Raw genomic sequence first — 46351 nt, 5'->3', positions numbered from 1 at the left:
CTATTTGGTATTTTATCCATCATTACAACTATGTTTTGAGCCAATGAATATCTAATCACTACATATTTATCACTACCAGTGATTTATCCCAAGGAAAATCAATCAAAATAGAATTTGTTGAAAGTGTTTGCCTCACTCTGGAATTACAGCCATTAGCCAACGATCGCATTAGCTGTAATTTCAAAAAGTTTGGATATCTATCTCCAAACGAGTTTACCCTAAAATCCCAAAATCAACACTTTCAACTGCATCAAACTCAAGTTATTACAGAGTTAAAAGAATTTGTCGAACAACTAATGCAAATGGCCGTCAATGGTGGCTACATCACTCCCGAAGAAAAGCAAGAATTCCTGATGCCACTCCGCACAATTGCGCCTGCTTCGGCTATTTCCTCATAAAGGCGATCGCCCTTTTCATCCCGTCTCAGAAAAAGAGCGATCCTCTTCGAGGGCTTCGCCAACGCCAGAATCACAGATTACCGACAACTACCGACTAATTCTCGCCATCACCCTCAAAAGTTTCCTCAAATCCAGCTAAAAAGTCATCCAAAGCCACGGAGGCGATCGCCAAATTAATACTATCAGCATCTTCCCATCCCCACGTATTCACACCAACCACTTGACCGGCCATATTAATCAATGGCCCGCCCGAATTTCCTGGATTAATCGCCGCATCAGTTTGCAACACCTTCACCTCGGCAACCTCATCTTCATCATCCTCGCCCACCTCATACTCTTCCGGTTCGCGAATTGCACTAATAATACCTTGAGTTACAGTTGAGGAAAACTGCCCCAAAGGATTGCCCACAGCAATTACCCGATCGCCCACTTTCACATCAAAAGATAACTCTAAAGGAGGATATTCTTCGGGAGATTCTACTTGTTCCCCTGTTTCTGGATCGATCATAAAACCAGTAATCAAAAGCAATGCTAAATCCTCTTCCGCATTGCCAGTAAATACCACCTCTGCCATTCTCAACTTTCCGTCATTAGTTTCAACTAAAACCTGTTCGACTTCATTTTCTTCGTAGAAATAATCTTCATCGGCAATATCTTCGACAACGTGATAGTTAGTGACAATTATGTCAGGGGAAACAAAAAAGCCGCTACCGGAAGAAATTTCTTCTCCTGTCTCCCAATCCATCACGTAAACTGAAACTACGGAGGGCAAGACTTGCTCGACGACATCGGAAAAGTTTCCCGTCTGGGTTTTAAACTCTTTCAATTGCTGCTGCAAAGCTTTCTGATCGGCCTGCATTTTGCGATAAAGTTGCTGAACTTTTGCCAATCCTAGCTTTAATTGAGTTTCGCTCATATTTTACCTTTCCCTGAAATTAGGTTGCTGATTTATTTGGGATGTTTGATTGTAGATTTTGGATTGGTATATTGACAATTATAGGGCTGATGTAAAGGAACCCGGTTTCTACTAAAAATCCTGGGCTTTACACCCTGGCATCCATCCATAAACCGGGTTTCTCAACACCGTGCGGAGCGTCCTAAATTAGTCAGATATAGCCTTTCTCAGAAAGATGAGGTAATATCCGGCATAGGGCATAGGGCATAGGGCATAGGGCATAGGGCATAGGGCTATTCTCACTTTTTTGAGAACCGCTATATTTGTGAAATCGGCAATTTTATTGAAAATTACCATCTAAAATCTACAATCAGACTGCTATTGTACCTGTCAAAACAAAAGCGAACCGCCAATTATTTTTATTTAACAAAAGGCGATATCTCGCGTCTAAAAGCATTGAGAAATTAATGCCGATCGCATTTATGAACCGCGTTGAACTTCGATAAAAATTTCCTCCAAAATTGCACTCGCTCCCTGTTCGCGCAGGCGGTGGGCGAGGTCAATTCCCAGCATTTCAGCAGTATCTGCTGTGCCGGAAACAGTATCTTTGACGAATCGCTTGCCGTCGAGACTCGATACCATTCCGGTTAAGGTTAATTGACCGTTTTCTATTTTGGTATTTACGCCGATTGGTACTTGACAGCCGCCTTCTAATTCCCGCAAAAATGCGCGTTCGGCATAACATCTTTGGGCGGTTTCCGAGTGTTCGAGAGCTTTGATCACTGCCATGATTTCGGTGTCCCCGGCGCGGCATTCGATGCCCAAAGCACCTTGTCCGACGGCGTGAAGGGAGATTTCGGGAGAGATAATTTGGTGGATGCGATCGCCCATTCCCAATCTTTCGAGTCCTGCAACTGCTAAAATAATCGCGTCGTAACCGCCATCATCTAATTTAGCGAGTCGAGTATTGAGATTGCCGCGAATATCTTTGAATTCAAAGTGAGGGAAATGGTGCCGCAGTTGAGCCAGTCGGCGCAGCGAAGAAGTACCGATTACTGCATTTTCTGGGAGGGTGTCGAGTTGCTTGTCTTTGTGTTTGGAGTGTACAACCAGGGCATCAGCGGGATTTTCTCGTTCCGTGACGCATCCTAAGATTAAACCTTCAGGTAAATTGGTAGGCAAATCTTTGAGGGAATGAACGGCAAAGTCCGTTTCATTGTTGAGCATTCCCGTTTCTAATTCTTTGGTGAAAAGTCCTTTGTCGCCGATTTTAGCGAGGGCGACATCAAGAATTATGTCCCCTTGGGTGGACATGGTGTGGACTTCAAAAGTGTGTTCCGGGAAGTGTTTCTGTAGCTCTGCTTGCACCCAGTGGGTTTGGACGAGGGCGAGTTGGCTTTTGCGGGAACCGATGCGGACGGTTCGGGAGGGGGCAGATGTGGTTGGGGACATAAGATCGATCGCAGGATAGCTTGAAATGAGCCAGTATATTCACCTGATCTAGCGTACCGCAGGTGGGGACTTTAATTGCTGGTTGGGACAATTCGGGGGATAAAACTGAGCCGATCGACCTGGAGAGCGGAAGGCAGCCGACGGTGTATGATTTGCCTAGGGTCGATCGGGCTGAAGCTGGTTTAGCTGAAGAGTTTGCTCCCAGGTTGCAGGATTTGAGGAGAGAAATGTGGGAATGAGGGGGAAATAGCGATCGAACTTCTCAAGCCACCGAATAGCTTACCATAAAAATTAAATTTGTCAAATTACTAAAATCCTAAAACTATGAAAAGCGCTCTGGATGTAGCTCGTTACTTTTTATGTCGTGTCGATAGAGAAGCAGGCGATACTATTTCTCCTCTCAAACTGCAAAAACTCGTTTATTACGCACAAGCTTGGAGTTTAGTCTTTAGAGGCCAGCAGCTATTTTTTCAAGATATTGAAGCTTGGGTTTCCGGCCCCATTGTCCGCCATGTTTGGGATGAGTACAAAGCTTACAAATATACCGATATTCCCGCTCCTGATAATTTTGAGGGAGAATTTGAAGAAGATGAGATTGAGGTACTCGAAGAAGTTTGGAATGCTTATGGAGAATTAAGTGCTAAACATTTGGCAGAATTGACCCAATCTGAGACACCTTGGCTCAACGCCCGCCAGGGATTAGAACCTGCGGAAACATCAACTAAAATCATTTCCCACGAAGATATGAAAGCCTGCTATGCACCTTTGGTGGAGGCGTAAGTGGGTAAAAAAAGTCAAATACCAAAGCCACCTCAAAACAAGCAACAAAGAAGAATTCCAGAGCAAGCAACTCAGTTAAATCGACCAAGCAGTACAGATGACGAGCATCCTAGCTTCAGATTCACTTATGCAGATAAAAATCGTTGGCTTCTATCTGACTGGACATCATCAGAAATCAATGACCTCATTGAAGGACTAAAGAAAATCGAGAAATATACTTGGGGTCAAATCAAAGGTCACGGCTCAAAAAAACGAGGTGAATCAGTGGGAACGGGTTATAAGTTGATTAACATTCATCCGACTTTGCCTGACAATATTCCTGAAGATGAGAGATTATCAGAAATGCGAATTGATGAGAAAAAATGGATATTTGGGTTTCGCGTTCAGTCTGTTTACTACATCATTTGGTTTGACCGCAATCATTCAGTTTGTCCCGAATAAAAATATTTGTTATAGATGTTAAAGTTATTATATAAATCAATACCGTGCTTCCTCCCTTAGCCTAATGACTGTTGCGCTCAGGGGTTCGCCCTTGACATTAATGGAGTTTCGGAATACTTTATGCCTAGCTAACCACTCCTCCTTGGATAGCGGCGGGACTACGCGAGCTACTACTTTGCCCTCCTGTACGATTGTCACTTCTTCTCCTTTCGTCACTTTTTCCAAGATAGCTTGCAGATTCTGCTTGGCTTCTTCAACGCTAATCGCAGGCATCTTATTAGTTTTTTTAGGTACAGTTTAATTGTACATCAACGAAAATCAAAAATCGAAAATGGTATTAACGTGGCCCTGCTTGGAGTGCAGAATTTACTATCCGAACAACATCTGACTGCCGTCCATTTTTGATACTTACTCGGTAAAGTACACCCAGCCTTTGCCACTCCACATAAGAAATGCAGTAATTACCGCAAGTCTGGAAATAAATTCCCCTCATTCCGCCCGCTAATTCAATGCTTCTATAAGTATCCCTCGGCAATTGCGAAGGAGGCGAAAACGGTTCATCTCTTTTCGCTTCGATTGTGCCGAAAGAACAAGCTCCGCCGCGGCAGCCTTTGCCTAAATACATTCCAACAATGTAACCGTGGGAGCCAGCTTGCACGTCAAAATCAAGTTGCTGAGTGTCAGATAAAGGAAGTATGATCGGCAGAAAAACAGGTACTCGTGTTTTGCCTTTGATTTGCTGAAAAATGTTACTTACAGGAAAACGAATATTAGCTTGATTTGTACCTGAATTGTTGGGAATTGGGGGAAATTTTTGGACAAAATTTCTCCACTGTACAACTCTAGTTTTAGCAACGTTCAAAGTAGGAATAGAATATTTTTCGACAGCAAGAGAAGGGCGGCCGTCTTTCTGATCGAAGTTGCGGCGAATTACTGTAATTTCTGGTTTCCCTAGCCCGTAAGTTTTGGCTGTGGCGCGGGCGAGATTGCAGCTAATTTTGAAGATTCCCATGTCAATGTTGCCATTGTCGGCTCCGTAAGACCAATTGTAACCTGCTGAAGTGCGATCGCGATCGCACAAAAAACTCGAAATCTCAAACATCTTGGCAATATGAACATCGTACAACCGCAACTTGCTGCTGCCGGCAGATTGTGTAGTATTGCGATCGGGTACAATAAATTGTGCGGATTGCCAGCTATCTTGAGAAGTATAATTAAACCAGCGAATTTCTGTTATTTGCGTTTCTGTCCTTGCTAGGGCTGAGTATGGTGTCAAAAGTGCGATCGCGAAGCCCGCCCCTACGGGGGCTACGCCAACGAAGAGGATCGTCAAAGCAGTCACCACACCAGCAACAATCGCCCCAAATAGCCATCTTCCCCTCATCCTGATTTCCCTCCAAGTAGGTAAGCGAAAAAAAACTATAGTATATTCTTTAACAGGTTAACTTCCAGGCTACAAAAATTAACTGGTTCCCAGGCTCAGCCTGGCAATCGATATCACTCTTGCTCTGCCTCGCTTTTGTCATTGCGAGGTAACTAAGCAATCGCCAAGACTAAGATTGCTTCGTTCCTCGCAATGACACCTTTGATTGAACGAGTAAAAAATACCCAATCAAAATCGAAAATTGTCTTAGCGTTTCCCAGCTAGAATAGCAGAATTTGCTGTTAAAATCACCTCCGATTCCCCTCCGTTTTTAATTGATACGGTATACAGAAATCCCTGGTTTTTCCACTCAACAGAAGCCGTGCAGTAAGCACCACAACCGTTGTGAAAAACTCCTTTCACTCCGCCGGCAAGTTTAACATTTTTTAAAGTCTTAGTTACCCCTTCTACTTTCGTAGAAAATTCACCGCCTTTTTGAGATCGAACTTCCCCAAAATTGCAAGCTCCCGCACCCCGGCAATTTGCTGTATAATCTATTGAAATAGCATAGCTATTCGGTTGCGCTTGGCTGTAATAGTAAAGCTTCTGCGAAACAATAAGCCGACTGGGAATAAAAATCGGCACTTGTGTTTTGCCTTTTAATTTTGCCAAGATTTGACTTACCGGAACAGCAGTACCCGCTACAGCCACAGATTGGATTTCCGACAACCGCTGCGACAATTCGCCCGCACCAAAAACTCGCGATACAGGTACTAAAGCAGTCAACACGCACGCAGAAGTCGCCAAAAATAATAATTTATTTTTCACTGTTTTTGTCCTAGATGTTGAAACATTCCCTTTTAGCCCCCAACTGCTTTCACCTATTTACAACGATACTCCAAAATATAAAAATTACAATAGGGATTAAAAAAAAATAGTTTAATTTTTGTTTACAAATCCGCAAAAATATATAGTTTCCGATAAAATAGAGCAAGCGACAAACTTAGGAATCGAACGTGGAACTGCAAGAGTATTTACGCCAGCACGGATTAGAAACATTGTGCGAAACTTATCATATCAAAGTGACCCGCCACCGCCAATATCCCGATTTAGTATGTCTGAAATACTCGCAGATAGAATCCCCGCTGGGCGAAAAAATAGTCCAGCAGTGTCGAGGCATTATTTTAGATTCATCTCAAAACTGGGAAATAGTTTCTTATCCCTATGACAAATTTTTTAATTACGGGGAAGGCCACGCCGCAGCAATTGATTGGAGTAGCGCCAAAGTTTACGAAAAACTAGATGGTTCTCTGATTGTAATGTATTTCTATAAAGGAGAATGGAGAGTGCAATCTAGCGGTACTCCCGACGCAGCCGGCGAAGTTAACGGTTTTGGATTTAGCTTTGCCGAACTTTTTTGGAAAGTCTGGAAAGAATTGGGATATGAATTACCGGAAGCAAGCGATGAGTGTTTTATCTTTGAGTTGATGACACCTTATAATAGAATAGTTGTTCAGCAAAACAACAATGACATCGTGCTACACGGGGTTCGCAATACTGAAACACTGCGAGAAACAGATCCCCATTTTTGGGCTAACAGATATGTGTGGAAAGTAGTCAATTTCTATCCTTTGACTAGCTGGAAAGAAGTTATCGAAGCATCTCAACATTTAGATCCGATGGATTCGGAAGGGTATATTATTTGCGACGCTAACTTCAACCGAGTTAAGGTTAAGTCTCCGCAATATGTCGCGATTTCCCATCTTCGCGAAGGGTTTTCTACCCGCAGGATGATCGAAATTGTTTTGACTAATGAAGGAGAAGAGTTTTTAGCTTATTTTCCTGAGTGGAGTGAGTTGTATCAAAAAGTTAAGAGTAAGTATCAATGTTTGGTTGAAGAAATTGAGGGGGTTTATCGACAGCATGAACATATCGAAGTGCAGAAAGATTTTGCTTTCGCGGTGAAACATTTGCCGTATGCGGGGATTTTGTTTTCTTTACGGGCCCGCAGAGTTGCGGGCGTAAAAGAGGCTCTCCGTAATGTTACGATAAATAAGATGGAAGAGTTATTGGGTTTGGATTACATCAATTTAGGTTTGTAAAAGAAGTTCGGCAACGGATTTTGTAACGGATTTAACGGATAAATTATCGAGTGTGAGTAGTCATTTGTTATTTGTTATTTGTTATTTGTGATGCTCTACCAATAAACAATAACGACTAACCGATGCCCTATGCCCTATGCCCTATGCCCTATGCCCTATGCCCAATTACCAATTGTCATGAAAAGAGTTATTGTTCTTGTCGGCTTACCTGCTTCTGGAAAATCTCAATTTGCGAGGGAATTGCTGCTGTCTGAACCTGCACGGTGGGTGCGTAGCAATAAAGATTTGTTGAGAGAAATGGCTCACGCTTCTCATTGGTCGCCGACGAATGAAAAGTTTATTGTGCAGTTGAGAGATACGATTATTTTGATGGCTTTGGAAAGCGGCAAGCACGTGATTGTTGATGATACTAATTTTGGGCATCACATCGAGCATATCAAGGAGTTGGTCAAGGGTAAAGCTATCGTTGAAGTTAATGATTCTTTCCTGCAAGTTCCGGTGGAAGAATGTATTAAACGGGATTTAAAAAGACTTAATTCGGTGGGTAAAGATGTGATCGTGAAGATGTACAATAAGTATGTGCGGGTTCCCGTTCAGCCGCCGGAATACAACCCGGATTTGCCGGATGCAATTCTTGTGGATATGGACGGTACGCTGGCACTTCTCAATGGTAGAAATCCTTTTGATGCTTCAAAGTGCGATCGCGATTTACCGAATCAGCCCGTCCTAGATACCGTCCGCAAGTGGCAGTCTACCGTTAATATTATCGTAGTATCGGGTAGAACCGATGACTGTCAACCTCAGACTGAACAATGGTTACGGCAATACGAGGTCAATTATGCAGGCCTCTATCTGCGGAAAACTGGGGATATGAGGAAGGATGCGATTATGAAGGAGGAAATCTATCGGCAGCATATTGCAGGGCAATATAATGTTAAGTTTGTATTGGACGATCGCCAGCAAGTCGTTGATATGTGGCGATCGTTGGGATTGACTGTATTTCAAGTAGATGAAGGCGATTTTTGACTGAGGATGGATGTTGGGCGATTTGTCGCCCTCGCCGTGATGCTATAATGCAAGATCAGACGGCGGTTGAAACCGCGCCTACACAAACGATGTCCGCCTCCGCGGACTGAAGAAAATAATCTCATTTTAACCCCTCATTTTTCAACCCGCGCACCATCCGGGTTTTGTTTTTATAGACGCGGTTTCAACCGCCCGGTCTTCTACAATTTTATCGCGTCCAAGCCAGCCATTTATTGAACAAATTTTTCACAAATGGAGTCAAGCGAGTGCGATTGTAAGCATCTCCAGCTTTCCGAATTGCTTCGGCTTGCGTCGGATACGGGTGAATTGTGCTAGCAATCTTTCCTAAACCAATATTGTTAACCATTGCCAAAGTAATCTCGCTGATCATATCGCCAGCGTGTCGTGCTACAATAGTTGCACCTAATATTTTGTCGCTGCCTTTCTTGACGTGGATTTTCACAAATCCTTCTTCTTCGCCGTCAATAATTGCCCGATCGACTTTATCGAAAGGAATTAAAAATGTATCGATATCAATGCCTTTTTCCTTAGCCTCGCGATCGCCCATTCCGACACGCGCCACTTCCGGATCTGTATAAGTACACCAAGGTATCGTCAAAGCGCTGAGCTTTTTGCGCCCGAAAAATAGAGTGTTTTGAATCACCATTCTGGCGGCAAAATCAGCAGCGTGAGTAAATTTATGCTTCATGCAAATGTCCCCTGCGGCATAAATGCGGGGATTGGTAGTTTGCAAATTGTCATTGACAAATACGCCTTTTTGTGTATCGTATTCTACGCCTACAGCTTCCAGATTCAATCCTTCCACGTTTGGCGATCGCCCCACACTCACAATAATTTCATCTACCGTTACCGACGCTTCTTTACCTTGAGATTGATAATAAACCACTTTGCCTGCATTTGTTTGCTCAACGCGGTCTATTTTTGATTCTAGTATTAGTTGAATGCCTTCCCTGACAAAAGCCTGCTGCACAATTGTCGCAGCATCCGCATCTTCCTTGTCCAAAATGTGAGCATTCTTGTGTAATAATACGACTTCCGAGCCCAGTCTGCGGAAGGCTTGAGCCAATTCGCAGCCGATCGCCCCAGCGCCAATTAGGGCCAAACGCTGAGGCTTTTGAGTGAGGTTAAATACAGTTTCATTTGTCAGATATCCAGCTTCCTGTAAGCCGGGAATTTGGGGTTGTCGCGCCCTTGCACCTGTGGCAATTACTGCTTTTTTAAAGCGCAGAGTTTGACCTGCAACTTCTATGGTAGAATTGCTAGTGAAACTACCGGAACCTAAGAAAACATCGACTCCTAATTTGTGCTGGTAGCGATCGACAGAATCAACATCGCTGATTCCGGATCTAATCCGGCGCATCCGTTCCATGACTGCGGGAAAATCCACTTCTGGATTGTTAGAAACATTAACGCCAAATTTACTCGCATTCCAGATATCGCCGACAGCGCGCGAGGATCGAATTAAACTTTTTGAAGGTACGCAACCGACATTCAAACAATCGCCACCCATCAAATGTTTTTCAATTAAAGCAACTTTTGCACCCAAACCAGCCGCCCCCGCCGCCACAATTAATCCGGCGGGCCCCGCGCCAATTACTACTAAGTTGTAACTGCTAGCTGGCTGCGGGTTTACCCAATCGGAGGGATGCAAATAGGAGACTAATTTTTGGTTGTATTCGTCCATCGGGGGGACTGTTATGCGATCGGCTTTTGACTGAGACATTAGCAAATTCTCCTAATTAAATAGTTTCATCCAAAGCTTGGCGAGCAATTTTAGTTATATATAAAGTTACTGCGACAGCAGCAGTAAAACCGATCAGATTTATCGACCATTTTACAGCTTCTGCTTGGGGATTTGTCGGTACAGTTCCCGTACCAATTGCAGCAATATCTCCTATCAATGAACCAGAGTAAACGTACATCAAAGTTCCCGGAATCATCCCGAAGGAACCTAACACGTAATCTTTTAAAGAAACCTGGGTAATTCCCAAGGCGTAATTCAATAGATTGAAGGGAAATAAAGGACAAAGGCGGGTTAAAAAGACTATTTTAAATCCTGATTTAGCAACGGCGCGATCGAGGGCTTTGAACTTAGGGTGAGCTTCCATGTATTTTACCACGCGATCGCGCGACAAGTATCGCCCGATCGCAAAAGCAAAGGTAGCCCCTAAAGTTGCTGCGACAAACACGTAGATGGAGCCCCACCACAGGCCAAACAGCACCCCGCCTCCGAGGGTAAGGGCGGAACCTGGTATAAAAAGTATAGTAGCTAAGTTGTAGGTAGCGATAAAGGCGATCGGGCCCCAAATGCCTAAATGCTCGATTTGGCTTAAAACAGTTCTTAAAAGTTGTTGAACGTAGGGAGATTTAGTTGCTACAATTAAGATGGGGATGCAAAGGGCGATCGACAAAAACAACAATTTGCGCTTAAAAGTTTCATTAATATAATTTTGATTTGGTTCTTGCGGCATAATTCACCCTTAAATAGATACCATAGGACTAAGGCAAACAATGTTGAAACGCGATCGTTTTACCAGTAAGGTGCGCGGCCCCTTCATAATATCGCGTCCGCTAGATTATCATAGCACAAACAGTTCGTAGTGCGGACTTTAATCTGCAGCTTGAGAGCGGACTGAAGTCCGCACTACGAACCTTGTTTATTGCGGCCAATCTACCGGACAGGATATAAGTCATATTATTTTTTGACTTTACTACAAAATAAATTAGCCATGACAGCAAAAACCGAACTTCCAATACCTGAATATTTTGATACCAAAAAAATTAGCGAAGTCTGGCGCGTTCCCTATCAAGAACGCGCACGTGAAGCTAAAGCATGGGCTGATAAATACAGCATTCAGCCCGCTGCTACAGACAAAAAACAAATTTGTTTGCTGATAATTGACGCTCAAAATACCTTTTGCTTGCCAGAATTTGAACTATTTGTAGGCGGGCGTTCTGGTAGCGGCGCTGTTGATGATAACCTGCGGTTATGCAAATTTATTTATCGCAATTTAAACTCAATTACCACCATTGCGCCGACAATGGATACCCACACCGCAATGCAAATTTTTCATCCGATTTTTTGGATAGATGATGCAGGCGAACATCCCCTTCCAGCCGCCACATTAATTACGCTGGAAGATGTGCAAAAAGGTATCTGGAAAGTAAACCCAGCAGTCGCTGACAGCATTGCGGGAGGGAATTATTTGGCACTGCAAAAACACTGCCTTCACTACGTGCAGAAACTCAGCAATGATGGCAAATATCCCTTGACAATTTGGCCTTATCATTCAATGTTGGGCGGCATCGGACACGCCCTGGTTTCCGCTGTGGAAGAAGCGATATTTTTTCATAGTATGGCGCGCAATAGTCAAGCACTTTTTGAGATTAAAGGCGGCAATCCCTTAACTGAAAACTATTCGGTTTTGCGGCCGGAAGTCTTGGATGGGCCCGATGGGGTTTCTATTGCTGAAAAAAATGCTAAGTTTATTGATAAGTTGCTCGGTTTTGATGCGGTAATTATTGCGGGACAAGCGAAGAGTCATTGCGTTGCTTGGACGATTGATGATTTGTTGACGGAAATTTTGGCGCGAGATGTGCAGTTAGCTAAGAAAGTTTATTTGTTGGAAGATTGCACTTCGCCGGTGGTTGTTCCGGGTGTTGTTGATTTTACGGAAGCAGCAGATGCGGCTTTTTTAAGATTCGCAGGGGCGGGGATGAATGTGGTTCAATCTACTCAGTCAATTGATACTTGGCTAGATATTTCTAATTCCTAGGGTGCGCCGAAGAATACCTCACACAAAATCCCTTGGGTGCGGAATGGACACCTTACACCAAATGCGTTGTTAGCTTCTTTGTGAGGTACAATAAAGATAAGTTAACAAGAAGCTTTAACTATGACTTCAGTATCCAATGAGCCATCGGCTATTATCCGTACAGAGCGTGGATTGACGATCGCAGGTACGCGCATCACTCTTTACGATGTGATGGATTATGTAACCGCGCAATATCCGCCTAAATTTATTCGTTCCTTGTTTGATTTAACAGAGGAGCAAATTAATGCAGCCCTCTTCTACATAGATACACATTGGGCCGAAGTTGACGCATAATAGCAAGTTGTCCTCAAGGAAAGTGAGGAACTTCGACAATATTACCAAGAGGAAAATCGCGAGTTCTTTGCCCGCATTGCCACTCTGCCACGACCAGGGTTGGAAGCCGCCTGGGAAAAACTTCCAGCATCGAAGGCACGTCACCAAATCCACTCATGATTTTTTGGTTAAATGTAGTTAAATCAATAATTTCTAGTCAGCCTTAAGTTTGTTCTCCAAATCCTCAATCTCCCGATCGAGTTGCGTTCTTTCTAATTCGGCTTTCTCAATTTGCTTTTTTAACTCAAACTTTTGAGCAGTTTCGGATGCGATCGCTGAATTTTCTCGTAAAACAGCTATCTTTTCACTTAACACATCATACTGCTTCTGGAGGCTATCGAGTTGTTGTTGGATACGCTGATGTTTTCTTGCTGTGACAGTTTCTTTACTTACTCGCTCAGGATTTGTCTTCTGTTTAGTCTCGATGCCTAAGATGTCTAACCATTCTTCGGTAGTTATAGGATTTTCAACTGCTTCAACAGCAAGAGGATTGATCACATTTTCGACAAGCAGGTGCTTCTCGGCTAACTTCTTCTTAATACGTTTCTCAATGGTATCTTTCATCCAAAAACTGTACACTGTCAGATGCTTTGTTTGTCCAATTCGGTGTGCACGATCTTCCGCATTCTGCATTTGTGCAGGATTCCAGGGATGATCGAAATGAATTACATAGGAAGCTTCTGTCAAAGTCACGCCGAAACCCACCGACTTAATTGTAGCGAGGAAAACATTGACATCTGGCTTATTGCGAAAATCACTTATCACTTGATTGCGTTCCCGATCAGACATTCCACCTTTATACAAAACAAAGCGAATCCCTTGTTTGTCTAATATTTTTGCTAGTTTATCAACCCCTTCTTCAACATACTGAGAAAAGATAAGTACCTTCTGATTATTAGCTACTATTATTTCAAGATATTCAATTAATTGTTCCGTCTTTGGACTTTCATCTTTCCCTTCAGCAAAATTACAAATCTGCTTCAACTTTGCTATAAGCGCAAAAATGTGAGTTTGAACTTGACTGTTGTTACCCAAAGAATTTTTAATATCTAGACGACCTGCATTCAGAGCATTATTGTAAGCCTTACGTTGTTCTGCATCTAAATCCAACCATTTTTCTTGATGATTTTTATCAGGCAAATCCTTTAAGACATCCTGCTTTAATCGGCGAAGCATATAAGGCTTTATGGTGTCTTTTATTTCTTGATTTGAATAATTAACACTAGATTGAAAAAAGCCGGGTTCAAGAAATTCAAAAAGTGATTTAACATCTTCAACACTATTTTCAATTGGTGTACCAGTTAATGCCCATCGATATTGGGCTTGTAATTGACGAACTGCTTTAGAACGCCCAGAATTTTTATTTTTTACATTCTGCGCTTCATCTAAAGCAACAAAATCAAATTTATTTGAATCAGTTAATAAACCATCGGATAAATCATTACGGATAGTATCATAGGTTGTAATATACACATGAACAGGAGTTTCCCAAGCTAGTTTTCGGTGTTGCTTACTGCCTCTAATAACCGTTGTCAAAAGTTCTGGCGCCCAAAGGTATAAATGTCCTATCCATCCTTCGGGTTTTTCAGTTTCAATGCTTATTGCAACGCTACCAATTACGGCAGGAGGGCAAACAATTAATGCAGATTTAATTTTTCCTGTCCTGAAAAGAAGACGTATTGCATTTACTGTCTGCACGGTTTTACCAGTGCCCATTTCGTCCGCTAGTAAGGCTGATGATTTATCTACTAACCAGCCAATTCCTTCCTGTTGATATCCTCGTAAAGGTTGATATAAATCAAGCTCACCAGGAAAATTAAATAATAAAGGTGGTTGTAGTAAGGGCTTTAATAAATCCCAAACATCTACCTGTTTGGTCAGAGAATAGTCTTTTTGAGCCTGCTCGATTAAACGAAGTTTTTCATCATCTCCAAGATTTGAAAGATTTCTTCTAAGCTGTTGAGTCTCGTCTTCAAATGCTTTTCCTTTTGGTTTTTCTGCTTCTAGGGGTTGAAATAAGTTTCCTGAAATGGATGTCTGATTAATTGGGTAATTATATTCAAAACTGTCTGGTTGAGGAATGAATTCTACTAAGTTGGTAGATGTCCAATTTTTAACACTAAATAAATCTGTGCGATCGAAAGTATTGGAACGAGGAATAAATAAACTTTCGGCAATCTCAAAGTTGCTAGGAGTCTGAAGTGGCTCACTTATTTCAAAGACTGATGGAAAAACAGGCAAAAGATTTTCAGAAATTTTTACTTTTGAAATAATTAGGCACAAATTATCTGAAATCTGGGGAATAGTTATCCGAAAACTTTGCGTGCGAGTCTCCGGTAGATCCATTACCCATTCTTTTATCAGATAGCAAGTAGGTTTTTTAACTCCAGATGTTGTCTTGGTTATATGTTTTGAAATACTTCGTATCAGTAGCATAGGGATTACTCTCCAAGCTTCTGATTATGCACTTCCTGACACGCTATGGCATTACGGGAAAATGGCTCTAGTAGATCTCTACGAGAATATATTGACTCCAGTTGCTCTCGTATGCTGCTTAGCTCTTTGCTAAACTTATCTGTAGTTTTCAGGATAAGAGGAGGATGACCTGAAACAGAATCTAATTGTTCCGTTGGATTGTTTTTGCCAAATTCCAGCTCATCTTCTTTCAAAATCAAAACAGTTGGAATCGTCTGTTTCGTGCTAATTCCCAGAAAAAGTGGGTCACGTACTAATAGGATTTGAGGCTTTTCCTTAAGTTGCTCTAGTAAGGGAACTGCTATAAGTTCTACGAGAATATGCTCATCCAGTAATTTCCCGTATAAGGTTTTCTGGAACAGAGTAGGGCGCACTGTAGCCGTGACTCGAAACTCCAATGGCTTTGTCTCACAATCAGCCACAAGTACCGCGCCTCGAATCGCTGCACCATCTTCAAAGCGATGACTGGAAATAAAGGCTATTTTGAGATCGTTCATATTTTTTGATAAATAACTAAAAAACAGGCTAGCTTTAAGCTTTATATACAGCGGTGATCAAAAACACATGAGATAAAGCTTCTGACAAAAAACGTTAGCTGGATGCTGCTGCGTCAGTATCATATTTACAAGAGTGCTTGCTCAACAGCATCAATTTCATCTCCTAAATGAGCTAATCTAGCCTCTTCTTCTAACAGTTGCTGTTCCACTTGGAACTTAACTGCTGTCGCAGTTTCAATCGCAAAGTCCGCCCGCATCCGTTTTACCTTCTCACTCCGTAAGTTCCACTCACCTTGCAAGCCATCTCGCTTCTGTTCCATTCGCCGTCTTTGTCCAGAATTTAGGCTTGTTGGTGCAGGAGTAAACTCAAGAGAAGGCGATTCGCCTGGTAGAAACTTACTGCCGCCTGAATAGTAGCAGAGGGGAAAGTTATCACCTAAGTCTAAAACTTTATTTACGAACGGATGTTGAGGGCCGGATGCTCGCTTAGGTACTTGGTCAAATAGGTAAATTAGGACATCAAGAATGCGAGCATAACTATCTTTATTGACGGCTGCCTTGCCTTGTAATGCTTCCAGTAGACAAGCAGTAAAAGCACTATAAGGATTACCTGTATAGGAATACTCGTCTTCTCTTGATGAAGCAACTACTACCCTACCACTGCCAGATCCCAATACATTCAACAGGTCAGGTGGCACCGGCGACTTGGTAAAACTTTTATCAACTTCCTTCTGTGCAGGAACACCTCCAGCGTGACAGCAATCTAGGAGAACAACAAGCTTACGAGCTTTAATCGCCTCAATCTTCTCAGTAAACTCTCTACCTGATATAGCTGTATCTGCTATTTTGCTACTGTTAAAGCCATAGGGTACTAGAAAATACTCAGATGAGCCATCTAAACTCTTTATTTGTCCCCCATGACCGGAATAATACACAATTACAGTCGCCTCCGGATTGTGACTAACTTGTTCAATCAGCCTGTCGAATGTAGCAAGAATTTGCTGCCGAGTGGCAGAAGTTTCGGTTAGGAGGGCAATTTGTTCTGTTGAGTAAGCAGCGCGACTGGGGTCGATCAGCACATTATATAGAGCAGTAGCATCTTTGACGGTGACGGGTAGATCAGCACCGATGCCAATAAGTAATGCGTAGCCGTTGGAGAAGGTTTGATTAGTCACGCTCTGTTTTAGTCAACTTATATAGGACTTAGGCATCCTTGGCAGAATTTTAGCTATTATAGCATTCATAGATAACTGTGATCCTATTTTAAGGGGTTTGAGAGAATCTATTCCTAAGTCCTGAACTACATGGGTGCAAGAAGGGTTTTCATGCCCTGAGCTATTGAGAATTGAGCGATCGCAGTCCTATCTGTGATGTTTGCCATTTTAAACCTAACCTACGAACAGCAGCAAATGTTGATTAAAATTCTCCCAAACTGTCACCGCGAAAATCGCCGTGTAGAAATAGCTGCGGATTCCCAAAAAACCTTTGCTGATTTTCGTACAGGCAAATTTCGACAGCAGTCAGCCGAGGATGTCATTGCAGCTTTGCGCCAGTCTTTATTAATTGAGTAATCGGCTCTAACTAACCGAAAAAAGTCTCTCTTTTTCTCTTCCTCTGTGTTCTTTGTGTTCTCTGCGGTTCATTAATTCTTCTAATAACTATTTGCTAGCGAATCTAAGCGTAACTATTGTATAAGGTGCGTCGCTAGGAGATTGTCGATTTTTATTGGAAATTGTCCAGGGCGACACACCCTACAGCTTGATCTATTTCCCATCCAATCTCGGTACGCCTTCCAAAAAAGGGCCGCTCAACATTAATTCAGTCATCCTATCTAATTTGCCGCTGACTTTCATTTTTTTATCGGTTTTAAATCGCTTAATGTCTGCTTTTAAATTGCCGCTATTATATCCTAATTTAGTCAAATAATCGATCGCCTGTTTGTCACTTAACAAGATATCGGCAGACCGAAAAATCGGCACGTATTCATTCCGCCAAACATAAGCAAAAGTTGCTCTGTCTAAATAGAAAATCTTGCCCCGCGCCGGGTCTCCAATGGCTGCTACACTGTCGTTTATTCCCAGCAAAGCCACGGCGTGCGGCAACTTTCGAGGGCCGTCAAACAGCCAAACTGCTAGCACTCCGGGGCGATTAATTTGCTGAATTTGCTCCCAACTGGGCGCTAGTTCGATCGCATTTACACCCAACCCCCTCGCTGCTACAATCAACTGTGGCATCGAAGTACCCAAGCGACTCGTACCCGCCAAACGCGCCACACTCGATTCCGTCGCCTCGATTCCCCAACGCCTCAACACGGTTGCTAGCGCCGCCGGTGCACAACTACTGTTAGATGTTTGCCGAAACACACCGTTTGGCTGCAAGTTGTCCACTAAATCATCATAAATTGGCGCCAGAAAATAGGCTTCAGCGCTGGTAAATCCGCCCAATCCCAGCAAGCAAATTAAGATGACTGCAACTACTTGCGATCGCGCCGTCAACCAACTTATACTAAACCCAATACCACAAACTCCCATCAACATCACCCTGAGCAAAGTCCAAGTAACTCGCATTCCGTGCACGCGCCACTCGATCGGCAAAGCTGGGATTTGCGGCAGATTTAAAGCCAGCAGCAGCAACCCAACATACAAACCCAAAAACAGCAGGGCGATCGAATTGTGCCCCTTAAACAGATCGTTAGCCGTCACACCCGATCGAACTAACATCCTCCCGAATCGCATTCCCCAGACAAACAGCGCCGAACCCAGCAGCAGCGTTACCACTATTTCCATGAGATCAAAATTTTGTTGCTTAACTAGGTTTTAACACGCTGTGGGTTCGATCGTCCGTGGCGCAGTCGCAAAGTGGGAAAATTGCCAGGAAACTGTAAAATAAACAACACTTTAAATAGTGCGAGCATCCCCGCTGGCTTGCTTATAGAACCAAGCGAGCGGAGACGCTCGCACTGTAAAAAAAATGCTTTTTGCAAAAAAGAAATGCTCCCTTAAAATTTGCCATCTGTCAAGCAGTCTAGTAACTCTTTTTACCAGTTCTACAAACTCCCCAAAAAAGATTTAGCACCGCAAAAAAAATCCCAAATCGATCGCCAAAACAGACACATTTTTTGTAAAATAGATGGAAATCAAAACCCATTCAAAGATAGTCTGGGAGTCGGTCTACAAAAACCTGCTTAAATCCATCAGCTTCATTCTCCCCGTCAACGGCGGAGAATCGATGACAATTTTGCTCAGCACCCTCCTCGGCCGAGATTTGCCGATTTTGTCGCTGCAAATCCTCTGGTTGAATATGCTCAACTCAATCACCATGACTGTACCGCTCGCTTTTGAACCCAAGTCTCCGGGGGTGATGCAACAGCAGCCGCGGCCAGTTAACGAACCTTTCCTGACTGAAAGTCGGATCAAACGAATCTTGGCAATTTCTTTGTACAACTGGACGATAATTTTCGGAATGTTTGAATGGGTGCGCCAATCGGATTGGGGAACTTTGCCGCTAGCCCGGACAATGGCAATTCAAGCTTTGGTAATGGCGAGAATTTTTTACCTGTTGAGTCTCAGCCAGTTGCTACCTTCTTTGATGGCTAAATTTAACGGCTCGAAGGAAAAATTTAGCGGCGCTCCTGCCCTGGCTGCGAGCATTGCTGCGGCTGTGATTTTGCAGGTGATTTTTGCTAATTCTCCGTTTATCAATCAAATATTCCAGACGGCTCCGATGAATCTCAGTCAGTGGCTGATTTGCTTCGTTATCGCGCTACCTGCGATCGGTGTTGCGCTTTCTGTCAACCGTTTTGATCCGCCTAATTAATAGGATTCGGCATTCAGGAGTCGATCGATATTTTATTTCTTAGTCGTGGACGCAGAAACCGGGTTTTTTAAGCAAATATTGGATTGTAGCCTTTAACATCGGTGAAAAACCCGGTTTCTTTGGTATTGATGGGTGCAGGACTGTTTCTGTTTTCGATCCCTCCCACAGACAATTAAATACTTGACAATCGTCAGTTTTGAGTGTTTTGCAGGGAACCTGTCTCTCAGCAAAACATTAAAAACTTTATTTTTTTATCATATAAGTGTGCCTCCACGAGCGATCGCTCGATCGGGAGATTCTCCACCCGCCTTTTAACATTTTATGTAATTATTGTCAATATACTCAAAGAATGATATTTGTACACTCATTCAAAAAAATGAGAATGCTTGCAGGGGGAAAAATGCCCAAAAGCTTACACCTCAAGCTTTTGGTGAAATATTGGCGAGCGGTGAAAGAATCCAGCAACACCAAGCACTACTTAATAAAACGCAACATTCTACAACATATACTTATCAGTTAAATTTAATATTTGTTTTATAATTACAGCAAGAGTACGGTAAACTGAATGATTAAGCCAAGAAAACGTGGAGCTCGCTGTTGGCGAGTTAACACAACTTGGTCGATCGCAATATCAAGTTAATCAAAAGTGTAAAATCAGCAGGGATATTTGAAAGACTTATGCTAGCAATAAATCTTTCGATCCCTCCTGCTTTCCGTGCGCTCAAAATAGTTCGCTAATTGGCCTTTAGCAAACAGCAAAAAAGCGCTTTGATAAACTTCAGTGATGTCGTTACAGAAGATTTATGAATAGGAGCGAAGTTAGGCTATGACAAAATTTTCAGAGCAATTTTCCCGGCGTAAATTTATTGTTACCGCAGGTGCATCTGCCGTCAGTACAATACTCCTCAAAGGCTGTTTGGGAAATCCCCCAGAACCCGGTGCTACAGCAGGTGCCGGCGGCAGCACTAATGCCGGTAGCGGGACAGTACCTGCGGCCACATCAGCAGTTGCTGTTGCCAACGAAAAAAGAGTAGAGGGCATCGAAACTACAAAAGTTATCTTGGGATATATCCCGATCGTCGAAGCAGCAGCTTTAATTATTGCCAAAGAAAAAGGCTTTTTTGCCAAGTATGGCATGACCGAAGTGGAAGTCGCCAAACAAGCCAACTGGGGTTCGGCTAGAGACAACTTAGAAATCGGATCTGCCGGCGGCGGTATTGATGGAGGCCAGTGGCAAATGCCCATGCCTTATCAAATTAGTGAAGGTCTGATCACCAAAGGTAGCGTCAAAATTCCGATGTATGTTCTAGCCCAGTTGAACACTCAGGGAAATGGAATTGCGATCGCCGGAAAACACAAAGGCAAAGGCATCGGGCTCAAACTAGACCAAGCGGCCCAAGACTACATGAAAGGCCTCAAAAAAGCAGGCACGCCCTTCAAAGCAGCCTACACCTTTCCCAAGGCCAACCAAGATTTTTGGATTCGCTACTGGCTAGCAGCTAACGGCATCGATCCCGACACAGAAGCCGAGTTGCTAACAGTACCGTCAGCCCAAACCGTAGCCAACATGAAAACCGGCAGCATGGACGGTTTCAGTACCGGCGACCCCTGGCCCCTGCGGATCGTCCAAGAGGACATCGGCTTCATGTCCGCCCTCACAGCCCAAATCTGGAAAGATCACCCCGAAGAGTATCTAGCTATGCGCAGCGACTGGGTAGACAAACATCCCAAAGCCAGCGAAGCCATGCTAGCAGGACTGATCGAAGCGCAGCAATGGTGCGACAAACCAGAAAATCGCCCCGAATTAGTTGCCATTACTTCTGGCAGAAACTACTTTGACGTACCTCCGGCAGTTTTGACACCTCCCTACCAGGGCAAGTACATGATGGGTGACGGCCAACCAGAGATCGACGATTTCAAAATGAGCCCGCTGTACTGGAAAGACGACCTCGGCAACGTTTCCTATCCTTATAAGAGTCACGATTTGTGGTTTTTAACCGAAAGCGTGCGCTGGGGTTTCTTGCCAACTAACACCTTGGTAGATTCTAAGACAATTATCGGCAAAGTCAACCGCGAAGATTTGTGGAAAGCCGCAGCAAAATTGGCTGGAGTTACTGATGCTGACATTCCCAAAAGTACGTCTCGTGGCATTGAAAAGTTCTTTGATGGCAAAGAATTTAACCCGGAAAAGCCAGAAGATTACCTCAAGAGTTTGACCTTTAAAAAAGTTTGATGGGGTATTAACTTCCCATAATTTAGTCTCGAATTTTACGGTCAAAAAAATAGCGCAAACACAGGAGATTAATAGGATGGCTGTAAGTACAAATCGAAGGGACAGAGGCGCAGCGCAAGGAGCGTTTGGCGAGTTTTGGAAGAAGCATTCACCAAATATTTTACCGCCAATTTTAGGAGTTTTGGGGTTTCTGTTAGTTTGGCAATTCCTGTCGAGCACGCAACTGATCAAACTGCCGGGCCCGACCAGCGTTTGGACTGACGAACGGACGCGGGTATTGTTGCTGTATCCTTTCATGAATTCCAAAACCTACGGAATCGGCTTGTTTTGGCAAACTATGGCTAGTTTGGAACGGGTGGCAAAAGGCTACACTCTCGCCGCTGCGGTGGGAATTGCTGGGGGTGTTTTGGTCGGTACAAATCCGTTGCTGAACAAGGCTTTAGACCCGATTTTTCAGTTTTTGCGGATGGTTGCGCCTCTGGCTTGGGTGCCGATCGCCCTGGCTGCACTTCAACAAAACGAACCTGCTGCTTTGTTCGTGATTTTTATCACCGCAGTTTGGCCGATTTTGATCAACACCGCTGAAGGTGTCCGCCAAATTCCCGACGATTACAACAACGTAGCGAAAGTGCTGCAACTGACTCGGAAAGAGTATTATTTGAATATTTTGTTTCCGTCGGCACTTCCCTACATCTTTACCGGATTGAGAATTGCGATCGGGCTGGCTTGGCTGGCGATTATTGCAGCGGAAATTGTGATGTCGGGGATTGTTGGTATCGGCTTCTTTATTTGGAACGCTTACCAGCAAAACTACATCAGCGAAATTCTGTTAGCGGTGTTCTACATTGGGGCTGTTGGTTTGATACTCGATCGCATGATGGCTTGGTTGCAACACAAAATTGCTCCCTCTGAAGGCAAATAATTAACAGTTGACAGTTGGCAGTTGGCAGTTGGCAGTTGGCATTTGGCAGTTGGCAGTTGATATTTAACTGGTTCCCAGGCTGTGCCTGGGAACCAGTTAAACGAGTAGCAGAACTTCACTCCTCAGCCTTTTAAGAGGAATGAATTCCTCACTACGAACCAATATTGTTATTGCAGTTGGACGATAGGGATAATAGAACAGCTAACGGTCAACAGTCAACAATCAATAATCAAAAAAGCTAGGACAAACCTACAAAAAAAGGCAAGAAAATCATGTCTGTTTTGATTGCGGTAGAACAAGTCGGAAAAACATTTAATTTAACAGACGGGGGCACATACGTAGCCCTCAAAGGCATCGACTTAGAAATTAAAAAAGGAGAGTTTGTCTCCTTAGTCGGACACTCCGGCTGCGGCAAATCTACGCTGCTAAATATGGTGGCAGGTTTGGACTTGCCCACAGAAGGATTGGTGACGATCGACGGACAAAGAATCACCCAGCCGGGCCCCGATCGCATGGTAGTATTCCAAAACTATTCGCTGCTACCTTGGCGAACAGTCAGAGAAAACATTACCCTAGCCGTAGACTCGGTGATGAACGGCTTACCCAAAGCCGAACGCCTCGACATCATCCAAAAACACATCGAAATGGTGGGCTTGGGGCCCCACTCCGAGAAGCAACCGGCACTGCTATCGGGCGGACAAAAACAGCGCGTGGCGATCGCCCGTGCTCTAGCTTTGCGCCCCAAACTGTTACTCTTGGACGAACCCTTCGGCGCTTTGGATGCTTTGACTCGCGGCAACTTGCAAGAAAAGTTGATGGAAATTTGCCAAGAGTACGAAATCAGCGCCTTGATGGTAACGCACGACGTGGACGAAGCAGTGCTGTTGAGCGATCGCATCGTCATGCTCACCAACGGCCCTGAATCGAAGATTGGCGGCATCCTGGAAGTAGACATCCCCCGCCCCCGCAAACGCATGGAAGTAGTCACGCACCCCAGCTACTACGCCCTGCGGAGCGAAATGATTTACTTCCTCAACCAGCAGAAACGAGTCAAAAAACTGCGGGCGCGCAAAGTACCGGCGATCGCCCGCCACGGCCTAGAAAAAGTCAACCTCGAACTCGGCTTCATCCCCCTCGCCGCCTGCGCTCCCCTCGCCGTCGCCAAAGAAAAAGGCTTATTTGCCAAACACGGACTCGATGAAGTCCACCTCGTGCGGGAAACAAGCTGGCGCGGCATCGTAGACGGCATCGCAGCAGGCTACTTAGACGCAGCCCAAATGCCCTCTGGGATGGCAATGTGGTTGACATTAGGAGGCCACCAAAACAAGCCAATACCAACCGTTACAGCCCTCACCATGAGCCGCAACGGCAACGCTATTACCCTCGCACGACGCTTTTACGACCAAGGAATCTACAATCTGGCAGATTTCAAAGAAATGCTCCGCAGAACACCCGCGCAAACGCACCGCCTGGGAATCGTTCACCCTTCTTCGATGCACAACCTACTGCTGCGCTACTGGCTAGCTTCCGGCGGCATTGATCCGGATCATGATGTTGTGCTGAAAAATCTCCCACCAGCTCAAATGATCGTGGACTTGCAAGGCGGCACCATTGACGGTTTCTGCGTCGGCGAACCTTGGAATTTGCGGGCCTCGATGGAAGGAGTCGGCTTTACGGTAGCTACAGATTTGGAACTGTGGCCCGGACACCCAGGCAAAATTTTGGGGGTGCGGGAAGACTGGGCAAATGCCTATCCCAACACTCACATTGCTCTGCTCAAAGCTTTGCTGGAAGCTTCTCAATACTGCGCCGATCCAAATCATGCCGAAGAAGTTTCCGAAATTGTGTCGGGACGGGAATATGTCGCCACGGATAAGAGTTACATTCAACTTGGCGATCCTAATTCTTCTGCTTGTAACCTCGATACTCCGATGCGGGAATACGCCCACCACTTGTTCTATGGAGACTCCGTGAACCATCCGAGCCGCACTGAACAGTTGTGGCACATGGTGCAGATGGCACGTTGGGGCGATACTGTGTTCCCGCGCAACTGGGTGGAAGTTTTGGAACGTGTGGTGCGGGTTGGCCCGTTCAGCACGGCCGCGCGAGAGTTGGGAATGTCTGATATTACTCATACTCGTGGTTCTCTTCGCTTGTTTGATGGCACGGTGTTTAGTGGTGATGATCCGATCGGCTATCTCAACAATCTGGAAATCAAACGTGATTTCACGATGGCCCAAGTCATCCTCGATTCCGGCCGCAGAGCTGCTTAAAATCTGTTTGTGTCCGCGCCGGTGGACTCCTTTCCACCGGCCCAATGTCTAATGGTGATCTGCGAGTTTTGAAGTATCGAAAGGTGAAGAAATTGCTTAGTTATCGATCGCCCCTGTCCGAGACTTATCAACTCAGAAGTCAGAGAAGAGTAACCAGAAATCAAAGCGATTGATTGCATTGTTGAGAGTGAAGGGGCACAATTATATAATTGATGCAAAAGTCTTCCAATTTAAACTCAATACTCAAAACATACAGGGAACTTGCAAATCTACAGTCTCAACTCGCAGCTCATCACCATTCAAAATTCCACTATTTGCAATTGCCAATAACCCACTAACAAGTTCCTAAACCCATGCTCAAAACTACTGCGAACCAGATCGACACCAAAAAGCAAAGCAAGAAAACAAAAGATCGCCGCCAGCCTTTTTTGGTGATGGACAATGTTCATAAAGTATATCCAAACGGTTACAGAGCATTAGAAAATATTAACTTGACTGTAGCTGAGGGAGAGTTTATTACTCTGATCGGACACTCCGGTTGTGGTAAGTCAACACTATTAAATATGGTGTCGGGTTTTAGCCATCCCAGCGAGGGCACTGTGTCGATTAACGGGCAGCGGATCGAGAAGCCAGGCCCCGATCGCATGGTAGTGTTTCAGGGTTACGCTTTGTTGCCTTGGCGCACGGTATTTGAGAATGTTTATATTGCCGTTAACGCTGTATTTCCTGAGAAGTCGAAGGTCGAAAAAAATGCGATCGTCAACGAGCATTTGGCGATGGTGGGACTGACAGAAGCTGCTGAGAAAAGACCGCCGCAAATTTCCGGCGGTATGAAACAACGGGTGTCCATCGCCCGCGCTTTGGCAATTCGCCCCCAAGTGCTGATTTTGGACGAACCTTTCGGCGCTTTGGACGCAATTACCAAGGAGGAATTGCAGGAAGAGTTGCTGAAAATCTGGAACGATCACCGCTGTACGGTGTTGATGATTACTCACGATATTGACGAAGCGCTGTTTTTGGCCGATCGCCTGGTGATGATGACTAACGGCCCGTCAGCGACGATTGGGGAGGTTCTGGAGATTCCTTTTCCTCGTCCGCGCGATCGGGTACAAATGATGGAAGATCCGGAATATTACAATTTGCGGAACTACGCCCTAGACTTCCTCTTCCGCCGCTTTGCTCACGATGACGACGCTTAAACCCTTTGAGACTGGGGATTGCTGGAAAATTTAAGCCCCAGTATTTCCCCAATTCAGGACAACATCGCTGGGGGTGAGATGTGGCTGGTGCGATCCTCTTCGAGGGCTTCGCTAACGGGTAAACTGGAGCTTAATTGTTGAGGAATAAGTTTTTCCGGAAGATTCGGATCTTTTTTTCAGCTTTTACGTCAATCCGCTAAGAGACCCGATTGCCTAGCTGTCCATAAGCTGGCATGAATTTAGCTCACCTTTGACTGAAGGTGGGCTTCTTTCTTATGTTATTAACAATTTTTGTTAAATTGACGCTTGGTGCATTCCACCCTTTTAAGTGTCACAGGCCCAATCTTGATTAGTGTTTTATCGATTAAGGCGATCGCAAATGTCAGTAAATGAATGTCAGTAAATGTCAGTCTCCCAAATATTCTCAAGTTAAAATTCCATTTCTTTGATCAATCACCAGCTTCATTTGAGTTTAAAGCAGCGAATTTTATAATATCTTATTTTACCCGATCACTCGACCTGCAATCTGCTGTAAATCAATTAATTTTCAACCAATTAAACAACTCGGCTGCGGATAACTGCCAATTACCCAACACACTAAGAACAGGTAAAATATCCATATCTGATTTAACTTCAGGCAGTTGATTCGGCAGAAAAACTATTACTGATTTATCGCTATGATCGGCAAACCAACCCAATTTAGTGCCGTGATTGATCGAAAAAACAATTTTTTTAATCACCTGATTGGGAGATTGATCCGGTGACAGAATTTCAATTATCCAATCCGGTGCAACTTCAAAACGGTTGGCAATTTCCCCATCTGCATCAACAGGAATTCTCGACCACTCAAAAACAGCAATATCGGGAACGATTGAGCAATCCGCAAAAGTACAGCACAATTCTGGAAAAGCACAGGCTAATTTTGGGCGTTCCCCAACCTCAGAAATTGCCAACAATAACTCACTTTGAAGTTTGCTATGTTTTCCTTGCGGCATAGGTTTTTGATAAATTTTACCGTCGATGTACTCGCTTGCGGGTTTAGTTTCTGGCAACTGCAAGAACTCTGCCAGAGAAATCGTTAACTTGGCTGCAACTACCATAAATCAGGGTTCCTGAAATCATCCTAATGAACTAACAATCGGAAAATATATTTCTGCTGCTTCTATTTCAAGTTTGCACCGAAAACTCCTCTGAGTCAATATCCCAATTTACCCAGCGAATTGCCTCTTTAGCAGATGTCACATCTGGCGGAACTCGCAAAACATGAATGTGTCCCGTGCTCGGACAAATCATTTTTAACAGATAAATATCTTCTTTTTTCGGAGCATCATCATCGTCCTCGAAATCATCAGGATCGAAGCCATCAATATCAGCATCAATTTTGAGCAGCGTGTATTCTTTCCAGCAATCTAACTCTATTGCTTGCAGTTCGGAGCAAATTCTAGCATAACCAATTCCCTGAATTAATACTCGTCTTAATTCAGCATTTTTTTCTTCTAAAAGCCATTGTGCTTGCCACAGATTGGGGTGAATTTGTCCGTATTTTTCAGGCAATGTCACACCGTGATAGGAATAGATTTTGTAACCGTCGGGAAATTCCAGTGCAGGTTCTCCTTCTGCGTGGAGGCGGTACTCGCTGTCAAGGCGAAGCTGACAAGGGCGCGAGCACACAATGCAGGTATCATCTAACAAAATAATCCAGCCGCATTCTGCTAAAAGCTGGTTCAGACATTCAAAAAATTTCTGTAATTCTGGTTTGAGAACAACACCCAAGCCAGAAACACAGAATTCAGCAACAGCGAGAGCCTCAACCAAGTATTTAGGAGTAAATATTGACTGTGAATATTTCCAATAGTCTAAAAAGTTTGAATTCAATTGTTGTTTTAGCTGTTCCTCCCATATACTTAACTCCGAAAGTTCTTGCCGCAATTCTGTTATCAAGAAAAAGGGGTGCAGCGCATCTTTTACCCGTTTTGTAAGTCGCTTTATCAAATCAGTGTCATTGGATCTTTTCAGCGGTATTTGTGCTACCCCTCCGTTGGGGCTACTGCAAAAAGTTATTTCAGAGGCTTTTAAACCCAGGATCTCGCAGACAGACTTAACGGCGGCTGCGACTTTGGGGTTAGAGATGGGTTCGGTAGAGTTGACGAGAGTTCCCCACTTTTGACGACACGCTTCGATGAGAGCCTTATGTTCAGGTTTAAAATTTACATTCAGAGAAGCCAAATTAGTCAGAGATTGCAGGGGTGTGATGTCTAATATTTGATTGTTGTACAGATACAGATGAGTCAAATTCGTGAGAGATTGCAGGGGTGTGATGTCTGATATTTGATTGTTGTGCAGATGCAGATCAGTCAAATTCGTGAGAGATTGCAGGGGTGTGATGTCTAATATTTGATTGTTGTACAGATACAGATAAGTCAAATTCGTGAGAGATTGCAGGGGTGTGATGTCTGATATTTGATTGTTGTGCAGATGCAGAGAAGTCAAATTCGTGAGAGATTGCAGGGGTGTGATGTCTGATATTTGATTGTTGTACAGATGCAGAGAAGTCAAATTAGTTAGAGATTGCAGGAGTGTGATGTCTGATATTTGATTGTTGGAGAGATACAGATGAGTCAAATTAGTCAGAGATTGCAGGGGTGTGATGTCTGATATTTGATTGTTGTACAGATACAGATCAGTCAAATTAGTCAGAGATTGCAGGGGTGTGATGTCTGATATTTGATTGTTGCTCAGATCCAGATCAGTCAAATTAGTCAGAGATTGCAGGGGTGTGATGTCTGATATTTGATTGTTGTACAGATCCAGATCAGTCAAATTAGTCAGAGATTGCAGGGGTGTGATGTCTGATATTTGATTGTTGTACAGATCCAACTTATTGCTACTTGACAGTATCTGGTTCGCTTCATAAATGTCAGAAATGCCAGCTTTTTTTAACAGCACCTCAACTGTATATCTTGCTGCTTCTGAAAGGCTGTCTTTGTGCAAGCACCAGTCGGCAAAGCTGCTGAAAGTTATCGATGGTTTTGGTTGTTGTTCAGACATAAAATTGTTGTAAATTAGGATAATATCAGACTAGGACTTACGCACGGGTGGCCAGAAACCGGGTTTTTACGAGATTATTCGCAGGCAGCCCGCAGATTAGGTAAAAAACCCGGTTTCTTGGATCTTGGTGAGTTGAGGATTGTACTTGTTAAACAGGGTTGGGGAGTTTCAAGTTTGCACGTTAAATTAGTCAGGCTCTATTCCCCAATTTACCCAGCGAATTGCCTGTTTAGCAGATGTCATATCAGGCGGCACTCGCAACGTATAAAGCAATCCCGTATTCAGAAAGCTCATTTTAACAAAAAACTGCTAAAGGACGCTCCAATGCGTCGTAATCGTCCTTAAAATCGATTTTTAACAGGGTATGTATTCCTGGCAAGTGTCTAATTTAGTGGCTGCTAGTTTTTGACAAATTCGATCGCACAAAATGACATCCAATGCTGTAAATGCCGTAGCGAAGCGGGGCGTAAGCCATCGCACAAGCACCCACTTTAATCATTTCCGCAGCGTGCGATCGATCGCGAAAAGTGGAAAGCGATCTCGCCCTCCACTTTTCGAGATAAACTGGAATCTGAACTTCTTGTGCTGACTAAGGTTTGTTAAACCTTAGTCTGCGACATACCGCCAACCTTGCGGCTCATATTCGCGCTGAATCCGCACCATCCAATTACCTTCAGGAATTGCGATCGCATGGTGTTCTTCGTGACTCAATAAAGCTGTCGGCGAAAGCACTCGCAAGTACAGAGTACCGTCTTTTTCGTACAGTTCAGCTTTCCCCTCAATAATCTGGTGAGAATGTCCCGTGACTTCACCTTCGGCGAGAGTTAGGTGAGGTTTCTTTTCTCCTGCGATTTGCGGTACCGGGGTGAGAATTACGTCGCCTTGTCGGATGGGTTGCATAGGTTTTTTGTAAATTTTGTTTTCTGGTGTCGATCGAGCTTTCGTACCACTATTATATACTACATTGGTAATACAGGAGCGTCAAGGGCGATCGTCCCGATCGCAAATATAATTTCGATTGAGTGAAAACTAAAAACTAAAAACTCACGACTAAGGACTAAGGAATAAGGACTAAGGACTAAGGACTAAGGAATATTATGCTTCAAATGCGGCAATAGAAACCCGATCGCGCCCTGCTGTTTTTGCCCGATAAAGCGCCTCATCGGCGATCGTAATTAACCCCGCCGGCTGCGACATCGGTGCCGGAATGCAGCAAGCCACACCCAAACTCAGCGTCACGTATTCGCTGACAGCAGACTTCGCGTGAAGTATCTGCAAACCCCGCACCTGTTGGCAGATAATTTCAGCTACGGAAGCCGCACCTTGAATATCCGTATTCGGCAAAACTATCACAAATTCTTCTCCACCATAACGCGCTACTAAATCAGCCGATCGCTTTAGCGATTTCTGGAGAACCTGCGCCACTTGCCGCAAACACTCATCCCCCGCTTGGTGGCCGTAAGTATCATTGTAAAATTTGAAATAATCAATATCGCACATAATCAAAGACAACGGTGCTTCTTCCCTTGCCAAGCGCCGCCATTCCGTATCTATATGTTCAGTAAAAGAGCGGCGATTTCTTACCTCAGTCAAACTATCATAAGTTGCCAAATACTGCAACGCTAGATTCACCTTTTCTAACTGTTCTTTCTGCTGCTGCAACTGACGGTTGAGGACTGTCAACTGCTGTTCGGCTGCGTGGGTTCTGAGCAAATTTCTTACCCTCGCCAACAGTTCCCTCTCGTCAAAAGGCTTGGAAATATAATCGTCAGCACCCGCATCCAAACCTTCAATCCGAGCTTCCATCCCAGATCGCGCTGTCAAAAAGATTACCGGAGTTGAACTCAATTCTGGCGTGTTCCGAATCTCCTTGAGCAAATCCAGTCCGTTTTGTCTCGGCATGATTTGGTCACTCAATATCAAATTTGGCAGCAAAATTTTTGCCTTTTCTAAACCTTCAACCCCGTCCATCGCCACGGCGACTCGATAGTAAGGATTCAATAAAATTTGGAGGTAAGCCAGCAGAAAATTATTGTCTTCAACTACCAGCAACAGCGGTAATTCTTGGCTGTCTGTTGTTGATTCTTCGCCATGATTATTGGTGTCGTCAAAGCAGTGAGAGTCCGACAGCCCCGCTGTGGGTGCGATCGCCCCGACATCTCCCGCGCCGTATTCAGTCAGTCCGGCCAATTGGACGATCGCACTTACCAACTGATTCGCGGACACCGGCTTCGACAAATGCCTCTGAAACCCCGCAGAGAGGGCCGAGGCGCAATCCTCCTCACGGACGCCTCCCGTCAGCGCCACCGCCGGCAGCAGTGCCCTGTGCTCGGACATTTCCATAGCTCTGACACGGCGGATCAAATCGCAGCCGTCTGTTTCCGGCACAGCCAGATCACTCACCAACACGTCTGGCCACGACTGTTCCAACTCGACCATCGCTTCGGCGGCGCTACCCACCGCTGTTACCTTGGCTCCAAATGCTTCCAGGCCAGTTTTGAAAAATTCCCGGCTCTCGGCGCTGCTGTCCACCACCAGCACTTGCTTTCCCGCTAGGGGTTGGGAAACCGATTCGGGTCTGCTTTCCATTTGGGCGATCGCAGGAGTGTGATCGCGCGAATTGTTGCTTTGAGCCATCGGTAGCTGCACCCCAAAGGTCGCCCCCTGAGCCAAGCCGGGACTCGCAGCCCAAACAGTTCCCCCGTGCAGTTCCACCAACTGCCGCACAATAGATAGTCCCAGACCTAGCCGGTTTTGTTCCTTGGCCTGGAAGCTATCTCCGGGGCGGAAGTAGTCAAAGATGTGGGGCAGAAATTTGGGGTCAATCCCGCAACCGCTGTCGCTGATCCGAATCAGCGCGCCCGACGGAGTAGGCTCGATCCGCACTTGAACCGGGTCTGGTGTCGATTCTGGGGTGAATTTGATCGCGTTGGTTAGGAGGTTCCCGACTATTTGCTGCAATCGGTCTACATCTGCCATAACGTAGCTGACGCCTGGGTAGAAGTGTGTTTCTACGCGGAGGTTTTTGGCCTCGGCGGCGGGGCGGAGGGTCTCGATCGCCGATTCGATGACAGACGGGAGGTGAACTCGGCCGATATTCAGGCGGACTTTCCCCCGCAGCAGCCGCGAGAGATCCAGGAGATTGTCTATTTGCCGATTTTGCAATTTGGCGTTGCGCTCGATGATTTCTAAAGCGCGGTTGGTGGTGGCTTCGTTTAACTTGCGCGATCGAGCTAGCTGCACCCATCCCAAAATCACGCTCAGGGGCGATCGCATTTCGTGGGACGCGATCGCCAAAAATTCGTCTTTTGCCCGGTTGGCTGCGGCTTGGGCTGCTTCTACGGCTTTGCGATGGGTGATGTCGAATCCGATCGCCAAATACTGACAGGGTTTTCCCTGCAAGTCCAACAGCGGAACTACTGATGCATACACCCAATAATCGCTACCATTCTTGGCTTGATTCTTAATTTCTCCTTGCCAAACTTCATTTTTGGCAACACTTGACAGCAGATTTTCGATTAATTCCGAAGACTTATATTCCGAATGGAGGATGCCAAAATGGTGACCGATTAACTCAGTACGCGAATAGTTAGAGATGCTGCAAAGTCGATCGCTGACGTAATTGATAATTCCTCGCGCATCTGTTCTCAGCGCCAGTGTCGATCGGTCGATCGCTCCTTTAAAATCTAAACCTTCTTGCAGGGACGAATCTACTTCTTTTGTGGTAGAAATTTGGTTTGGGCGATCGGGCGGGTTTGGTGGCTGGCGATCGACCCGATTATTACTCCACTGTTGGATTTCCATTGCTTCTATTTTCCCCTGACGGCTGACAGCTAATCTACTTGCATCCTGATTCATTATCGCTGTTTTTTTTACCTGCATCGGCTTGTGCCACATTTTATAGTTCTTCATTTTAATCTAAATTCCGCGCGCTGTACCCTTTCTGAAGTCATACCATTTGTGATTTTTAATTTTTGAATCAAGATTCAAAAAATTCTGCATACTTCCCAAATAATTTGCTAGTTTAGACTCATACAGTCGCGCTCTTGCGATCGATCGCACCTTCTGTTAAATTCTTTTATTCTACATCTTGACACCGCTGTAAATATTTTGTAATATAAATGTATTATGCCATATAATAAGAGAGCAGCCGAATTATTAAGGCACTCAATCAAGTAAAATTATGAACGATTCACGATTAATCAAAATCAGCAGATATCTCAGCAAACACCTGCGCCATGCGCCCTCACGCATCAACATTCAACTCGCGCCGGGGGGCTGGGTTTCTGTTAACGAACTCCTCAATGCCTGCCAAAAAAATAACTTCCCTGTTCAGCTTGCAGAACTCAAACAAGTAGTCGCGCAAAACGACAAACAGCGCTTTTCCTTCGATTCGACAGGCACTCTAATTCGTGCCAACCAAGGACACAGCGTAGATGTTGATTTGCAGTTAGAACCCGCTGTCACCCCAGATATTTTGTATCACGGAACAGGTAGCACTGCCGTCGAGTCTATTCTCAGTCAAGGAATTAACAAAATGTCACGGCATCACGTTCATTTGTCGGCGGACATTCAGACAGCTCGTAAAGTAGGTGCAAGACACGGCATCCCGGCAGTCTTTACCGTAGATGCCGCAGCAATGCAGCGTGACAGCCATACATTTTACTGCTCGGATAACAAAGTTTGGCTGGTAGATTTTGTGCCACCCAATTATCTAAAAATAAGTTGATCAATTCAGTATTCTTGTGAAAAAAAAATACGCGAAATATTCAAAACAAAAGTAAGTAGGAATTTGACAATATGAGTGCGGAAAATATGGGCGGTCGCGACAACAATTTCAATCAAAACAATCCTCAAAATCGAGGGCTGCTTGGCTCAGGCTGGCGACCTCTCTACCGTCAATTTGATTGGGAACACCTGCTGCACTTAGCGTCTAGCGACCCCGTAGAACTTGCTCAAAAAAGTTTAGATGCAGCTAGCGATATTGCCGATGCAATGGGACGACATCAATATACCTGGTGGGCGAATATCTTAAATGTATTCTCGGAAAATACTCGCTACGAAATCGACGAATTTTGGGATTACATTACTCCGCAGCCAGTTTACCCGGATTACCGCTACAAAGATGTTTTAGTTACCGAAACGCCTGTTGTTCAATTGGTGAGTCGCGCTAGTATTCCCATCGACTACGTTCTGAATAAACTCCAAGAGATTACTGTTTTTAAAGTTCTAGATTTGCTGGGGAAACCGGATGCGATTACTCAGTCTTTTATGGAACGACATTTTTCTTATCCGCCGGAACGATTTGTTAGCTGGGAACGCTTGGAAGTTTTGGGTACTGTTTATGCTTATTGGACTCAATGTGGCTGTTGGCTGCAAATTGACAGTTACGACAGGGGGCGGCGCTGCTACACTCTGATTTGCAAAGATATTGCGCCGCTGGTTAGCAAGGCTACTTACAATTTAGCGGTGATTCTCAGCGGGTACAAAAGCCGCGTTGGACAGGTTCACAGTCAGTTCCCTATTCGGACTTTTTCTGCGGAAGTTCAAAGTTTTACGGATACTGTTCAGCAGGCAATTCTCGACCAAAATCAGTTGGCTGTTTTGGTTAGTGGTGAACCGGGGACTGGCAAAACTGCTTGGACTCAAGCGGTAGCAAAGGAGATTTTAGTACCGCTGGGTTATGTGATTTTTATCTTGGATCATGATGCTGTGGAAAATTTTGTGCCGCCGAGTTATTTGGAGCGGATTTGCATTATTATAAATGAGGCTGATAATTTGGCTCAAGATCGATCGACCGCAGTGGCCCAACGCACTAACAAAACTGAACATATTTTGAGTTTGCTGGATGGAACTCTGTATCAAAGCGTCATGGACGAACACGGGATTCAATTTCAGCAAAAACTCGTAGTTTTGTTAACTTGCAACACGATTGAAAGATTAGATCCTGCAATGTTACGGAAGGGGAGAGTGGATTTTACCAGTGAATTTACGCACAAATTTGTTTGAGTGAGATCTTAGAGTCTCAAGCAATCTAGGCTATCGCACGGACTGCACCACCTCAAATATTGAATAATTATTAGGAAGTTTCCTGAATATCAAACTTTCGGGAACAATTTATTTAGCTAAACAGGTGGGAATCCCCACACTATACCGATCAAAGGTTAGTGTGGGATGAAAAACGCGGTGAGATGAGGATTCCACCCGAAGAGCAATCTCACACGGTGTAAGCGTTGAGCAGTGAGCGGGTGGATGACGAGACGAGCGAACTCTTTATTCTGTGGGTCGATCTTGCTCATTGATGTATTTTTTCAATTGTTCAACAGTCACGCCACCACAAGAAGCGATGAAATAACCATTTGTCCAAAATACTTCTTTCCAATATACTTGGTTAATTTCAGCGGCAAACTCTTTTCTCAAGTACCGACTAGAAACAGTTTTTAAGTTGTTGATCAATTTACTTGGTTCTGTCTGCGGGTTGTACTGCAACAGCAAATGAACGTGGTCGCTCTCTCCGTTAAATTCTATCAACTTTCCTTCCCATTTTTCCATTAAATCCCTAAATATCGACTCAAGCCTTGTCAGCATTAAGTCTGTCAGGACTTTCCTTCGATACTTTGTAGTTAACACCAAATGGCATTTGAGTGCTGAGACTCCCCTTGCCTTGCGGATAAAATCTTTGTTCACGACATTGACACTGAATAGGCATTGATGATATGCTAACACCAAGTTAGGCTAATATCCCAAAACGATAGTGCAAACGACGTACCAGTACAAAATGTATCCCGACACTAAGCAGAGGCTCTCGTTAAATGAGTGGCTAAGGATTTGCCGTTATTGGTATAATCGCCAGTTGGGAGACAGATTTGACTGGTGGTCGATGAACAGAGCAAGCATAAATGCTTGTCCGCTAGTTAGTAGCATTGCTCCTGTCCGAGAAAAGCCCAACTATTATACCCAAAAGAAACAACTACCAATTATTAAAAAAGACTTGGTAAAAGTATTCCACAGTGGTGAATTGTTGGACTTTTTAGGGGTGGACTCGACAATTCTACAAGACGTATCAAAGCGTGTTGACAAGGCATTTGAGTGCTTTGTTATGGGCGACAGCAATGGTTGTAAGTCGGGTAGACCACGATTTAAGTCTGAAGCTAGCTTCAGAACTATGACTTTTGCTACTGCCAATAATAGCTGGATTAAACTAACTCGCAAGAACTGGCTATATTTGCGACTTCCAAAATTGGGAGTTGTTAAGGTCAGAATGCACCGTCCTATCCCAGACGGATTTATTGTCAAACAAGTCTGTGTCACCAAAAAGGCTGATGGTTGGTTCATTCAATTTGTCCTAGAAGACGTGAATGTACCAATCCAATGTCAGGATATAATTGTTCCAACTTGGGACAATTCGTTGGGATTAGATGCTGTTTTACATAAAGATGTTTATCTCGCAACATCAGATGGCGAGAAACTGTCATCCTTCAAGCCGCTTCGTAAGAATCAAGCCTCTCTAGACCGGATTTCAACTAAGCGGAATAAACGGAAAAGTGGCTCTAAGTCTCGTCGCAAACTAGCAAAACGTGAAGCTAGGCAACATCAACGCATTGCTAGGTCAAGAAAAGATTTTCACTACAAAACCGCTCATAAGCTAGTGAGAACTGGAAAAAAAGTCTTCTTTCATGAGGACTTGAACCTGAAAGGCTTGAAGGCGCGAAACAAGCCTCAACATTCTGATGATGGGACTTTTCTTCCGAACGGTCAATCGGCAAAATCCGGATTAAATAAGTCTTGGTCTGACGCTGCATTTGGCAACTTTTTTACGACACTGAACTACATAGCCTTAAAAGCTGGGGCAGTTGTTATTTCTAAAAATCCTGCTTATACTTCAATGGTTCTGTGTTATCGAGATGAAATAATTTTCACCGATTGTAGTATCAGAGACTATTGGGATGAACAGGAATCTTTGATGGTTGACCGTGATCTTAATGCCGCGATTAACCTAAAAAGACTGGGATTGGACATTTTTCCCAGTATAAAACGCCGTAGTGGGAAAATTTCTGTAGTAGGAACTATGGATGAAAGTACCACGAAGGAAATTTTGCATACCCTTCATCGGGCTGCAAAGAAGCCTACATTATAACCGTACTCGGTTTAATGTAGGAGTATGTCACTACCTATGGACACATCCCGTGAAAAATGATATTACTGATGGGTGAGACCCTCTAAGGGTGTAACCCTAAACAGCGAATCAGGGGAAGAGCATTTTTGGTGTGAAACAAATTTTTTCAAACTTGACAGCTATGGAGGAAATCCCAAACCGTGCAAACTAAGCCAGTTAAACAAGAAATTCGACTGGGGAGGTACGCCGACGGGACAATCCCGATCGCCCACCAACACCCCCCAGAGGCAGCCGTGTCCGAGAGTAAAGACCGATTGCGGCGATTGGTGGAGCGCTCCGCCGACGCCGTGGCAATGGTAGATTGTGAAATGCGCTATCTGTCGGTTTCCCATCGCTGGGAAATCGATTGCGGACTCGGTGGTGGCCAGGCAAGAGGCGGGTATCATGGGGAACTGTTCCCGAATCTCCCGGAATATTGGCAGGAAAATGCTCGCGCCATTTTGGCGGGAGTTTTGGAATACAGCGAGTTTGTGGTGGTAGGGCGATCGCCCGTATGTGAAGCAGAACAAATCGAAGCCTGTGGCAGCGGGCGGGTAAAATGGGTATTTTTGCCGTGGAAAAATAGTGAAGGTGCGATCGGCGGTTTGATCCTGTTTACCGAAAAGATAGCTGAGGAACTCGCCCAAACAAATTGCTACAATAAATTTATCTCAAATCTCAAAAGCCCGCAGTTAGAAATCAAACGGCAACTAACTCCAATTGCCCTCGACAATGCTGCGGATACAGTTTTTTTTACCAGTGCCGACGGTAAAATTTGCTATGCAAATAAAGCTGCTTGTAATGTGTTTGGTTACTCAGAATCGGAACTGCTCAACCTGACAGTTAGCGACATCGATTCGCAGTTGTCAGTATCGAATTGGCAGGAACGCTGGGAGAAACTAAAACAGCAAAGCAACTTCACTTTTAAAACAACTTACAAAACCCGAAACGGTGCCTGTTTTCCCGTCGAAGTTAAAGTCAATTATTTAGAATACGGCGGCTGTGAATACTGCTGCGCGATCGCCCGAGACATTTCCGCTCGTGTCGCTGCCGAATCAGCACTTTTAGAAGCAAAAGAGCAACTTCAAGCCGTCTTGGATGCCGTACCCGGATTAGTTTCTTGGGTAAGTTCCGATTTGCGCTACTTGGGAGTAAACCGACATTTAGCTAATGCTTACCAAATGCCGGCCGAAATATTTTCTGGTCAGAAAGTTGGTTTTTTAGATACAAGCCCTAAATTTAACGATTTAGTCTACGATTTTTTTGCCAGCGCTCAAAAGAAGACATCTCAAGAAGTAACAGCGAGCATCAGAGGAGAAAATAAAACTTATTTAATTGTAGCTCAAAAATATCAAAAAAGCACGGCGGCAGTCTTTGTGGGATTGGACATTACAGAAAGCAAACAGTCTCTTTTGGCTTTGCAAGAATCGGAAGAACGCCTGCGGCAGCAAGCGGCAAAATTAGAGCAAACTTTGTTAGTTTTGCAGCGAACTCAAACTCAACTTATCCAAACTGAAAAAATGTCTAGTTTGGGGCAGTTGGTAGCAGGAATAGCGCACGAAATTAACAATCCAGTTAGTTTTATTTCCGGGAATGTCAGCCACGCCACGGGCTACATTCAAGAACTTTTGAAGTCAATCGAGCTTTACCAAAAGCATTATCCCGATCCGGTGGCAGAAATTCAAGATTGGATGGAAGACTTAGACTTAGATTTCATCAAAAAAGACTTGCCAAAACTGCTAAATTCAATGAAAGTAGGTTCCCAAAGGATTCGGGATGTTGTGCGATCGCTCCGCTTGTTCTCGCGTACCGACGCAGCCCAAATGAAGCCTGCGGATATCCACGAAGGTTTGGACAGCACTGTGCTGATCTTGCAAAATCGCCTGCAAGCTAAAGGGGGACGCCCAGGGATTTCTCTAGTTAAGGAATACGGGGATTTGCCGCGAGTCCGCTGCTATCCGGGACAGTTAAATCAAGTGTTCATGCACTTGTTGACAAATGCGATCGACGCTTTGGAGGAAGGAGGGAGAAATCCCCAAAGGTGTGGTAAAATCCAAAGTCAGTCTTTGTTGTCTGAGGGCGGCTCGGAAACTGAAATATTCAATCCCGAAATTCGGATTAGGACGTTTTTGGTAAGTTCAAGCGAAGTTGCGATCGCCATTAGCGACAACGGCCCGGGGATGACGGAAGAAGTTCTCGGCTGCATCTTTGACCCTTTATTTACCACTAAATGTCCGGAGACGAGCACAGGTTTGGGATTGGCAATCTCCCAGCATTTGGTAGTAGAAAAGCACGGCGGTGAGTTGCACTGTGTTTCTCGTCCGGGACAGGGAACTGAGTTGATAGTTAAAATTGCGATCGGTAATGATTAATTGATCTCAGCCAAAACTGTTCGCAGTAGGGTGCGTCAGGACTGAATGTGACGATCACAGACTAATGATTTTCACCTGACGCACTGTACAATATCTAAAATGTCAAATCAATTGAGTTATAACAGAAAAAACTAAGATGGTAATTGAGTGGCTGAGATTTAAAGTACCTCCCGAAAAATGGGAACAGTTTATTCTGCGAGATGAAGAAGTTTGGACTACTGGATTAAGAAGTTTCCCCGGTTTTTTGGGTAAAAAAGTTTGGGTGGATTCAGTGGAAAATGAGGTGGTGATGTTTATTCGTTGGGAAACTAGGGAGTTGTGGAAGTCTGTCCCTCAAAATATTATAGATGAGTTGGATGCCAAAATGGGTGATTTGCAAATGCCGATCACCGAAAGTCGCGAATATCAAGTCCGCAAGTTTTTGCATTAGTTATTTTTGAAGGAAGAAGGAAGAGGGAAGAGGGAAGAGGGAAGTTCGGCAACAAGCAATGTACGGGATGAACTAATGACCAATGACTAATGACTAATTTAGTTATTTTAAGCAAATTTTGCATAGAGAGCATAAATAAAATTCACGCTTAAAAAGCCTACTGCTAGGGCGAGAATGATAAAGATTGTGATACTGAAAATAGACTTTAGCCGATCGGCATTTTCGGGTTTTTCTGACTTCATTGGTTGAACAATTTTTGTAATAAACTTGAGAAGACGTAGATTATAGCAGTGCGCGAACAAAAATGCAACTCCCCTAAGCTCCAAACCGCAGTATCCGTCAGGAAGTCGCATTTTTAAATCTAAAATATAAAAGATAAAATCGGATGAGAGATGGTTCGCCGTCGTAGCTACTGTCGATCGCCCGAAGTCGATCGCGCCCGCGTGATGTAAAATAGAGGGCGGCTTGGGGTTCAGCTTTTAACAGCGGGAATTGTGGGCGACAGCAAGACAGCTCCCAAATACATAATAATGTGTCAGTCATCCTTAACTTACTTAGCAATCAGGTAAAAATAGAAGAGTGCGCGGAAATAATTTAAAACATATAACTGAAACCAGGATATAAATCGATGCTCCACCCTGTCTCGCAACCTTATCAACGAGAAAATACTATGACCCAAAGAGTCGTGCGGAAGCCAAACCCCTCTGTTAGAAACCACTTGAGGCAAAGTTTTCCTCAAAGACACTGGCTGGAGGTGGCAGAGTACGCCTCTCTGGCGGCCTCTGGTTTAGGTTCCCTGGCGGTAGCAGTGTCTGGTCAAGCTTTTTACGGGGTGGCTCCCCTCACCTTGGCTTTGTCGCTGAATGTGGCTAATCGGTATCGGTTCGAGCAACAAGTACGAGTTCATCAAACTTCGGAAATTGCCCAAGTCCAAAAGTCTGTAAATAAGGTCGAAAAAACGGCGGTGACGGTAATTGTTAAATTGCGAAAGCAGTTGTCTGGAGATATTGCAGCGCTGCGCCAGCAAATGGCTGCACTTCCCAGGAATGAAGGTTTTGAGGAGTCTATCGACATCGAGCGGCAGTTGCTGAGTTTGGGAGAGTCGGTAGCTTCTTTGCAAGAAATCGTGGCATCTGCTGTCCTCGATGTCCGCCAGCAAGTGAGCGAACAACTGCAAGATTTATCGGTGGGCAAACCAACAAATCTCGAAGCTGTGGAACAGGCGATAGAACAACTGCAAAGCGCGACACAATGCTTGACAGAAACTGCACTCACCAGAGACGACTGGGAATTAGTAAATACTCGATTTTTGGAAATCCAGAAAGTCATGGCTAATCTGCAAAGTCAAGTGCAAGCTCCGGCGCACCAATCGACTCCAGATTTGTCTGTAGTTCAAGCTCAAATTCATCGTTTGGAACACGAGCAGCAAGAAGTTGTTAAACCTCATCTCAAGCGCTTAATCTCGGTTGTCAAGGAGTTGCAGCACACACAAGATAGTTGACAGTTGGCAGTTGGCAGTTGATAGTTGATAGTTGGCAGTTGTCATTAGTCATTGGTCATTGGTCATTGGTCATTAGTCATTGGTCATTAGTCATTAGTCATTAGTCATCAATCAGAAGGAATATTTTCTCCTTCTCCCCCTCTCCCCTTCTCCCCCTCTCCCCTTCTCCCCTTCTCCCCCTCTCCCCTTCTCCCCTTCTCCCCCTCTCCCGGCTGGAGTCCAATTTCTTGGACAACTGTGTTACAAATTGAAAAGGTAATCTGTCTAGTTCACCTGTTTTCAACCTGTTACAAGAAAATTAAATGACCGCAACCGTAACTGTTACTGATAACCCATTACTAATTGGCAAAGGATTGCCACCGTTTGACGCGATCGCATCCTCACACGTAGTCCCCGCCGTTACCCAACTGCTGACCGAACTAGAAGCCTCGCTAGCTAGCTTAGAAGCGTCTGTTGAGCCGACTTGGAGCGGCTTAGTAGAACCGCTGCAACTGCTCGGAGAGCGCTTAAATTGGACTTGGAGCATTGTCGGACATTTGATGGGTGTGAAAAATAGCCCGGAATTGCGATCGGCACACGAAACAGTGCAGCCGGAAGTAGTAAAATTTTGGAGCAAGCTCAGTCAAAGCAAACCGCTTTATGAAGCTTTTAAAGCGCTACGGGCTAACAAAAACTGGGACAGCTTAGAGTCAGCTCAACAGCGAATTGTCGAAGCTGCCCTTCGAGATGCTGAACTTTCCGGCGTTGGTTTAGAAGGCGAGCAAAAAGAGCGTTTCAATGCCATTCAATTAGAAATGGCCGAAATTACTACGCAATTTTCCAATCACGTCCTCGACGCTACCAAAGCTTTCAGCATCACCCTCACCAACAAAGATGAAATTGATGGTTTACCGCCGAGTTTGTTGAGTTTAGCAGCTCAAGCCGCTCGCGCTGCGGGTGCAGAAAATGCGGATGCTGAAAACGGCCCTTGGCGGATTACTTTAGACTTTCCGAGTTACGGCCCTTTCATGCAGCACAGTACCCGTCGGGAGTTGCGCGAAAAGTTGTACAAAGCTTTGATTGGCAGAGCAAGTAGCGGAGAATTGAATAACTGGCCTTTGACCGATCGCATTTTAGCACTGCGCCACGAAAAAGCAGCTTTACTGGGATTTAGCAGTTATGCCGAATTGAGCTTGGCGAGCAAAATGGCTCCCGATGTTGCAGCAGTGGAAGCTTTGTTAGAAGAATTGCGCTTAGCTAGTTACAATGCTGCTGTCAAAGATTTAGAAGAATTGAAAGCTTTTGCTGCCGCCAAAGGCGCTGCGGAAGCTGGGGATTTGAAGCACTGGGATATTGGTTTTTGGTCGGAAAGGCAGCGGGAGGAAAAGTTTGCTTTTAGTGCCGAAGAATTGCGTCCTTATTTTGCTTTGCCGCAGGTATTGGACGGATTATTTGGATTGGTAAAGCGGTTGTTCGGCGTGAGAGTAACGGCGGCGGACGGTCAAGCTCCTGTCTGGCACGAAAGTGTGCGCTATTTCAGAATAGATGATGAAGCCGGAAATGCGATCGCCAATTTTTATTTAGACCCCTACAGCCGCCCGGAAGAAAAGCGCGGCGGTGCTTGGATGAATGAGTGTGTAGTACGCGCTAAATTTGTGGAAGCGGGAAAGACAACAACGCGGTTGCCGGTGGCTTATTTGGTGTGCAACCAAAGTCCTCCGGTTGACGACAAACCGAGTTTAATGACTTTCTTGGAAGTAGAAACTTTATTTCACGAATTCGGTCACGGTTTGCAGCATATGCTGACAACGGTAGACTATCCGGGAGCTTCTGGCATCAATAATGTTGAATGGGATGCAGTGGAATTGCCCAGTCAATTTATGGAGAATTGGTGTTATGACCGCGCGACTTTGTTCGGGATGGCAAAGCATTACCAAACTGGGGAAACTTTGCCGGAACACTATTACCAAAAACTGCTAGCAGCGCGCCACTACATGAGCGGTAGCGCCATGCTCAGGCAAGTACATCTTAGCAGTGTTGACATCGAATTGCACCACCGCTATCGATCGGGCGGCAGCGAAACTGTGGCGGATGTTCGCAAGCGCATCGCTAAAACTACGACTGTTTTGCCTCCTCTGGAAGGAGACGCATTTTTGTGCGCTTTTGGACACATTTTTGCGGGCGGTTATGCGGCGGGCTATTACAGTTATAAATGGGCGGAAGTCCTTAGTGCTGATGCTTTTGGGGCGTTTGAGGAGGCGGGTTTGGAAGATGAAAGTGCGATCGCCTCTACAGGTAAACGCTTCCGAGATACAGTGTTAGGATTGGGCGGCAGTTTGCACCCGATGGAAGTGTTTAAAACTTTCCGGGGACGCGAACCGAGCACTAAAGCTTTGTTGAGACACAGCGGTTTAGTTGCGGCTTAATTAATTGTGTAAAAATCGGGATTAATGCGGGTTAATTTATCTGCATTAATCCCTGTTTTTAGCTGAATTTACTTCGCCTCGCTGCACAAAACGGCTGATTCAGGTTAAGATAAGGGACAGGAGGTTGTACTATGCCAACGACTGCTCAAGAAATTTATACTGAAGTTGTCCGCAATCTGTCGCTGACGGAACGTTTGCGCTTAGCGAATCTTATACTCAACGATTTAGTTGAGAAAAATGTGTCGGTTATCGATCGAAGCGATACTTGGACTGAGGACGATCGAACCGATATAACAAGCTTCTCTTTACAGTACGCAGCTATGCTTTTCCCTGAAAGCCAGGATTAACAAGCGTGACATTCAATCCCGGTGAAGTAGTCACAGTAGATTTTCCCGGTGTGACGGGTATTAAACGCCGTCCTGCTGTGGTTCTCTCGTCAGCAACTTATCAAGCAACTCGTCCCGATGTCATAGTCGGACTTATAACCACTCAAACGATGGATCTAGGGGCTACAGACTGTACTATTCAGGATTGGGCCGCAGCAGGTTTACGGGTTGCATCCGTTTTCCGCAGCTTCATCGTCACTCTACCGCCGTCTGCTAACTTGGTTCGGATTGGGCATCTATCAGATCGTGATTGGAAAGATATTTGTGCGTGCGTAAAACTAGCTTTTGCAGAGTTGAATTAGCCTGATTCACCGTTTTTTCGGTAGCGTGAATTGCCTCAAGGATTCCGCCATCAAGTAACAGGATGGACTAATTGTAGAACATCATGCAAGAAACATCTGTAGTTTTACACATAATCCCCAATCTTTTTGTGCAAAATTGGGGATGATGTACGCGCGGCGTAGCTATCCCGTAGGCGATCGCCCGCCGGTTGTAGCTTAGGTTGAAGGCTCATCAAAGCAGCATCAGTGTTAATACTGTCAGTATAAACTGCCCTTTGCAAATATTTATGTAATTTATCAGTGATTATACTTAACTTTCACTCAACCAGGAATTAACTTTATATTTTGCAACATTTATGGGCTGTTTTTTCGATACAGTTAAGGCTTTTATTGGCAACTAAAAATCCCGGACTTTACCGAATCTTTAATATCAGCGGTCAACAGCGCTACTTTTTTAAAGTTTTGATAAAGACTGGCGGAATAGAACTCAAAAAATAGAAAAAAAGATAGTAAAAACCAAAAAATTGAGTTATGAATAATTTTCAATTTGTCAAAAAACCTTGATATATATGATAATAAGTAAGGATTGATAGTTACTCGTTCACCCAAAATTTAAAATTTTCATGGATATTCAATTAATTAATATCGGTTTTGGTAATATTGTGTCGGCTAACCGAGTGATTGCCATTGTCAGTCCTGAGTCAGCGCCAATTAAGCGTATAATTACTGATGCGCGGGAGCGGGGACAACTGGTTGATGCTACCTACGGCCGCCGCACGAGAGCGGTAATTATTACAGATTCGAGTCATGTCATCCTCTCGGCGATTCAGCCGGAAACGGTGGCTAATCGTTTTGTCATCAACAAAGACGGTCAAAGTCGGGATGATTGAGGTTTGTCAGTTGCAATTTGAGCACTTACAGTCTAGAGTAAGCGAAAACTTAAATTCTGACACGTTTCTCTTCTAAAAATGAAATCCGGTAAATTAATTGTTCTGACTGGGCCTAGCGGTGTGGGGAAAGGCACCCTAGTGCGATCGCTCCTCAACCGCCATCCCGAATTGGATATTTCGGTATCGGTGACAACTCGTGAACCCCGCGAGGGAGAAATTGAGGGACAACACTACTATTTTGTCAGCCGCAGCCGTTTTGAACAAATGGTTGAGGCTGACGAGTTAGCAGAATGGGCCGAGTTTGCCGGCAATCTTTACGGTACTCCATATTTTGCTCTCAAACAGGGCATCGGTGAGGGAAAATGGGTAATCCTAGAAATTGAACTCGAAGGAGCAAGGCAAATTAGAAATAAGTTTCCAGAGGCTTTGCGACTGTTTATTTTACCTCCATCTTGGGAAGAATTGGAGCGCAGGCTGCGGAGTAGGGGTCAAGATTCCGAAAGTGCGATCGCCCGTCGGTTACTGCGGGCTAAACAGGAAATTGAAGCTGCGGGCGAATTTGATTTCCAAGTTGTTAATGATGATTTGGAAGTTGCTTTGAAAGGACTAGAATCGGTATTGTTTGTTAGTTGTGGAAAATGAGGTGCTGACAATTTGACATTACCAACTACTAATTACCAGAAAGAATTGGTTGAAAGCCGGAACCATTTTAGGGAGAAATTAAAAAAACACTATTCATTAATCCAATCCTCTTAATTCCAAGTCAAGTGCTGTCAACTGTCAACTGTCAACTGAATCAACCATTTCTCGGTTCTGGCTAAAACCTCGGTACTTTTTTTAAT

General features: G+C 44.5%; 44 protein-coding genes (1 of these 44 cut by a window edge). 24 read left to right on the top strand and 20 right to left on the bottom strand.

Annotated elements, in window-relative coordinates:
* Positions 1–492 precede the first annotated feature (492 nt).
* Positions 493–1314: a S1C family serine protease gene (locus QUB66_RS10140; RefSeq protein ID WP_265238785.1), complete on the bottom strand. Its 822-nt coding sequence runs from the start codon at positions 1312–1314 to the stop codon at positions 493–495.
* Positions 1315–1773: 459 nt separating this feature from the next.
* Positions 1774–2745, bottom strand: coding sequence for a hydroxymethylbilane synthase (hemC, locus tag QUB66_RS10135; RefSeq protein WP_265238783.1), 972 nt, complete (start codon positions 2743–2745; stop codon positions 1774–1776).
* Between the two features lie 62 nt (positions 2746–2807).
* Here hemC and QUB66_RS10130 point away from each other — a divergent pair, with 62 nt between their 5' ends.
* The 3 genes from QUB66_RS10130 (at position 2808) to QUB66_RS10120 (ending at position 3966) form a co-directional block, all read left to right on the top strand.
* Positions 2808–2984: a hypothetical protein gene (locus tag QUB66_RS10130; protein ID WP_265238781.1), complete on the top strand. Its 177-nt coding sequence runs from the start codon at positions 2808–2810 to the stop codon at positions 2982–2984.
* A gap of 85 nt (positions 2985–3069) precedes the next feature.
* Positions 3070–3525 carry a Panacea domain-containing protein gene (locus QUB66_RS10125; RefSeq protein ID WP_265238780.1) on the top strand — a complete coding sequence of 152 codons (456 nt, stop codon included), beginning with the start codon at positions 3070–3072 and terminating at the stop codon, positions 3523–3525.
* The gene (locus tag QUB66_RS10120) at positions 3526–3966 is read left to right on the top strand and encodes an MAG6450 family protein (protein WP_332967498.1); all 441 of its coding nucleotides are present in this window, start codon (positions 3526–3528) and stop codon (positions 3964–3966) included.
* 36 nt (positions 3967–4002) lie between these two features.
* Here QUB66_RS10120 and QUB66_RS10115 read toward each other — a convergent pair whose 3' ends face one another.
* From QUB66_RS10115 to QUB66_RS10105, 3 genes are all read right to left on the bottom strand, one after another.
* On the bottom strand, positions 4003–4239 hold the full coding sequence (locus tag QUB66_RS10115) for a type II toxin-antitoxin system Phd/YefM family antitoxin (RefSeq protein WP_265238777.1): 237 nt from the start codon (positions 4237–4239) through the stop codon (positions 4003–4005).
* A gap of 64 nt (positions 4240–4303) precedes the next feature.
* Complete coding sequence (locus QUB66_RS10110) at positions 4304–5350, bottom strand: hypothetical protein (RefSeq protein WP_332967496.1); 1047 nt, start codon at positions 5348–5350, stop codon at positions 4304–4306.
* 246 nt (positions 5351–5596) lie between these two features.
* Positions 5597–6157 (bottom strand): hypothetical protein, encoded by a 561-nt coding sequence (locus QUB66_RS10105; protein WP_265238773.1) that lies wholly within the window; start codon positions 6155–6157, stop codon positions 5597–5599.
* Positions 6158–6345: 188 nt separating this feature from the next.
* Between QUB66_RS10105 and QUB66_RS10100 the strand changes: the two genes are divergently transcribed.
* Both QUB66_RS10100 and QUB66_RS10095 read left to right on the top strand, forming a co-directional pair.
* Positions 6346–7431: a T4 RnlA family RNA ligase gene (locus QUB66_RS10100; protein WP_332967494.1), complete on the top strand. Its 1086-nt coding sequence runs from the start codon at positions 6346–6348 to the stop codon at positions 7429–7431.
* A gap of 177 nt (positions 7432–7608) precedes the next feature.
* The gene (locus QUB66_RS10095; RefSeq protein ID WP_265238769.1) at positions 7609–8457 is read left to right on the top strand and encodes a phosphatase domain-containing protein; all 849 of its coding nucleotides are present in this window, start codon (positions 7609–7611) and stop codon (positions 8455–8457) included.
* A 208-nt stretch (positions 8458–8665) separates the two neighbouring features.
* Here QUB66_RS10095 and QUB66_RS10090 read toward each other — a convergent pair whose 3' ends face one another.
* A complete protein-coding gene (locus tag QUB66_RS10090; RefSeq protein ID WP_332967492.1) occupies positions 8666–10201 on the bottom strand; it encodes a mercuric reductase in 1536 nt (511 codons plus the stop codon).
* 16 nt (positions 10202–10217) lie between these two features.
* Positions 10218–10949, bottom strand: coding sequence for a TVP38/TMEM64 family protein (locus QUB66_RS10085; protein ID WP_332967490.1), 732 nt, complete (start codon positions 10947–10949; stop codon positions 10218–10220).
* Between the two features lie 258 nt (positions 10950–11207).
* Between QUB66_RS10085 and QUB66_RS10080 the strand changes: the two genes are divergently transcribed.
* On the top strand, positions 11208–12254 hold the full coding sequence (locus QUB66_RS10080; protein ID WP_332967489.1) for an isochorismatase: 1047 nt from the start codon (positions 11208–11210) through the stop codon (positions 12252–12254).
* A gap of 120 nt (positions 12255–12374) precedes the next feature.
* Positions 12375–12587, top strand: a complete 213-nt coding sequence (locus tag QUB66_RS10075) for a DUF433 domain-containing protein (RefSeq protein WP_332967488.1) — start codon at positions 12375–12377, stop codon at positions 12585–12587.
* 13 nt (positions 12588–12600) lie between these two features.
* Here QUB66_RS10075 and QUB66_RS10070 read toward each other — a convergent pair whose 3' ends face one another.
* From QUB66_RS10070 to QUB66_RS10055, 4 genes are all read right to left on the bottom strand, one after another.
* Positions 12601–12744 (bottom strand): hypothetical protein, encoded by a 144-nt coding sequence (locus QUB66_RS10070; RefSeq protein ID WP_332967487.1) that lies wholly within the window; start codon positions 12742–12744, stop codon positions 12601–12603.
* Between the two features lie 35 nt (positions 12745–12779).
* A complete protein-coding gene (locus QUB66_RS10065) occupies positions 12780–15062 on the bottom strand; it encodes a DEAD/DEAH box helicase (protein ID WP_332967485.1) in 2283 nt (760 codons plus the stop codon).
* A gap of 5 nt (positions 15063–15067) precedes the next feature.
* Complete coding sequence (locus QUB66_RS10060; protein ID WP_332967484.1) at positions 15068–15598, bottom strand: hypothetical protein; 531 nt, start codon at positions 15596–15598, stop codon at positions 15068–15070.
* 125 nt (positions 15599–15723) lie between these two features.
* Positions 15724–16773, bottom strand: coding sequence for a caspase family protein (locus tag QUB66_RS10055; RefSeq protein ID WP_332967483.1), 1050 nt, complete (start codon positions 16771–16773; stop codon positions 15724–15726).
* A 195-nt stretch (positions 16774–16968) separates the two neighbouring features.
* Here QUB66_RS10055 and QUB66_RS10050 point away from each other — a divergent pair, with 195 nt between their 5' ends.
* Positions 16969–17169 (top strand): hypothetical protein, encoded by a 201-nt coding sequence (locus tag QUB66_RS10050; RefSeq protein ID WP_332967482.1) that lies wholly within the window; start codon positions 16969–16971, stop codon positions 17167–17169.
* A 192-nt stretch (positions 17170–17361) separates the two neighbouring features.
* Here QUB66_RS10050 and QUB66_RS10045 read toward each other — a convergent pair whose 3' ends face one another.
* A complete protein-coding gene (locus QUB66_RS10045; RefSeq protein ID WP_332967481.1) occupies positions 17362–18384 on the bottom strand; it encodes a cysteine peptidase family C39 domain-containing protein in 1023 nt (340 codons plus the stop codon).
* 343 nt (positions 18385–18727) lie between these two features.
* On the opposite strand from QUB66_RS10045, the gene QUB66_RS10040 reads away from it, so the two are divergent.
* The 5 genes from QUB66_RS10040 to QUB66_RS10020 all read left to right on the top strand — a co-directional run bounded on the left by QUB66_RS10040 (position 18728) and on the right by QUB66_RS10020 (position 26041).
* Entirely contained in the window at positions 18728–19414 is a 687-nt protein-coding gene (locus tag QUB66_RS10040) for a cation transporting ATPase C-terminal domain-containing protein (protein WP_332967480.1), read from the top strand.
* Between the two features lie 826 nt (positions 19415–20240).
* Positions 20241–21647 carry a CmpA/NrtA family ABC transporter substrate-binding protein gene (locus QUB66_RS10035; protein ID WP_265238756.1) on the top strand — a complete coding sequence of 469 codons (1407 nt, stop codon included), beginning with the start codon at positions 20241–20243 and terminating at the stop codon, positions 21645–21647.
* 76 nt (positions 21648–21723) lie between these two features.
* Positions 21724–22569: a nitrate ABC transporter permease gene (gene ntrB, locus QUB66_RS10030; protein WP_265238754.1), complete on the top strand. Its 846-nt coding sequence runs from the start codon at positions 21724–21726 to the stop codon at positions 22567–22569.
* 272 nt (positions 22570–22841) lie between these two features.
* Positions 22842–24842 carry an ABC transporter ATP-binding/substrate-binding protein gene (locus QUB66_RS10025; protein WP_265238752.1) on the top strand — a complete coding sequence of 667 codons (2001 nt, stop codon included), beginning with the start codon at positions 22842–22844 and terminating at the stop codon, positions 24840–24842.
* A 353-nt stretch (positions 24843–25195) separates the two neighbouring features.
* On the top strand, positions 25196–26041 hold the full coding sequence (locus QUB66_RS10020; protein ID WP_265238751.1) for a nitrate ABC transporter ATP-binding protein: 846 nt from the start codon (positions 25196–25198) through the stop codon (positions 26039–26041).
* 536 nt (positions 26042–26577) lie between these two features.
* Here QUB66_RS10020 and QUB66_RS10015 read toward each other — a convergent pair.
* From QUB66_RS10015 to QUB66_RS10000, 4 genes are all read right to left on the bottom strand, one after another.
* Positions 26578–27141 (bottom strand): Uma2 family endonuclease, encoded by a 564-nt coding sequence (locus QUB66_RS10015; RefSeq protein WP_265238750.1) that lies wholly within the window; start codon positions 27139–27141, stop codon positions 26578–26580.
* A 67-nt stretch (positions 27142–27208) separates the two neighbouring features.
* Complete coding sequence (locus QUB66_RS10010; protein WP_332971232.1) at positions 27209–29089, bottom strand: leucine-rich repeat domain-containing protein; 1881 nt, start codon at positions 29087–29089, stop codon at positions 27209–27211.
* Positions 29090–29695: 606 nt separating this feature from the next.
* The gene (locus tag QUB66_RS10005) at positions 29696–29989 is read right to left on the bottom strand and encodes a hypothetical protein (protein ID WP_194068593.1); all 294 of its coding nucleotides are present in this window, start codon (positions 29987–29989) and stop codon (positions 29696–29698) included.
* A 195-nt stretch (positions 29990–30184) separates the two neighbouring features.
* Entirely contained in the window at positions 30185–33001 is a 2817-nt protein-coding gene (locus tag QUB66_RS10000) for a diguanylate cyclase domain-containing protein (RefSeq protein ID WP_332967477.1), read from the bottom strand.
* A 271-nt stretch (positions 33002–33272) separates the two neighbouring features.
* On the opposite strand from QUB66_RS10000, the gene QUB66_RS09995 reads away from it, so the two are divergent.
* Complete coding sequence (locus QUB66_RS09995) at positions 33273–33818, top strand: RNA 2'-phosphotransferase (protein WP_332967476.1); 546 nt, start codon at positions 33273–33275, stop codon at positions 33816–33818.
* 71 nt (positions 33819–33889) lie between these two features.
* A complete protein-coding gene (locus QUB66_RS09990) occupies positions 33890–35098 on the top strand; it encodes an AAA family ATPase (protein ID WP_332967475.1) in 1209 nt (402 codons plus the stop codon).
* Between the two features lie 264 nt (positions 35099–35362).
* On the opposite strand, the gene tnpA is transcribed toward QUB66_RS09990, so the two are convergent.
* On the bottom strand, positions 35363–35776 hold the full coding sequence (tnpA, locus tag QUB66_RS09985) for an IS200/IS605 family transposase (protein ID WP_265238742.1): 414 nt from the start codon (positions 35774–35776) through the stop codon (positions 35363–35365).
* 67 nt (positions 35777–35843) lie between these two features.
* Here tnpA and QUB66_RS09980 point away from each other — a divergent pair, with 67 nt between their 5' ends.
* The 3 genes from QUB66_RS09980 to QUB66_RS09970 all read left to right on the top strand — a co-directional run bounded on the left by QUB66_RS09980 (position 35844) and on the right by QUB66_RS09970 (position 40046).
* The gene (locus tag QUB66_RS09980) at positions 35844–37226 is read left to right on the top strand and encodes an RNA-guided endonuclease InsQ/TnpB family protein (protein WP_332967473.1); all 1383 of its coding nucleotides are present in this window, start codon (positions 35844–35846) and stop codon (positions 37224–37226) included.
* A gap of 179 nt (positions 37227–37405) precedes the next feature.
* Positions 37406–39616, top strand: coding sequence for a PAS domain-containing sensor histidine kinase (locus tag QUB66_RS09975; protein ID WP_332967471.1), 2211 nt, complete (start codon positions 37406–37408; stop codon positions 39614–39616).
* A gap of 136 nt (positions 39617–39752) precedes the next feature.
* On the top strand, positions 39753–40046 hold the full coding sequence (locus tag QUB66_RS09970) for a TIGR03792 family protein (RefSeq protein ID WP_332967470.1): 294 nt from the start codon (positions 39753–39755) through the stop codon (positions 40044–40046).
* Positions 40047–40153: 107 nt separating this feature from the next.
* On the opposite strand, the gene QUB66_RS09965 is transcribed toward QUB66_RS09970, so the two are convergent.
* Positions 40154–40288 carry a hypothetical protein gene (locus QUB66_RS09965; RefSeq protein WP_332967469.1) on the bottom strand — a complete coding sequence of 45 codons (135 nt, stop codon included), beginning with the start codon at positions 40286–40288 and terminating at the stop codon, positions 40154–40156.
* 97 nt (positions 40289–40385) lie between these two features.
* Positions 40386–40589 carry a hypothetical protein gene (locus tag QUB66_RS09960; RefSeq protein WP_332967467.1) on the bottom strand — a complete coding sequence of 68 codons (204 nt, stop codon included), beginning with the start codon at positions 40587–40589 and terminating at the stop codon, positions 40386–40388.
* Between the two features lie 127 nt (positions 40590–40716).
* On the opposite strand from QUB66_RS09960, the gene QUB66_RS09955 reads away from it, so the two are divergent.
* The 6 genes from QUB66_RS09955 to gmk all read left to right on the top strand — a co-directional run bounded on the left by QUB66_RS09955 (position 40717) and on the right by gmk (position 46151).
* Positions 40717–41547: a hypothetical protein gene (locus QUB66_RS09955; RefSeq protein ID WP_332967466.1), complete on the top strand. Its 831-nt coding sequence runs from the start codon at positions 40717–40719 to the stop codon at positions 41545–41547.
* A gap of 302 nt (positions 41548–41849) precedes the next feature.
* Entirely contained in the window at positions 41850–43952 is a 2103-nt protein-coding gene (locus QUB66_RS09950; protein WP_332967464.1) for a M3 family metallopeptidase, read from the top strand.
* A 131-nt stretch (positions 43953–44083) separates the two neighbouring features.
* Entirely contained in the window at positions 44084–44299 is a 216-nt protein-coding gene (locus QUB66_RS09945; protein WP_265237398.1) for a hypothetical protein, read from the top strand.
* Positions 44300–44304: 5 nt separating this feature from the next.
* Positions 44305–44640 (top strand): type II toxin-antitoxin system PemK/MazF family toxin, encoded by a 336-nt coding sequence (locus QUB66_RS09940; protein WP_265237400.1) that lies wholly within the window; start codon positions 44305–44307, stop codon positions 44638–44640.
* A 602-nt stretch (positions 44641–45242) separates the two neighbouring features.
* Positions 45243–45509 (top strand): extracellular matrix/biofilm regulator RemA, encoded by a 267-nt coding sequence (gene remA / locus QUB66_RS09935; RefSeq protein ID WP_265237402.1) that lies wholly within the window; start codon positions 45243–45245, stop codon positions 45507–45509.
* 78 nt (positions 45510–45587) lie between these two features.
* The gene (gene gmk, locus QUB66_RS09930; protein WP_265237404.1) at positions 45588–46151 is read left to right on the top strand and encodes a guanylate kinase; all 564 of its coding nucleotides are present in this window, start codon (positions 45588–45590) and stop codon (positions 46149–46151) included.
* Positions 46152–46282: 131 nt separating this feature from the next.
* Here gmk and QUB66_RS09925 read toward each other — a convergent pair whose 3' ends face one another.
* Positions 46283–46351, bottom strand: the end of a protein-coding gene (locus tag QUB66_RS09925) for a hypothetical protein (protein ID WP_265237406.1). Its footprint extends 660 nt past the window's final position; the window shows 69 of its 729 coding nt (coding positions 661–729); the start codon falls outside the window, past its right edge — the gene reads right to left on this strand; the stop codon is at positions 46283–46285.

Origin of the sequence: Microcoleus sp. A2-C3, from assembly GCF_036706065.1 — a bacterium.
Taxonomy (GTDB): Bacteria; Cyanobacteriota; Cyanobacteriia; order Cyanobacteriales; family Microcoleaceae; genus Microcoleus.
Note: the sequence above shows the minus strand (reverse complement) of the source record. Positions and strands in the feature narration are given on the sequence as shown.

What these genes read in the sequence shown, in the direction of transcription:
- QUB66_RS10060 (WP_332967484.1), bottom strand. Translation starts at nt 15,598, where the DNA reads ATGAACGATCTCAAAATAGCCTTTATTTCCAGTCATCGCTTTGAAGAT.
- QUB66_RS10065 (WP_332967485.1), bottom strand. Translation starts at nt 15,062, where the DNA reads ATGCTACTGATACGAAGTATTTCAAAACATATAACCAAGACAACATCT.
- QUB66_RS10025 (WP_265238752.1), top strand. Translation starts at nt 22,842, where the DNA reads ATGTCTGTTTTGATTGCGGTAGAACAAGTCGGAAAAACATTTAATTTA.
- remA (WP_265237402.1), top strand. Translation starts at nt 45,243, where the DNA reads ATGGATATTCAATTAATTAATATCGGTTTTGGTAATATTGTGTCGGCT.
- QUB66_RS09965 (WP_332967469.1), bottom strand. Translation starts at nt 40,288, where the DNA reads ATGAAGTCAGAAAAACCCGAAAATGCCGATCGGCTAAAGTCTATTTTC.
- QUB66_RS09995 (WP_332967476.1), top strand. Translation starts at nt 33,273, where the DNA reads ATGAACGATTCACGATTAATCAAAATCAGCAGATATCTCAGCAAACAC.
- QUB66_RS09945 (WP_265237398.1), top strand. Translation starts at nt 44,084, where the DNA reads ATGCCAACGACTGCTCAAGAAATTTATACTGAAGTTGTCCGCAATCTG.
- QUB66_RS10125 (WP_265238780.1), top strand. Translation starts at nt 3,070, where the DNA reads ATGAAAAGCGCTCTGGATGTAGCTCGTTACTTTTTATGTCGTGTCGAT.
- QUB66_RS09955 (WP_332967466.1), top strand. Translation starts at nt 40,717, where the DNA reads ATGACCCAAAGAGTCGTGCGGAAGCCAAACCCCTCTGTTAGAAACCAC.
- QUB66_RS10005 (WP_194068593.1), bottom strand. Translation starts at nt 29,989, where the DNA reads ATGCAACCCATCCGACAAGGCGACGTAATTCTCACCCCGGTACCGCAA.
- QUB66_RS10020 (WP_265238751.1), top strand. Translation starts at nt 25,196, where the DNA reads ATGCTCAAAACTACTGCGAACCAGATCGACACCAAAAAGCAAAGCAAG.
- ntrB (WP_265238754.1), top strand. Translation starts at nt 21,724, where the DNA reads ATGGCTGTAAGTACAAATCGAAGGGACAGAGGCGCAGCGCAAGGAGCG.
- QUB66_RS10080 (WP_332967489.1), top strand. Translation starts at nt 11,208, where the DNA reads ATGACAGCAAAAACCGAACTTCCAATACCTGAATATTTTGATACCAAA.
- QUB66_RS10110 (WP_332967496.1), bottom strand. Translation starts at nt 5,350, where the DNA reads ATGAGGGGAAGATGGCTATTTGGGGCGATTGTTGCTGGTGTGGTGACT.
- QUB66_RS10095 (WP_265238769.1), top strand. Translation starts at nt 7,609, where the DNA reads ATGAAAAGAGTTATTGTTCTTGTCGGCTTACCTGCTTCTGGAAAATCT.
- QUB66_RS10010 (WP_332971232.1), bottom strand. Translation starts at nt 29,089, where the DNA reads ATGTCTGAACAACAACCAAAACCATCGATAACTTTCAGCAGCTTTGCC.
- QUB66_RS09990 (WP_332967475.1), top strand. Translation starts at nt 33,890, where the DNA reads ATGAGTGCGGAAAATATGGGCGGTCGCGACAACAATTTCAATCAAAAC.
- hemC (WP_265238783.1), bottom strand. Translation starts at nt 2,745, where the DNA reads ATGTCCCCAACCACATCTGCCCCCTCCCGAACCGTCCGCATCGGTTCC.
- QUB66_RS10035 (WP_265238756.1), top strand. Translation starts at nt 20,241, where the DNA reads ATGACAAAATTTTCAGAGCAATTTTCCCGGCGTAAATTTATTGTTACC.
- QUB66_RS10070 (WP_332967487.1), bottom strand. Translation starts at nt 12,744, where the DNA reads ATGAGTGGATTTGGTGACGTGCCTTCGATGCTGGAAGTTTTTCCCAGG.
- gmk (WP_265237404.1), top strand. Translation starts at nt 45,588, where the DNA reads ATGAAATCCGGTAAATTAATTGTTCTGACTGGGCCTAGCGGTGTGGGG.
- QUB66_RS10040 (WP_332967480.1), top strand. Translation starts at nt 18,728, where the DNA reads ATGGAAATCAAAACCCATTCAAAGATAGTCTGGGAGTCGGTCTACAAA.
- QUB66_RS10140 (WP_265238785.1), bottom strand. Translation starts at nt 1,314, where the DNA reads ATGAGCGAAACTCAATTAAAGCTAGGATTGGCAAAAGTTCAGCAACTT.
- QUB66_RS09960 (WP_332967467.1), bottom strand. Translation starts at nt 40,589, where the DNA reads ATGACTGACACATTATTATGTATTTGGGAGCTGTCTTGCTGTCGCCCA.
- QUB66_RS10000 (WP_332967477.1), bottom strand. Translation starts at nt 33,001, where the DNA reads ATGAAGAACTATAAAATGTGGCACAAGCCGATGCAGGTAAAAAAAACA.
- QUB66_RS10045 (WP_332967481.1), bottom strand. Translation starts at nt 18,384, where the DNA reads ATGGAAATAGTGGTAACGCTGCTGCTGGGTTCGGCGCTGTTTGTCTGG.
- QUB66_RS10090 (WP_332967492.1), bottom strand. Translation starts at nt 10,201, where the DNA reads ATGTCTCAGTCAAAAGCCGATCGCATAACAGTCCCCCCGATGGACGAA.
- QUB66_RS09970 (WP_332967470.1), top strand. Translation starts at nt 39,753, where the DNA reads ATGGTAATTGAGTGGCTGAGATTTAAAGTACCTCCCGAAAAATGGGAA.
- QUB66_RS10050 (WP_332967482.1), top strand. Translation starts at nt 16,969, where the DNA reads ATGTTTGCCATTTTAAACCTAACCTACGAACAGCAGCAAATGTTGATT.
- QUB66_RS10115 (WP_265238777.1), bottom strand. Translation starts at nt 4,239, where the DNA reads ATGCCTGCGATTAGCGTTGAAGAAGCCAAGCAGAATCTGCAAGCTATC.
- QUB66_RS10085 (WP_332967490.1), bottom strand. Translation starts at nt 10,949, where the DNA reads ATGCCGCAAGAACCAAATCAAAATTATATTAATGAAACTTTTAAGCGC.
- QUB66_RS09950 (WP_332967464.1), top strand. Translation starts at nt 41,850, where the DNA reads ATGACCGCAACCGTAACTGTTACTGATAACCCATTACTAATTGGCAAA.
- QUB66_RS10015 (WP_265238750.1), bottom strand. Translation starts at nt 27,141, where the DNA reads ATGGTAGTTGCAGCCAAGTTAACGATTTCTCTGGCAGAGTTCTTGCAG.
- QUB66_RS10075 (WP_332967488.1), top strand. Translation starts at nt 12,375, where the DNA reads ATGACTTCAGTATCCAATGAGCCATCGGCTATTATCCGTACAGAGCGT.